Below are 55514 nucleotides of genomic sequence, written 5' to 3' on the forward strand. Positions count from 1 at the left end.
TTCACGGCCGCCGTCGCCGCGCTGGCGGTCTTCGGACGGGAGGTGTCCGGATGACCCGCGAGCCCTTTACCGACAGCCCGGTCGTCACCCCGACCGTCCGGCTGCTGGCCCCGTTCGTGCTGACCTACGGGCTGTTCACGCTGTTCCACGGGACCACCTCGGTCGGTGGCGGGTTCCAGGGCGGCGTCGTCGCCGCCGCGATGGTCGTCATGCTCGCGTTCGCGCTCGGCATCCGCCAGACGGTCGACTGGCTCGACGAGCGAGCGCTCTGGGGCCTCGTCGTGGCCGGCCCGGTCGTCTTTGGCGCCGTCGCGCTGGCGGGAATCGCCTTCGGTGGCGCGTTCCTCCAGTTCGACGTCCTCCCGATAGCGAAGGCCTCGGTCTACGCGACGGAGGCGGTCGAGGTCGGTATCGGCGCCACCGTCGCCGCCGTGGTCGTCGTCCTGTTCGTCCGCATCGCGGACGGCTACAGCGAACCGACCGACGCGGCGTCGCCCGCCGACAACGGCGAGGAGGGCCGTACCGATGACTGAGCTGCCGCTGGGGCTGGGGGCGTGGTACGCCCACGTCGCCTACGTCCTGCTGGTCGCCGTCGGCCTGTTCGTCCTCGTCAACGACGAGAACCTCGTGAAGAAGGTCATCGGGCTGAACATCTTCCAGACGGGCGTCTTCCTGTTCTTCGTCACGAGCGCCTACCGGCTGGACGGCCGGGCACCGCTCGTCACGGAGCCCGGACCGTTCGTCAATCCGCTCCCGCACGTCCTCATCCTGACCGCTATCGTCGTCGGCGTGGCCGTGACTGCGGTGGCGCTGACGCTCGTCGTCCGTATTTACGGCGAGTACGGGACGCTCCGTGAGGACGTCATCCGGTCCATCCGCGAGGACGACGCCAGCGCCGTCGCCGCCGACCGGGAGGGTCAGACGTGACCGACCAGTTGCTCGTGTTGCTGGTAGCCGCCCCGCTGCTGGCGTCGACACTCCCGCTGTTCGTCGCCGTCCGGAGCCGGCGGCTCGCTCGCTGGCTCGTCCTGGCCGTCCTCGTCGGTCAGGTCGCGCTGGCGGTGGCGCTCGCCTGGCTCGTCTCCGCGACCGGCCCCGTCTCCTCCGTCGTCGGTGCGATTCCGGCGTCGTTCGGAATCGGGCTGTTCGCCGACCGAGTGACCGCAGCCCTCGCACTGCTGGTCGCCGCCGGCGCGCTCGCCGCGTCGCTCACCGACGACCGGCACCGCAGCGGCCCCGAGTACGCGCTCTGGCTGTTGCTGGTCGCCGGCCTCAGCGGTGTCGTCGTCACGGCGGACGTGTTCAACCTCTACGTCTTCCTGGAGATATCCGGACTGGCGGCCTACGCGCTGGTGGCGTCGGCCCGCGGCGTCGAGCCGGCGCTCGCGGCGCTGCAGTACCTCCTTGTCGGGACCGTCGGCGCGACGCTGTACCTGCTCGGCGTCGGCTACGCCTTCGTCGCGACGGGGACGCTCTCCATGGCCGACCTCTCGGTCGCGCTGGCGGCCGCCGGCCACGACTCGACGCTCGTCGTGGCGGCGTTTGCCCTCATGACCGTCGGTCTGAGCGTGAAACTGGCGCTGTTCCCGCTGCACGCCTGGAAGCCCGACGCCTACGCGGCGGCCACGCCGGCGGTGGCGACCGTCCTCGCCGCGCTGGGGTCGACGGTCGCCGGCTACGCGCTCGTCCGCATCGTCTACGACGTGTTCACGGCGGCGTTCTTCGACGCCGTCCCGGCGATGCAGACGCTCCTGCTGGCCGCGGCCGCGACCAGCGTGGTCGCCGGCGGCGTGCTCGCGCTCCGGACGAGCGACGCCCGTCGGCTCCTGGCGTACTCGTCGGTCTCGCAGTACGGCCTGTTCGGCGTCGGACTCGCGATGGCGACGCCGACGTCGGTGACGGGTGCGCTGGTCGTCCTCGTCGGCCACGCCGTCGCCAAGGGCGGCCTGTTCGTCGCCGCCGGCGACGCCGCGCGCCGCCACGGCGCGACGGCCGTCGAGGACTACGCCGGGCTGGCCGACCGGGACCCGCTGACGGCCGCCGCCGTCGCGGTCCTTGGCGTCAGTCTGGTCGGCCTCCCGCCGACGGTCGGGTTCGCCGGGAAGTGGTCGCTCGCGCTCGGCGCGATAGCGGCCGGCTCGTGGGTCGTCGCGACGGTCGTCCTCGCCAGTACGCTGCTGGCGCTGGCGTACGTCGGCCGACTCGTCGAACGGTGCTACCTCGGGAGCGCCGACGCGGTGTCCCCGGGTGGCGTCCGCGCCGACGGCGGCGTGCCCGCCTCCGCGTCGGTCGTCGTGCTGGTCGCCGCGGCCGCGCTGGTCGTCGCGCTGGGTCTTGGCTCGTCGGCGCTTGCCGCCTGGTTCGCGCCCGTCGTGGAGGGATGGCTATGACCGAAGTCACGTCGCTGCTGCCGCTGGCGGCCGTCGCCGTCCCGGCGATAGCGGCACTGCTCGTCCTCGCTTCGCGAGCCCACCCGAACGTCCGCGAGGGCTGGACGCTGCTGGCCGGCCTCGGGACGGTCGCGGTCGTCGCGCTGCTGGTCGCCGACGGTGTAACCCACGTCACCCCGCTGGGCTCGCTGGCCGGGCTGGACCTGGCGCTTCGGGCCGACGCCGCTGGACTGCTGTTCGCGCTGCTTGCGAGCACGCTGTGGGTCGCGACCAGCCTCTACAGCATCGGGTACATGCGCGGCCTCGACGAGGCCCGACAGACCCGTTACTTCGCGGCGTTCGCCGCCAGCATCGCCGCGACGATGGGCGTCGCACTGGCCGCGGACCTGCTGACGCTGTTCGTGTTCTACGAACTGCTGACGCTCGCGACCTACCCGCTGGTCGTCCACGCGGGCGACGCGGCCGCTCGACGCGCCGGCCGGAAGTACCTGGCGTACACGCTCGGCGGTGGCGTCCTGGCCCTGGCCGGCATCCTGCTGGTCCAGGTCCTGGCCGGCACGCTCACGTTCCTGCCGGGCGGCATCGCGGGGCTGGCGGCCGCCGACCCGACACTCGCGAGGGCCGCGTTCGGACTGCTGGTCGCCGGCTTCGGCGTCAAAGCGGCGGTCGTGCCCCTGCACGCCTGGCTGCCGGCCGCGATGGTCGCGCCCACGCCCGTCTCCGGGCTGTTACACGCCGTCGCGGTCGTCAAGAGCGGCGCGTTCGCGGTCTATCGCTCCGTGCTGTACGTCTTCGGCCCGGAGGCGGCGAGCGACCTCGGTGTGGCGCTCCCGCTGGCGGTCGTCGCCGCGGCGACGATGGTCCTCGCCGGCCTCGTCGGGCTCCGCCAGGACAACTTAAAGCGGGGGCTCGCCTACTCGACGATAAGCCAGCTCTCGTACATCGTCCTCGGCATCGCGCTGCTGACGCCGCTCGCGGCCTTCGGCGCGCTGTTGCACGTCGTCGCCCACGCCTTCATGAAGATAACCCTGTTCTTCGGGGCGGGCGTGATATACGCCGAGACCGGCGAGAAGTACGTCTCCGATATCGCGGGCGTCGGTCGCCGACTCCCCGTGACGATGACGGCCTTCGCCATCGGTGCGGCCGGCCTCGTGGGGTTCCCGCTCGTGGCCGGCTTCGTCAGCAAGTTCCACCTCGTCCTCGGGGCCGCGGCCGCACCCTCGCAGGTGTTCGTCGCCGCGTTCCTCGTGGCGGGCCTGCTGAAACTGCTGTACTTCTGGCCCATCGTCTACGTGGCCTTCTTCGGCCGCAGCGACGGCGCCGACCCGGCCAGTCGCCACGCGTTCGCGCCGCCCCACGACGCCACCGGGACCGCGTCCGCCTCCCGGACGCCGGTCGTCCCCGTCGCCGCCGACGGTAGCGGCCCACATCTGGCCGTAGACGACGGGACCGCCGACTCGACCCGGGAGAGCGAACACGACGCTGCCGAGGCGGCCGAGACTGATTCGGCGAACCGATGGGAGCGCCCGGCGGGGCTGGAGGCCTCCGTGTTCCTGCTCGTGCCGGTGGTCTTCACGGTCGGGACGGCCGTCTTCCTCGGCGTCGCGCCCACGGCCCTGCCGTTCTGGGAACTGGCCGAGACGGCCGTCACGGAGGTGTTCGGATGAACGACCTCCTCCTGAGTGTCCCGCCGTGGGTGGCGTTCCTGCTGGCAGCCGCCGTCGCGTTCGTCGCGCCCCGGCGAATCGGCTACCTCGTGGGCGTCCTCGCGACGGCGATAACCGTCCCCTGGCTGCTACTCGCGCCCGCCGAGTCGACGCTCGTCGTCTCGTCGCTTGGCTTCGAGCAGACGCTCTACCGCGTCGACGCGCTCGCGCGGCCGGTCGCCGCCGTCTTCGGGGTCGCCGCCACGCTCGCCGTCGCCTACGCCTACGCGACCGACGCCGACGCCCGGACCAACGCCTACGCCCTGGCGCACATGGGCGTCGCCGTGGCCGCCGTCCTGGTCGGCGACTGGCTCAGCCTGCTGGTCGCCTGGGAACTGCTGGCCGTCACCGCGACGGTCCTGGTCTGGCACCACGGCGGCACGGCGGTTCGGCCGGGGTTCCGCTACGCCGTCTACCACCTCGTCGGCGGCGCGCTGCTGGTGGCCGCGGTCGTCCTCCACTACACCGCCGTCGGCACGTTCGCCATGGGCGTCGGCTTCGCCGACGGCCTCCCGACGGCGCTCGCGGTCCTGGGCGTCGGCGTCAACCTCGGCTTCGTCGGCCTCCACTACTGGGTGCCCGACACCTACCCGCGGCCACACGTCGCGGCCAGCGTCGTCCTCGCGGGGTTCACCACCAAGGTGGCCGTCTACGCCCTGGCACGGGTCGTCCCGGACGGCAGCGCACTGGTCGCGTGGATGGGCGGAGCGATGGTGCTGTACGCCGTCTGGATGGCCGTCCTGCAGACCGACGTCCGGCGACTGCTGTCGTACCACATCGTCTCCCAGGTGGGGTACATGGTCGCGGCCATCGGCGTCGGGACCGCCGCCGGGACCGCCGGCGCCGTCGCCCACCTCTCGACGCACGTCCTCTACAAGGGCCTGCTGTTCATGGTGGCCGGCGCGCTCCTCTATCGGACCGGGACGGAGTCGCTGAAACGCCTCGGCGGGCTCGGCCGCCGGATGCCGCTCACGTTCGCGGTCTTTCTCGTCGCGGCGCTGGCCATCTCCGGGGTGCCGGGCTTCTCGGGGTTCGTCAGCAAGGGCCTCGTGCTCAAGGCCGTCGAGCAGCGCGGCGGCGACCTCCTGTGGTGGGCGCTCGTCATCGGCGGTGTCGGGACCGTCCTCTCGTTCGCGAAGGTCGGCTACTACGCGTTCGTCCGGACGGCGCCCGAGCCTCTCGACGTTCGGCCCGCCCCGCTGGCACTCTCGGCCGTCCTGCTCGTCGCCGCCGTCCCGAGCATCGCCTTCGGCCTCGCTCCGGACCTGCTGTACGGCGCACTCCCCGGCGACACGGGCGGGTTCGCGCCCTACGCGGCCGCCGAACTGACGAAGGTCGCGCTGGTCACCGCCGCCGGCGTCCTCGCCTTCGCGACGCTGCGAGACGCCATCGCTCGCGTCCCCAGTGCGGACGTCGACCGACTGTTGCACCCGGTGGCGTTCCGGCTGGCGACCGCCAGCGCCGACGCCGTCATCGCCGCCGGGCGCCGCGCCGACGGCGCTCTCGCGACCGCCCTCTCCCGAAGTACCGACCGACTCGCGGACGACGACCGCCGCGACCCCCTCGGCGGCCGGTTCGGGACCACGCTCCTCGTGGTCGCCGCCGCCCTCGGGGTCGCACTCCTCGTCGCACAACTCGGCTGAAACCAATGACCGACAACATCGACACCGAACTCGACCGCACGACCCCCGACTACGACAGGCTCGTCGCGTTCCTCAGGGACCGCTTCGGGGACGAACTCAGGTGGCTCGCCTCGTTCAACAGCGACACCTACCGGTACAAGGTCCGGTACATCCGACCCGACCTCAAGACCGAACTGTCCGGACACGACCTCATGACCGTCATCCACCGGACCATCGCCCTGTTCAACCGCCCCTACGTGGAGGAGGTGTACACGCACCTCGGCGACGCACAGTCGCTGGTGCTTCACCACGAACGGGCGACCGCCGTCCACGTCTACCTCGGCGACGCCGACGGATTCGTCGTCAAAATCCGCGCCGGGAACGATATCAGTATCCCCGGCTTCGTCGACGACTGCCTGGCCGCTCTGTACGGGCCCCGGCCGTGACTCTCGTGGGGACGCCACGTCACGGATACGCGTCGACCCCGCCCGGTGTCGCGAGTGCGCCCGCGACGTCACGCCGGGCAAGCGGCCGCTCGACAGCCGTCACGGGGGGCCGTGCAAACGTTCATGACCGTCTCGGCCGAAGCGGTCCGCTATGACACTCAAAGGGCTCGACGAACTCGACCGGTATATTATTCACGAGCTCCAGCGGGACGTCAAAGACACGTCCTCGAAGGAGATTGCCGACGCGATGGACGTCTCCCCCAGCACCGTGCGCAAGCGAATCGACCGTCTGGAGGAGAAGGGTATCATCACCGGCTATCACGCGGACGTAGACTACGGCAAGGCAGGTTACCAGCTCCACATGCAAATCGTCTGTACGGCGCCGATTCAGGACCGGGAGGAGCTGGGCCGGCAAGCGCTCGACATCTTCGGCGTCGTCTCGGTCCGCGAGATCGCGACCGGGGCTGACAACCTCCTCGTCGGCGTCGTGGCCAGAGACAACGACGACCTGACCCGCATCGCCGGGGAGCTGAGCGCGCTCGGCCTCGCGACTTCGGACGAACAGCTCGTCCGCGGCGACCGGTTCACCCCGTACCAGGGGTTCATCGAAGCCGACGAGACCGCCGTCGACTCCCGACCCCCCTGATGCTCTCTCGTGGCTCCTGGCAGACGGGCATGTCGAACGCGCCGGGATTCGCTCTCGTCTCCGGGTCTCTCGGAGTTCGATAAGTGCAACAGCGCCCCGTTCGAAATGATTCACGCTTCGGGGACTGTCGCGCCACTTCCGGTCCCTGCGAGGGTTGGTATGCGACGGCGTCACTCGGTCCAGCACCCCGATTCGTAACGTATTTCTGTGCCAGTGGGATACCTACGAATGCTTCAGCCAGCGTGTCCGGGCTGGGGTAGTGGCATCCTTTAGCCTTGTGGTGGCTAAGAGGCGGGTTCAATTCCCGCGCCCGGACCTTTCTCGCGTGCGTATCTCGCACCGCTGTACTGTTTTCGGGACTCACGTGGCCGCGTCGTCGACCGCCGTGGGGTCGTGCGTCCGCAGGCGGTCTTCGACCGCTCCTACCTCTGCGTCCGAGACGCTCACTGCGACACGAGGCCCCTCGGCTTCCGGCACGTCTTTGCGCAGTCCCCAGACGCCGCCGACGAAGCCACCGACGGCGACACCGACGGCGAACCCGAAGGCCACGAGTGTGAGCCGTCCGGCCGTCAGTATCGGACTGAGACGCGGGAACCAGAGCATGTCCGTCGCCATAGCCAACAGGAGTATCGCACCGAGGACGCCGCCGACGAGGCCGCCCCACAGCAGGCCGCGCGCCTCCGGTGGCCGAGCCGAGGGGTCGAAGAACGGGTTCCCGATATCCGGCCGTTCCGGGTCGTACCCCTCCGAACGGAGGTCTTTCGCCGCTTCCGTCGCGTCGTCCGGGTCGTCGTAGCGTGCGACGACTCGCCTCACGACGGGCCACCTCCCTCCAGGATGCCGTGGACCTGTGCCTGGACGTCTCGGCTGACCGTCTCCGGTGGCCCGGCGATCCAGCCGTGGTTGTACTTGCGGTCGTACGGCGCCGCCTCGGTGGGCTCGAAGAACTTCCGCAGGTAGTTCTCGACGGGTGTGGGGAGTTCGTCCTGCCTGACGGCGAGCATCGGCCCGTGTTTGCCGCGGTGGCTCTCGACGCTGGCCGGGACGGCCGTCTGCCAGTCGTTCGGGTTCGCGAAGATGAAGTTGTGACCGGGGTCGGCCAGTCCCCAGCCGATGTTGCGGGACCACTCGCCGAACCACCAGCCCTGGTTCCGGCCGAGGTCCTTGTACCCCGCCCACGCGGCGCTGACGCTGTAGGGGTCGCCGGCGTCGGGAATCCGCGTGACGTGGCCGTAGGCGCCGAGATTCCGGGCCACCTCGGAGCTGATTGCCGCCTCGTCTCCGACGAGGTACATATAGGCGGCGTCGTAGCGGGCTTCGAGTTGCTCGGCCGTCTCCTCGGGTATCGAGTCGCGTTCGACCCAGAGGAAGCCGTCGCCGGCGTGGGCGTTCCAGGACTGGATTGGAACGGCTCGCTCGGGTGCGTCGAGGCTCGCGACGAGCACCTCGTCCTCGTGGTTGCCGTGCATCGAACTGACGTACTGGTCGGCGTTCGCGGCGACGCGGACCGGGTTGGTGCCCGGAATCCGTCGGACGTCCATCCCCATCGCTTCGACGTCCCGCCTGACCGCGTCGCTGATGTAGCGCTCGCTCCCGACCAGATACACCTGGACGTTCCCGTCCATACCGACGCCCTCGGGATGTGCGCGCTCGATTTCGTCGCGAGTGGCCTGCGGGAGTTCGTCGCGCCGCGTCAGCAACACGGCGCCGTCGATAGGGTGGTGGATGAGGCCGACGCCGGGCAGGGCCGCCTCGAGGACGCTGTCGTTGACGAGGATGAGCGCGCCGGGGTAGGTCGGTTCGTTGACGGCCGTGTAGACGCTCTGGCTGTAGGCGGCAGCGGTTTCGTACACGTTCTCGCCGGCCAACCGTGTAGTCATCGTCGTGGCCGTCCACTCGTCGACCGCCGCCGTCTCGGGGCCGGTCTGTTGCTCGCCGTCGTCTGTCTGTGCCATCGCGATACCACCGATTCCGGCCGCGGCCGGAATCGTCGCCAGGTCTCTCAGGAGCTGTCGTCTGCTCTTGTCGGTCATAGCGCGCCTCCGGGTTTGACGTTCTTGCGGACGAGCAGGCCGTTGACCGGCCAGGCGATACAGAAGCCCACGAGCGTCGAGAACACCATGACGCCGAACCAGAGGATGTTGTCGTCGCCGGGCATCATCGGGAGGTTGAGCATCATCAGCACGTACATCATCGTCATCATCCCGACCGAGACGCTGGTCATGCTCACCCCGACGGCCAGCAGGGCGCGTCGGGTCGCCACGCGTCGGTCGAGGCCGAGCGACGCCTCGAACATCGGGACGTGGAAGACGAGCCACGAGACGAGGAAGGCGACCACGTAGACGACGGCCATCGTGAGCACCATCGGACTCCCGAGCATGAACACCGGGCTCTCGAACACCACTAACGGCATCCCGAAGTAGGTGAGTCCGAACGCCACCGCTATCATCGTGCTGGCGGCGAAGGCGATACCCATCGCCGTGGCCGAGGCGGCCCGGAGCCAGTACGGTCTGACGACGCGCTGGTGGCCGTCGCGTTCGACCACCTCTCGTCCCCGGTAGGCGAGCCAGTAGAACCCCAGGCCGATCGGGCCAAGCAGCAGTGTAAACATCGGCCACACCAGCTTCGTCCAGTCGCTCGCCTCCGGAATCCGGCGCCGGACGTGTGCGTAGACGAACGACGCCCCCAGCAAACTGAACGCCGCCCACGACGCCGAGAGCGCGTCGAGCGGGCTCATCCCGGGGCCCTGCAGCCGGTAGGGGGTAATCTCGACCGCGTAGTCGCTCCGGGCCTGTGATACCCAGGACACGTCCTCCATCGGCCCCAGCACGAAGACGTGGTTGAACGGCCCTTCCGCGGGCGTCGAGAACCAACTCGACTGGATTCGCCAGAGGTAGTTCTCCGTCACGGCCGGGAGCGTCCCGTCGTCGTGGGCCAGCAGTATCGGACCGGCCTTCCCCCACTGGAGGTTCGTGCTGGCGACGGCGTGGCCGGGCCGGTCGGGATTGACCAGCATCGTGTTGTCGTACCCGACCTTGTCCCGCTCGTCGATGCCCCACCCGAAGTCCCGGGACTCGTCGCGGTACTTCGCAATCTCGACGGCGTGGTCCTGGGGTGTCGACCCGCTGACACGTGTCCACTCGACGTCCAGTGACCCGAGCGCGTCCCGACTCACGAGGTCGGGCGGCGCGAGGACGTATACGTGTGAGGCGTTCAGTTCGTCGATGGCCCGCTGGGTGGCACTCGGGACGCCGTCCTCGTTCGCGTAGAGAATCGGGTCGCCGCTGTAGGCGCTCCACGCGGCGGCCGGGAGCGCCCACTGGGGGGACTCGCTGCTGACGAGGATGACGTTGTTCGGGCTCACGCCGTCGCTGTTGTTCCCACGCATCGCGACCTCGGCGGCGGTCTGTGCCGGGTCACCACCGGACAGCCGTACCGTCGACGCGTTCGGTGCGGCGGTGGTTCCGTCCCCGGCACCGGGGACCGGCGCGTCACCATAGAGGACGATGGCGTCGGCGCTCGCTCGCAACCGGGATGCGGCGAGCGCCGTCTGCCAGTCGCCCTCGGGGACGCGAACGACGGTGTCGTACGAGGCGTTCGCGCCCGGTGGTCGCGCGGCCCGGGCGGTGTCCACACTCAGCTGTGCGGGGTCGCCCGCGGGAAACCGCGTGGTGTCTTTCGTCTGCATCGTCGCGTAGGTTCCCTCGGGCGTCTGGCCGTAGTCGAACAGCGTCAGCGCGACGACGTAGAGTGGCTGTGCGGCGACGACGACGACGACCAGCGCCGCGACGACCGTAGCTAACGTTTTCCATGCGTCCATTGCTCTGTATCGAAAGAAACGGTTGCTCTGTGAGCGGTTCTGGTCCGTCTCGCGGGCGCCCGCGTCTAGTTGCCGGCGGCCATCTTCCGACAGCTCTCCGCACACTCGCGGACGACGTCGGCACACACCTGGCAGTGCTCGGCGTCGTGGCGCTCGCACTCCTCGGCGCACTCCTCGGCGATGCCCGCGGTGACCTGTGCGAGTTCGGCGTCGTAGTTCGAATCGCGCGCCATGAACCGAGCGTGCGTGGCGGCGATGTCGGCGACGTCCCGACAGAGTCGGAGACACCGGGCCATCTCGTCGCCCTCGCCCGCACACTCGTCGGCACACCACTCACAGACCTCGGTGGCTTCGAAGCAGTTTTCGAGACACTCACGCGCTTCGCCGTCCAAGTGGCCGATCTTCCCGGCCGTCTCTGCGAGAGACATACACGGATAGTGGGGTGTGAAATTTTTGTCAGTTTGCACTTCGAAGCCGTGGCTCTGGGGCGGCCGAGTTTCGGCACCCGACCACTCTATTTGTAAGGTACCCTAGAGACCCTTGCCTCTGCCGGTCACAGATTCGTATGTTTCAAACACGGATATCCGGCGATGAGTGAACTCGACGATACGGACGTACGGATACTGCGACTGCTCCTTGACGACGCTCGGCAGTCGTACACGGACATCGGCGAGCAAGTCGACCTCTCGGCACCGACAGTGTCGAACCGGGTGAGCAGACTGGAAGAACTCGGCGTCATCCAGGGGTTCACCCTCGATATCGACCGGTCGATGCTCCGGGTCGGCGACGCAGTACTCATCGAGATACGGACCGAGCCCGGTGAGACCGACGCCCTCGTGGCGTCGCTCACCGAGATTGACGCGGTGGAGTACGTGGTGCAGTCGTTCGAGCCACGCGTGACGGTCCACGCGTTCATGGACGACCAGGAACTCGAAGCGCTGGTCACCGAGACACTCGACGCGGCAAGCGTCGAGAGCTACGAGATTCGGAAGGTGTCACACTCGGTGTGGGACCCGGGAATCGACCACGCCGACCTCGCGATGGAGTGTGTCCAGTGTGGGAAGCCCATCAGGGGTGACGGCGTCTCGGTGACGGTGGAGAAACGCCGGTACTACCTCTGCTGTACGTCCTGTGAGTCCGCGTTCAAAGAGGAGTACGAGACGCTTCGGACGGCGGCTGGCGACGGCTGAGCGGCCTCACTCCGTCGCCGCTATCTCGGTCACGTCCGTGGTTGCCATCGCTCCGTCGCGGTGTTCGCGCTGTACGTGGAGGCGAATCCCTTCGTCGGTGGCCGAAGCCTCGACGACGTCGACCACGTGTGGCGTCGCGTCGGGGTCGAGTACCGTGAGACTGCCGTCGTCACTGACGATACCGTAGCCACTCTCGACGCAGTGGCCCATGAGCGCGCAGTCACGGGTGTGGACCCGGGCTTTCTCGAGGAGTTCGTCACGTGCGTTCTTCCTGATACAGCCCAGGTCCATCACGTAGCCTTCGACTGTCTCGTTGGGCATGCCGACGGACGGTTAGCGCCTGCGACACAAGCGACTTAGTACGGCTGTCGTACGTGGTGGTCACCAACTACTGGCCCTGCATACTCGCGGCCGGCCGACACTTCACAGCGCTAAGCCACAGAACGTTCACTTCGGGTTACACTTTTCCGACTGGCAGTTCAAATTGGTGTCGGAGCCGTCGTCGACGATGCCCCGTCGGTAGCTACACGCCGGAAGGTATCACGCGTCAGCCGCCCGCGGCCGCTGACGGCCCGGCGTAGTCACACCGCGACAGTCAGGCCGTTCTCGTCTACGCATACCACAATCATGAGCTCACGAACCCCAGACGAATACGTCGACCGTGCCACCGATTCCACCGCCAGCGACGCAAACCGCAAAGAGGCGATTCACGCCCTCGAAACGGCCAACGAGTGTGACGAACTCGCCGCGCTCGTTCGAGATCACGATATCGAAGCGCAGTTTCGACACGAAGCACTCGAAGCCATGGGGACGCCCCAGTGTGCCGACACGCTCCAGTTGCTCGTCGACGAAGACGTGCTGGATTCGGAGATGCAATCCAGCGCGGTCGAGATACTCGACCGAACGAGAACGTGAGCGTCCCGCTGAACGGCCCTGTCGTGGCCGGGGGTGACGGTGAGACCGTCCGATGAACTACGGCTACCTGCTTCTGGGCGCGCTGTGTCTCCTCCTCGCCGTCGGGGACCTGCTGTGGACGACACTCTGGGTCGAAGGCGGGGCCGGGCCGATGACCAGTCGGCTGATGGGCCGGACCTGGGACACGCTCCGAACTGTCTCCGGCGACCACTCTCGGTGGTTGTCGGTCGCTGGGCCGGCGATACTTATCGGCAGTCTCGTCGTCTGGATTGCGCTGCTGTGGGCGGGCTGGACGTTTCTCTTCGCCGCCGCCGAGAACGCGCTCATCGATACGCGAGCCGCAGGCCCGATTTCGTGGACCGAACGGCTGTACTTCGTCGGCTACTCGGTGTTCACGATGGGTAACGGCGATTTCGCACCGCGGGACGGCCTGTGGCAGGTCGTCACTGCGCTCACCACCGCGAGTGGGATGTTGTTCGTGACCCTGAGCGTCACCTACGTGCTCTCCGTCCTCGGCGCCGTCACACAGAAACGGGCACTCGCGAGTAGTATCTCGGGGCTCGGTCCTCGAAGTACCGAGATACTGGCGACGAGTTGGGACGGCGAGGAATTTCGCGGCCTCGAACTCCCGCTGAACACCATTTCGACGCGAGTGAACACGCTCACGTCTAATCACAAAGCCTACCCGATACTCCACTATTTCTACACGCCGGACCCCGACCGAGCGCCGACGGCGGCCATCGCCGTCTTCGACGAGATGCTGACGCTTCTCCAGTTCGGTGTCTCGAAACGGCACCGCCCCAGTGAACTCGCAATCAGACAGGCCCGCGAAAGCGTCAGTACGTATCTCGAGACGCTCGATACCGCGTTCGTCCAAGCGGCCGACGAGTCGCCCCCGGTGCCGGCGATTTCCGCTGTTCGTGACGGGGGCGTCCCGACAGTCCCGCCCGAGGAGTTCCACGACGCGATGACGACGGTCGATGACCGGCGTCGGCAGTTGTTTGGCCTCCTGCAATCTGACGAGCGCCAGTGGCCCCGGTGAGACGCTGCTTGTCGCTGGTACGCTGTTCGGAGCGAGCGGGGTTCGGGTCGGCTAGCTCGACTCCTGACGACTGAGGGTGGCGCGGCGTTCCTCGAACTCCTCGTCGGTGAGGTCACCGAGAGCGTAGGTGACCCGGAGTTCCCGAAGCGCAGGGTCGGTGGTCGCCGACGACCCGGTGTGACCGGCAACGGCGCGATACGAGAGGTAGCCGACACCACCGAGAACGAGCACCCAGACGACCATCATCCCGACACCCCACAGCGGTGAGAGGCCCCCGGCCAGCCCGTCGCTCCACCACCAGCCCATCATTCCCATCATCGGCATCGCGAACAGCATCAGCAACACCGGCGACAGGACGATGACTGCGACGACGAGCAAGACGGCGCGGAGCAGGCCATCGGCGGTGTGGTCGACGGACATCCGACTAGGCAGTTCCGTTTTCCACCGTCGCTAACACCCGTTCGAATCGGTCGTGAACGTCCGCTCCGATCGAGTCGAGTGCGTCGTTGTCCGCGATACCGACCAGTTGTTGTGGGTCGACAGCACTCACTCTGACGTCGCCGTCGTCGGTCTCGTAGACGACGACGTTACACGGGAGGAGTGCGCCGAGGCCGCGCTCCGCGGTCAGCCCCTCGTGTGCGAGCGCCGGGGTACAGGCGCCGAGGATGCGATACTGTCGGAACTCCTCCCCGAGTTTCTCCTCGAACGTACTCCGGACATCGATGTCACAGAGGACACCAAACCCCTCGGCGTCGAGCGCGTCGATGGTTCGCTCGACCACCTGGTCGAAGTCACCAGCCACTGACGTGTCCATGGTGTAGCTCATACGCCATGGTACAACTGTTAGACATATAACAGTAGTGTCCGGGTGGAGCACGCGCGAACACTGTGTCCGCGGTATCGGTGCGGGACCCGTTTCACCGGGACCGCTCCAACTGCTCACGCTGTCTTCGAACTCCTCGTCCGAGCGCTCGCCACGACCCGCACACAGGCGACAGCTAACGTGCGTCGACGAGCGCCGTCCAATCCGTGTACTGTGTTGGGTCGGGTTTCCGTATCGGCGGGTCGCGGTGTTCGGTCGATGCGTTCGAATTGGGCAGGCCCCTCAGCAGTGGCCCTGTCCGTACGTTCCGCGGTGGTAGTCGTCGTGGTGGTCCTGTTCGTAGGGCCCGTAGCCGTCGTGGTCCCGGGCCATCTCGTCGGCGGTCAGGCCCGTGTGGTCTTCCATCCACTCGACGCTACCGGGGCCCATGTGGTTTTCCATCCACTCGACGCTACCGGGGCCCATGTGGTCTTCCATCCAAGCCGCCCAGTCTGTGGTGGTCCCGTCGTACGGGGGCGTGTCGTCAGCGGTCGTGTCGGTGCCGTGTGCGCTGCCCACGGGCACGGCGAACGCGAGTCCGACGATCGCGAGCGCCACGAGCAGCCAGCGGCCGAGTTTGAAGGTAGTCATTGTCTCTCCTCAGTTAGTCGGAGGACCCCTCGGGAGTTCTCACGCTGGGTGTGAACCCGAGCAGGAGATAGTTCGAGAACGTGTATAGGCCGTTCTAATCGTTTCTCTGCAATAGACTCGTTCATCAGTGTCGAATTCACTGGTCGTGAGGGTGACAGCGTCGAGGGGACGCGCTGTACGTGCCCGCGAGTGTCCACATCTCGCTGCTCGTGACGTGACGCGATGACCGCACGACCCACGCGGGAGACATCCCACGCGAGGAGGAAACGCAGTAAACACGGGCGCACGGCCGCCCCATCTTCTCGATGAACCAGCCAGCCCGGCGTGGCGCACTTGTGCAACCCCTTGTGGAGGAACCACCAGCCCACGAGCAACCGGCGGAAAACGAGCCGGGAGCCAATCAGCGTCGCCGAGAACTCGAGCGTGTCCGCCCGGCCAAGCACCGTCCTCGGGGGCTGGACAATCGACCGCGTGGTCGTCAGCTAGCGAGTCCGCATCAGTCCCGGTGTCCGTGGGTAGTTCCGTATCGACTCGGACGTTACGTCGATTGCCCGCTGTGAGTCTCCGCTTCGTGGTGACCTCCCTCGGTGCTGGTGTCTTCTTCGTGGTGTTCCTCTTCCTCTTGGTGGCCCTCACTCAGGATATCTCGGCACATGCCGTTGAGTTCCTGGAGTTTCGCCCGCACTTCCTCGGGCTTGTCTTCCGGTATCGTCCGGAGCGCCTGTTGGTCCTCGAGATGGGGCTGGCCGACGATGACGGTGGCCAGCATCCCGAACGACTCGTGGGGGGTGCAGTAGTAGTGGTAGACGCCCTCGGTCTCGAAGGTGTGCTCGAAGGTCTCACCTTCCTCGGACATCGTCCCGCTGTCCCAGGCCGCCGTCCCTTCGGGGACGAGTCGGGGCTGGTCGTTGCCGGGGTGGTAGGCCGTCGCGGTGTGCGTGCCGCTCTCGAGTCGCCACGTGACCGTCCCACCGGGTTCGACCCACGTGACGTGTGGGTCGAAGTGGTACTCGGTCGAGTCCTCGGTTCGGGCCGTATTGACCGCCACCTCGCGTGACGCCCGGGGCTCGCTCACCGTGTCGTGGCCGTGAGCTTCGTCGCCATGGCCGGGGTGATTGTCTCCGCCGGACTCCGTGGGAGTCCCCCCTGCTGTCTGTTCCCCCGACCCGCTTGTAGCGCTGTTACAGCCGGCCAGCCCAGCAACAGCTAGGCCGGCAGTCCCTTCGAGCAGTCGCCGTCGCGTGAGTCCTGGTTGGCTCATAGTACGGGTCACCTCACAGTTCGAGATAGAAGGGGCAAGGAAATAGAGGGGGCGCCTGTTTTGCACGCGATGCAAAACGGTTCCTCATTTAAGGAACCTCGAGTAACTACTTCGTATTACGAGGAATAGCCGTGTCCGGTGACGACCGCTCTGACGACCTTTTGGAACTACTCGGTCAACAGCGGGTCCGGCAGATTATGGTCGCGACGAGTCGTGAACCCAAATCGGCGAAAGAACTCAGCGAAGCGTGTGATGTCGCCGTCTCGACCATCTATCGCCGGGTCGAAGACATGGTCGCCAGTGACCTGCTCGTCGAGCGGACACGGGTCGAATCGGACGGGAGCCACCACAGCGTCTTCGAGGCGAACGTCGACCATCTCGACGTCGACATCGACGACGGGACCATCGACGTCAGCGTCCACGTTCGCGAGGACGCAGCCCAGCGATTCTCGCGCATCTGGAGCGACATCCGGGAGAGTTGAACCACTCATGCACATCGAACTCGTCATCGCGAAGCTCGTCACCGTTGGACTGGGACTGTTGATAACGTACCAAGCGTACAAGGGGTATCGAACGTACGGAAGCAAGCCGATGCGTTACGTCGCCATCGGCTTTCTGTTCATCAGTGTCGGGTCAGTCATCGAGGGCGTCTTGTTCGACGTTGTCGGCTTGTCGATATTCCTCGCGGGGACTATCCAGACAGCCATCGTCGCAGTCGGTATGCTCGTCATTCTGTACTCGCTGTACGGGCGAATACCACAGCGAGCCAAACGGGAGGAAAGCCCTTGAGAGTTGACGCTCACGCAGGTCCATATCGCGGAATCCGTAGCGCTCGCGCTCGGTGTCCTGCCCCGCTCGTTTCTCGAGTAGCCCGGCAGTCAGCGGTCGACCCTTGCCGGGTGAATCATCGTACGCGAGGCCGCAATGGCTGAAAATACGTCCCTCGATGAGAAGGAGGGCGAGGAAGGTGGGTCACCGACCAGCCGACCGCACTCCCCCGGCAAACTCTGATTGCAGGTCTCGTGTATCGTAGCTCCGTGTGGCGGTTTGGAATCTTAACCACAACTGCATAAACTCTCCAGACCCAAGTTATCCTGTCTCGATTGTTCGACCCCAGGCCCGTGAGTAGTTACGCCCGCCATAGCCGCTACTAAATACTGCTCAACCATGCCACTCCAAGAATTCCTCACACAGATTGAACACACGCTCGCACCGGTTCGCCACGTGATGAAACCCATCCTCTCGGACCCGCTCGTGATGGGTGTCTGGGCACTGTTCGTCGTCGCGGCCGTCGGCACCCTCTGGTGGGACATCCGTAAGCGCAATCAGGCGCTCCCGTCGCTGATGAAAGGCGTCTGGACGCTCGTCGTCCTCTACTCCGGCCCGCTCGGGCTGGCGATATACTGGTACGCCGGCCGGACTCAGATCAGCCACGACTCGCTGTGGCGGCGGGGCTTCCGGTCGACCGTACACTGCTACTCCGGATGTGGCGCCGGCGAAGTCGTCGGATTCGCGCTCCTCGCGGGCCTGCTCGCCCTCCAGCGCACGACTCTCGTGACCGTGGGCACCTTCGCGCTCGCGTACACCTTCGGCTACGCGCTCACCGTCGGTCCATTGCTGCAGGAAGGCGTCGGCTTCGGCGAGGCGATGGTCGACGCCCTCTACAGCGAGACGCCGAGTATCACCATCATGGAGATCGCTGCCATCGGGACGGACCTGCTGGTCGCCAGCCAGGCCCACATCTCCGACCTGCTGTTCTGGGGCGCGCTGGTGTTCTCGCTGTCGGTCGGGTACGTGTTCGCGTTCCCGGTAAACGCCGCCTTAGTCTACGTTGGGGTCAAAGAAGGCATGGAGAACCCCGCCGAGATGGGGCAGAGTCAGCGCGGGGCACAGGCCGCCGACTGACGAAGCCGTGCCACACTTCCGACGCGCGACCGCCCCCTTTTCGAACCGCTCGGTGGCTATTCGACGTACCGTACGACACGCGCCATGCCCGCGTCGAGATGGTACAGATTGTGACAGTGGAACAACCACCGGCCGGGATTGTCGGCGTGGAAGTCGAGCGTCACCTGGCCTCTGTGTCCGGGGACGATGACAATAGCGAGTGGAAGCCCACCCCTTTAGGGATGGGTCCAAGCGACAGCAAAACCGTACAATCCACGCGCTACGACTCGTCTGGATGTTCCACCGCTTCCAGCCCAGCTTTGATTACCGCTTGATATGCTTCTGTAAGGTCTATATCCTGCTGTTCAGAACGGACACGACGGCGCGACCACGTGCAGGAGGCGCTGGTGCGGGACGTGATCGAACGGCTCTACGCTGAAGGTGTCGACACAGTGTACGTGGGCGACCTCACCGACATTCTGGAAGCTCACTGGTGCGCCGAGGTGAACGCCAAGACCCACCAGTTTTGGGCGTTCCGGGCGTTCAGCAACCGCCTCTCGTACACTGCCGAGGAACACGGTATCACCTCAAGGTAGAGTCAGAAGCCGACACGACTCGAACGTGCCCGGCGTGTGGCGAGTCGGAGCAGACAGAGCGAGACGGCGACGTGTTTCGGTGTCCGTGCGGTCACGAAGCTCACGCAGACCTCTGTGCGTCTCGCACGTTCCTTGAACAACAGGCTGGCGAAATCGAAGTCGGGTCGATGGCTCGGCCCGTGCGTCTCACGTGGGACGACCACAACTGGTCGGAGCTACCAGACTCCCCCGAGAGGGCCTGTCCTAACGAGAAGCGCACAAACCGGAGTACCGGCGACGGGAAACTTGCCTCCGTGGGTACGGCATAGCCAACATCCCCACCGGAGGAATCCCACGGCTTCAGCCGTGGGAGGAAGTCAAAGGCGTGCCGGTACGGACTGCCGGCTATCGTCGCCACCGAGTACCGGGATTCGGTCAGTGGTCGTGGCTGCCGGCCGCGCCCCCTTCGGACACGTGTGGGTGTTGGCCCGAGAACTCGGTCGGCTGTTCCTCGAAGGACTGCTTGCACCGCTCCGAACAGAAGTAGTACGTCTCGCTGTCGTGGGTGAGACTGGGTCCGCTATCGTCGGTCCGCATCCCACAGACCGGGTCGCGGTACTGACCTGGTGCGCCGAGCCCCCGCCGGTAGACGTAGAGGAGGAACCCCGAGAGGGCGAACGCGACGACGTTGAGGTAGAACGTGTAGTTCAGTTCGAAGTACGTCTGTTCGGACGCCGTCTCCCCACCGGCGAGGTTCGGCACGATGCCGAGCACGTCGAACAGTTCCTCCATGAGAAAGCCCGTGAACGCCATCGTCACGAAGAAGACGCCGAAGATGTACAGCATCACCTTCCAGCCGTAGTACTTCCGGTAGACGTTCAGCACGGGAATCGTGATGAGGTCGGCGTAGACGAACGCGATGACGCCGGCGAAGCTGATGCCCCCGCCCCAGAGGGCGACGGCGAAGGGGACGTTGCCCATGCTCCCGACGAAGCTGACGACGGCGATAGCGACCCCCATGATGGCGTTCTCGGCGCTGACGAGCACGCTATCGCCCCGGAGGAACAGCGTGTTCCACACCGACTGTGGGACGAACACGATGACGAATCCCGAGATGAGAAAGCCCGCGACGACGTCTTTCCATATCATCGACCACTCCTTGCGGTACTGATTGCCAAGCTTGTACCAGCCGCCCCACGACAGGAGTTCGTCGCGCCATCCGCCGCTACTGGCGAGTTCTTGCTGGTAGGTCTCCATGCAGCCCGCAGAGCAGAATTTCACGGTCTCGCCGCCGTCAGTCACTACCGAGTATTCGTCTCTGCCTTCCATGCCACAGGTCGGGTCCTCGGTGACGCCGTGGGCGGTATCGCGTGCGTTCAGTTCCGCTCGAACCTCGTCGAAGTGGTTCTCGGGGAGCGTCAGGTGGACGAGGAGCGCCATCACGGCGATGAGAACGAGGCCACCGAGCAGTTCCGCGACGAGGAACTCCCAGCCCAGCAGGACGAGTATCATCAGGCCGAGTTCGACGATGAGGTTCGTCGAGGCGAACATAAAGGCGAGGACGTTCACCGTGTGCGCCCCCTTCTTGAACAGGCCCTTCCCGATGGCGACCGCACCGAAGCTACAGCCGCTGCTCGCGGCGCCAAACACCGTCGCCGTCGTGAGGCCGCTCAAGTTCTCCTCTCCGAGGACCTGAGCCATGCGTTCTTTCGAGACGTACACCTGGACGAAGCTCGTGATGGTGAGCCCCATGATGATGGCCCACGCTGCCGTCCAGAGGAACCCCACGCCGATGCGGAGGGCTTCGAAAATCCCGTAGACGATAGCGGCTTGCATATCTAGACTAACACAGCCATCTGCTTTGTCAATTGTTCATAATATTGTTCGCGCTGCGCTCGCCAATAGCTTGGATTCGAAAGCACGGCCCACAGACCACAGCGACTGTTTGTGGCCCGGAACGACCCCCTACCGCGTCGTCTGGGGCGGCCGCCGGGGCCGCCGCTCGCCACCGCACGCTGTGGTACCGAGCCACCTCGGCACCCTCACCTTCGGTTCCAAAGCCGCTTGTCCGAACCACCTTCGGTAAAAAAGGACAATCCGAATAAGAGAGCGGGACGTAGTCGGTTGCGTATGTCGGCCACCATCACCGTCGAGGGCGACACAGATGTACCGACCCTCGTGCAGGCTGTCGAAGACGCGGGATACGCTGCGCACGCTTGAACTCACGGCATACCGACGCCTGCTCCCGTCGTTCTCGTCGGGTCTGTGTCGCCCACTGGCCCCGTGAGTGTCGGGGTGTGAAGCGCAACGGGTGCCCGTACCGAACTCCAGCTATGAACAACCACCCAGACCACGACCCGCCGGACGAACAGCCACCGGGCCACTCTGCTGCTCCGCAGTCGGACGACTCTGTTTCCTGTTGTCGCATCTGTCAGCTCGAATCTGCCGGCGATGGAGCCGTTACCCCAGGCGGCGAGCACCAGCACGCCCGTCCACAGCGAGACGCTCCCCGGACCCGTGCCGATTCCGGCGTCGAACAGGAACTGCTCGAAGACGAGGCCGAGCGCGCCGACGAAGCCGAACGGGAGATACACGAACGAGTAGAACGCGGCGAGCATACACACGATAGCCACGACGAAGGCGGCGACCACGCGGGTCACGACGGCCACGGCGGGATGCACGCCGGCCACGAGCAACTGTTCCGCAGGCGGTTCTTCGTCTCGACGGCGCTGTCGATACCGGTACTCCTGTACAGCCCGTTTATCCAGGGGGCACTCGGATTCTCCGCGCCGGCGTTCCCGGGGAGTTCCTGGATAACCCCCGTCTTCGCGGTTATCGTCTTCGCCTACGGTGGCATTCCGTTCCTCCGGATGGCCGGTCCCGAACTGAGAGACCGGTCGCCGGGGATGATGACGCTCATCTCGATGGCGATTACCGTGGCGTTCGTCTACTCCGTCGCGAGCCTGTTCCTGCCGGGCACGACGCCCTTTTTCTGGGAACTCGTCACGCTAATCGACATCATGCTACTGGGCCACTGGATAGAGATGCGCTCGGTCCGGGCGGCCTCCGGTGCACTGGACGAACTCGCCAGGCTCATGCCCGACACGGCCGAGCGAGTCACCGGGAGCGGCGACACCGAGGAGGTGCCCGTCTCGGACCTCGAAGCGGGGGATGTCCTGCTCGTTCGGCCCGGCGCGAGCGTGCCCGCGGACGGCGAAGTCGTCGAGGGGAACTCGTCCGTCGACGAGTCGATGATTACGGGCGAGTCGCTCCCTGTGGACAAAGAGCCGGGGGCAGCGGTCGTCGCCGGGACGGTCAACCAGGACGGGAGTCTCCGGGTCCGCGTGACGAAGACCGGCGACGAGACGGCACTCGCCGGAATCATGCGGCTCGTCGAGGACGCCCAGCAGTCGAAGTCCAAGACGCAACTGCTCGCCGACCGGGCGTCGGGCTGGCTGTTCTACGCCGCGCTGGGTGTGGCGGCTATCACGGCCGTGGCGTGGGTCCTCGCGGTGGGGCTGAACATCGCTGTCCTCGAACGCGTCGTCACGGTGCTCGTCATCGCGTGTCCCCACGCGCTCGGCCTCGCGGTCCCGCTCGTCGTCGCCATCAACACGTCGACGGCCGCCCGGAACGGGATGCTCATCCGCGACCGCATCGCCATGGAGGAGGCCCGGAACCTGGATACGGTGATGTTCGACAAGACCGGGACGCTCACCAAGGGCGAACAGGGCGTCGTCGGCGTCGAGACGGCGGCCGGCTGGAGCGAAGCGGACGTGTTCGAGTTGGCCGCTGGCGTGGAAGGCGACTCGGAGCACATGATTGCCCGTGCGATTCGGACTGCCGCCGAGGAACGCGGCCTCCAGCGGGCGAGCGTCTCGAACTTCGAGAACCTCCGTGGGCTCGGGGTCAAAGCGACAGTAGGCTCGGAGCCGCGTCGCGGCGCCAAACAGGTAAGCGGGGAGCAAAGCGGCCCGCGAGACGGTGAGACGGTCCACCTCGGCGGGCCGAATCTCCTGGAAAAACTCGGCATCGAACGCCCGGCCGGGATTACGTCGTTCGCCGAGGAAGCCGGCTCGAACGCCCAGACGGTCATCTATCTCGTCCACGACGAGTCCGAGGTCGTCGCGGCGTTCGCGCTGGCAGACGTCATCCGCGAGGAAAGTCGGCAGGCTGTCGACGCGCTCCACGCGATGGACATCGAAGTGGCGATGTTGACCGGTGACTCAGAAGACGTCGCGAAGGCCGTCTCCGCGGAACTCGGTATCGACCAGTACTTCGCCGAAGTCCTTCCCGAGGAGAAAGACACGAAAGTCGAACAGCTCCAGTCCGAGGGGAAACTGGTCGCGATGGTCGGCGACGGCGTCAACGACGCGCCGGCGCTGACCAGAGCGGACGTCGGGATCGCCATCGGCTCGGGCACCGACGTGGCAATCGAGTCGGGCGACATCATCCTCGTCGAGAACAACCCCCACGACGTGGTTCGACTCGTCAAACTCTCGAAGGCGAGCTACCGGAAGATGCAGGAGAACCTCGTCTGGGCGACCGGGTACAACGTGTTCGCGCTTCCCCTGGCGGCCGGTGTCCTCGCCCCGATTGGAATCATCCTGTCGCCGGCCATCGGCGCGGTGTTCATGTCGCTATCGACGGTCATCGTCGCCATCAACGCCCGCAGACTCCGTGGGGTCGACCTCTCGTGATGGACGCGTTTCGCCAGTGGGCCTTCGACCGTCGCGACCCCACGCACAGCCAGCGCGTCTACGACTGGTGGAGCCGACACGACCGTGTGTACGCCGCCTTCGTCACAGCCTTTCTATTGGGTCGGACAGGAGAACTCCGGGACCGGACGATTGCCGCTCTCTCGCTGGCCCCCGGTGATACCGTCCTCGACGTCGGTTGTGGACCCGGCTCCAACTTCGAGCGTCTCGCCGACGCCGTCGGCCCGACCGGCACCGTCGTCGGCGTGGACGCGAGCCCCGGCATGGTCGAGCGAGCGAGAGCGCGCGGCGAGCAGTTCGACTGTAACATCGACGTCGTTCGAGCCGACACCGAGCGGCTGCCAGTGGCGAACGAGCGCGTCGATGGGGTGTGTGCGACACTCTCCTTGAGCGCGATGGGTGACACCGAGACAGTCGTAGCGGGACTATCCGACGTTTCGCGTCCCGGCGGACGCATCGCGGTTCTCGACGTGCGGTCGTTCCAGACGGCACCGCTTCGCTGGCTTAACCCGCTCATCGAAGGCGTCTCCGCCGCCGTTACCAACTGGTATCCCGACGCCCCCATCATGCAGACAGTCGACGAGACGTTTGCCGCGGTCTCCAGCGAGACGTTTCACGGTGGGACGGTCTACGTGGTCACGGGGTCGAAGTTGGACTGACCTCTCTGCAGAACTGCTCCATCAGGGCACATACACGTCACCTGCCGACGAGCGCATTGTCGACGTATGTGCAATCACGTCCCACCGGAGCTACTGCGCGCATCTTCTATCGTAGTTTGGTACTGGCCAGTCTGTGCAGCGGACGTGTCGCTACGGACTGGACCACGGGTACACCCCGTCGCGACGACCGCGCCCTGGCGCCGCCTCGGCGCTCCGCTCTCCCGGGGCCGTGTGGGCAAATTACATACGGCTGCGGCGAAACTATCTGTCACATGCCCGACCGAAGTCGGCCGATTCGAGCACTCAAAGCGGGTGGGCCACCGGCGCTCATCACTGCTGGTATCGGTATCGGTGCGACAGGTGTCGCCGGTGAGGGTATCGAGAGTCAGACCTACCCTATCGCTGCCAGTCTCGCCGACTTCATCGGCATAGCGCCTCGGTTAGGGCCGATAGCGGTGGTCGCTATCGCCGTCTGTATCCTCCCCGTCGCACTGGTCGTGCCCGGTCTGTTCGAAGACCACTCGTCTCACTGAGTGGCTGTCGGCGAACGACGGGGTTCCGAACTGGTCCGACCGTCGTCTCGCGATGCCGGACGACAAAGAGCGGACAGTAGATTCCCGGCCGCTGGCCGGGCCGCTCGCTCACTCGCTGTTTGCGCCCGGATAGGCGGTCCGTTCGGTCCAGCCGTGACGCTCGAAGACGTCGACGTAGGTGTCGAAGGTCCCCGCCGGGGGTGTCCCGGTCCACGAGTCCAGTACCGTCACCCCGACTATCCGGGTCGATTTGATGACTCGCTCGCCCCGCTCGGTGGGGAGCGAGACGGTCCGCTTGTCCTGTGTGACGTAGTTGCTGAAGTTGTAGATAGAGCCGTGGCTCCGTATCGCGACGACCTCCTCGATGGCGTCGCCCTCGTCGATTTCGAAGGCGACCAGGTGGTGCTGGACTCGTTCCGGAAAGGCCGGGCCGTCGGAGACGAGCGACGCGACCACCGCTTTGCCGGCACGCCGGAGTCGGTGTCGCAGTCCTCCCTTCTGGTCCGTCACGCTGCCGCGCCTCCCGGCGGCGCGTCGGCGCCGTCTGCTGGCATACGGGCCCTACGTTCGCCGGGTGCAAGAGTCCTACTGGTCGAGCGGGGTCAGCGCGGGGCCAGTGCAGGTGGAGACGGCGTCACTGCGAATCGTACAGCTCGTGTTCGCTGATGACGGTGGCGACTTCGAGGGCCTTTCGAGAGGCGTCGCCCTCGCTGTCGACGTGGTCGGCGGGCACGCGGACGCTCTGGATGAACCAGTCGTCCGTGCCGTCCCGTCCCATCCGGACCTCGCTTCCCGACACTTTCGACTCGGCGAGGTCGGTCGCCCAGTCGGGTGTCTCGAGGCCGTCGAACTCGTCGGCGTCGCGAAACGACACGTCGTAGTGGTCCCCGCGCTGTTCGACCGTCTTCACGGTCAGTTGTGAGGGCATGCGTAAGTGGTGGCGTCCTACTCGCATAACCCGCCTACTTGCAGGTGCAACTGCGCGTTCTCCCGACAGGAGAGGACGGCGAAGCGGCCGGGCGAGCGGGCAGTTCCCCCTCCGCGTTCGCCCATGTCCAGTGAGCGCCGGTCGTGGCTCGCTCCGTCGCGCCAGCGACCGACGCCCTAGTACCAGACCCCTGCCGCCACAGGACCGGGGTGTCAGGAATAGTTCTGAAACAGACACGTCTAACGTAGTGTCTGATATATTATGTGTGCGTTCCCACGTGGGGTCGCCCGAAATCGGGGCCGGAATCGTCGCCGTTCGGACCGGGAGATAGCCGGTCTTCGACGGGATAGGAGGCAGTCACGGCGTCGTGCCCTCGACGGAGCGCTTCGAGAAGCGGTGTCGAGACCGAAACCGGCGCTGGATACCGAGCCTCGTCCGTCTGCGAGTCCGTCGCCTCGCGAGAGCAGCCCTCCGGGCGTATCAGGAGTTCGAGAGCGACCCAGATACCCCAATATCTATACTACTATACAAGATTGACAGTTCCGGTCGACACATCGTCTCAGCTCCCGCCCGGCGACCGGCCTGTCCGTGCTCGTCGGGCCGTGGCCTACGCCCGCTCGCCGCCGGTAGGGAACGCCGCGGTGGCGACCCGGACCCGACGACACTTCGAGCGTTGCGAGGCGTGTCGCGAGCGGGTGAGACGCCGCTGGTGCCACGAGCTATCCGGGCCGACGGCCCGCCGGCCGGAGGGACCGCTCGACGACGGAATCAGGATGGACCGGTCCCAATCCGGGAGCCGAGGGCGGGGAGCAGTTTTCCGAACCCGATCATGTAGACGCCGGCATAGAGCAGTAGCAGGCCCATGTACAGTTCCCACAGGCCGAACGTCGAGACTCCGCCCGAGAGCGTTGCCAGCGCCGCCTGCTCGGTGACCCCTCCGACCACCGTCAACAGCGGGGCGAACACCAGCGAGACCAGCAGGTCCGGCACGACGACGACCGATTCTGATGCGGACATACGTGGTTGTTCTCAGGCGGATGACGAGCCTATCTCTTTCGGTTCGCAGCGTCGCCACGGATGCACCCGATTTCTGACGGCGGCGCGGGGTCGGCGGCAATCCGGCACGCACCCTCGGACACCGACGACGGTATCGCGTGACTGGGGCACTCGCCGACCACAGTGTAACAACGACTAAGTGGTTGTCAGCAAAAAGCATATAATCGAACGCTCGGTAGTTGCCCGTGACCGCGAGAGCGGTTCTGAGAGACGGCATCCGAACGTGCTCGTGTCCACTGGCGCATGTGACTCCCGTCTCTCAGCCATCTTCCACTCTTTTTCGACGCGACAGCGCCTGCACACGCCGTCCCGGCGTTCACGGTCGGTGGACGATAGCGAGGTCACAGTCGATATCGCGGACGCACTCGTGGGTCGGCGGCGAGAGCACCCGGGAGGCTGCGTGACGGTCACTGCTGGCCCCGACGACTGCGAGGTCGTAGTTGGCGGCGTTTCGGTCCAAAAACCCGCCGACGGACTCGTGTGTCACGCGGGTCTCGACGGACCCACCGAAAGGTTCCGCGAGCGTTTCGAGCATGATTTCTGCCCGCCGGCGACCGGGTCGCCCGGCGATACAGGTACAGAGGCTGATGGCGCCGCCACCGGGGGAGAGCCGCTGGGCGAAGTCGAGCATCGCGTTCGCTATCGGCCCGGCCGACCTGACCATGACAAGTATCTCCCGCCAGTCGGTACAGCCGTTCGTCGAGCGGAACGCGACGACGTCGACGGCGCCGGTAAGGAGGTCACTGACGAACGGCGTGGCCTCGCCGTCACGGGTCTCGTAGGGCGCCACGACGAGGTCGCAGTTCTCGGCGTCGGCGGTCTGGAGGACGGTCTGGCCGGTCGAGTCGGACTCGACGGCGACGACGAACTCACAGGGCACGTCGACCACGGACTGGATGTCCGCCTGCAGCTGTTCCAGTCGCGCCAGTGACCGCTCCGTGATACGGTCCTCCGCGGCGTCCAGGCGTGAGACGGCTTCGGCCCCCCGGCCGTCGGCCGAGAGCCGCGCCTCGACTTCGTCGATGGTCTCCGGGTCGACGGTGTCCATGAGTACGACTTTCCCGGCGTCGTGGGCTGCGGCGATGCGGCCGGCGAAGCAGGCGAGTGAGGTCGGCATCTCGTCCCGTACCGGGACCAGAATCTGGTCGTCGCCGCCCGTCGACTGGTACAGGTACCGTGCCCGCTCGCGGTAGAAGTGGCGACGCCAGAGGAGGAAGGCCCCGGCAACGACGACGCTCGCGACGGTGATACCCGCGACGTAGAGCAGCTGTTCCGACCCGGTGACGAGCACGAGCAGCGCGGAGGAGTAGGCCGTGGGGACCTCTACCTCGAACAGCCAGGTCAGGGCGCCCGTGAGGAAGATACCGAGCGCCGCCGCCCCGGCGTGGACCTGGAACTGCGTCGGCGGGACGGCGTACCAGAACTGCGCCGTCAGCTCCAGCGCGACCCAGCCACTGAGCGCGCCCGCGGTCATCCCGCCGACGAACCGCCGCGGCTTCGCGTACCGGCTCCCCGGGTCGGCAAACAGCGTGTACGTGCCCGACGCAAGCGGCGGGTAGACCAGAAACGAGACGACCGGTGACGTGTTGGCGAGCCACGTCACCGCTCCGATGAGCAGCGGAACGATGACCAGTACCGAGAGGTGAAGCAGGTTCTGGGTGTCTTCGAGCCAGCGCCTGAGCGCGCGGACGCGCCGCCGTTTTTGCCGCCGCAACTGGCGCTGTAGATACCCCACCCTGTCCCGCAGCGACTCGAACATCACTCGTCTAGGCGTTCGCCGGTCTCGGGGGTATGTGTTTCGCCTTCCCGCGCGACGGCTTCGTCGCGCCGTTTGCCGCCGCCTACGCCGAACCGGGCGATAGTTCCCGGCGGCGGGCCACCGTGACCGGGAACTATCGGCCGTGTCGCGGTCCGTCCGACGACCGACTCAGCTCACTCGTCGCCGATTTTGCGACCGATGAACGCCCAGTGGAGGTGCGTCTCGCCGCTCGGTCGGTGCTCCCGCGTCACCTCGTAGACGTAGGGGCCGTGGGGACAGTCCGCACACCCCTCCGAGCAGGGCTGTCGTTTCACGACCGTCAGGTGGTCGTCGTGCTCGGTGACCTCGACGATTTCCTCGCCCGGAAGCGGCTCTATCTCCTGGGGCGGCACGTGCTGGTGTCGGAGTAACTCCTGTGCGTACAGCACGGTCTCGCGCAGGTCGTGGACGGACGCGTCCTGCAGGACGCTGACTATCTCGTCGGGTAAGTCCACCGGCGGTGTCGGCGGGTCGGGCGACTCCTCCATACGAACTCCTATCCGGCGGACGGACGTATAACTGACGGTGGGTCTATAGGATAACAACGACTGAGTGCTTGTTAGAACGCCGTCAGCCAAACAGCTGGCGCATCATCGGATGCATCTCCATGAGTTGCTCCTCGGCTATCTCCTCGTAGAGCTTGTACGTGATAGAGACGGTAAGCAGGAGGCTCGTCCCGCCGACGCCGCCGATGGTCCCGAGCATGTTCGCCAGGACGGCCAGCACGCCGACGAGCGCGCCGCCAAGCACCGTGACCTGTGGGATGTACCGTTCGAGCACCTTCTCGATGACGCCGACGTTCTGGCGGAAGCCGGGAATCTGCATCCCCGAGTTGTGTATCTGCTGGGCCGTCGATTCGGGCCCCATGTCGGCCGTCTCGACCCAGAAGACGGCGAAGACGGCCCCGCCGACGATCATGAACGTGAGGTCGATGCCCATCCGCAGCAACACCTTCCAGACCGGTTGCGTGACGCCGCCGAGGAACCACATCCAGTCACGCGGGGACTGGATGGGCGCGAGGTAGTAGAACAGGCCGCCGACGGGCTGACCGGCGTTGCTGTAGACGCCGAGCCACGCCGGCATGGTCCCCAGTTGCGCCCGCAGGATGCGGCCGACGAACTGGATGTTGGCCTGGATGGCGCGGACGAATATCATGGGCAGGACGCTGGCGTAGATGAGCTTCACGGGGAAGCGGCCACGCGCGCCCTTGACCCGGGCGTTCGAGAGCGGAATCTCGACGCGCACCGACTCGGCGTAGACGACCACGCCGAAGATGAGCAGGGTCGTGACCAGTTGCAGCAGGTGGCCCTGGGTGAAAAGCACCGTCTGGAGGCCGTCGGCGCTGAAGACGGAGCCGACGGGCACGGCGCCCGTGGCCATCCTGGCCCAGTTCGGCAGGATGCCAAAGCGCTGTCCGCCCAGCGCCGGGTGGGTGAGCAACCCGCCGATGAGCCGCTGGCTGACGCCGGCGACGATAAAGAGGCCGATACCGGAGCCGACGCCCCACTTCGAGATGACCTCGTCCATGAAGAGGATGAGGACGCCGCCCGCGACCATCTGCGCGAAGATGAGCCACTGGACGGCGACGGTCCCGAGGCCCAGCGACTGGGCCACCTGCGTGTCGACGGGCAGGAAGTTCCCCGCGAACACCATCGGCAGGCCGGTGAGACATATCATCACCAGCACCAGCAGCTTCTGGAGTCCCTGATACAGTATCTGGTCTCGCGGGTCGTTCTGGGTGTCGAGGCCGAGCAGGTTGGCCCCGCCCAGTAGCTGCAGGACGATGCTCGCGGTGACGATAGGCCCGATACCGAGCTGGAGGACCGACCCCTGTCCCGAGGCGAGGATGGAGCTGAACCGGCCGAAGACGGCCTGGTCGCGGGCGACGTCGAGCCCGAACAGCGACACGTTCGTCAGGAAGAAATAGAGGACGAGCACGCCCCCCGTCCACGCGACCTTTCGCTTGAACGGGATGTGTCGCTCGGGCTTGCGGACGGCCGGCATCCGCACCAGCAGCGGCTCCGCGACGTCTTTCCAGGTCATCGCACCCCTCCGTACCGCTGGTGGGCGACCGGACGATACTGACAGCTACGCCGACGGCGAATCGTGTGCGTCATACTTGTGGGTCCCGCCGCGTCAGCGACCGGTCACTGGCCGCTCCCACGGCTCTCCGGGCGGGCGCTGCCGGTGACCGCGGCTGACACGGTGACTGTGGGCAACTCCGACGTGCGGTCTCAAATGTCTACTGGTTCGGGAACCTCGGCGACGGCCGCGGCGTCGACCGTGCCGAGTGGGCGACGGCGGCCGGCCCGGTCGAACGCCGCGACGGCGTCGTCGTCCCAGGGCGGGACCGCCACGAAGACCACCTCCTGCAGGTCGTCGCGCTTCGTCACCTCCAGCGCGGAGCGGGGATGCGAGACGAACCGGCCCTGTGTGCGCCTCGGCGGCGTCTCCAGGTCCATCCCGAACACCGCACTGACCGAGTTCGGTCTCTCGGGCAGATAGAGGTCGGTAAACACCGGCGTCCGCGCGGGCAACTGGTCGCAGCGGTCGAGTTCGCCGGCCGGTGTCACCGCGAGTCCGAACGAGACGGGGTCGGGTTCCGCCTCCGCCGCGAACGACAGGAGCGTCTCGCGCAGCGGTTCGGTGATGTAGACGGTCCGCGATTCCGTGGCGGGACGGGTCTCGCGTCTCGTCGGCGCGAGCACCGTCTCGCCGAGGAGTGCGACGCCACCCGTGAGCGCGCCGATGACCTCCAGGTTCGTATCGACGTACAGCCCCGGCCCGGGCACGCCGAACGCGGGGTGCGTGTCGGCCAGCGCGCCGACGGCCCCCAACACGAGCAAGCCGGCACCGACACTGAAGACCACGAGCGAGAGCGGCGACTGGAGACGCGAGCGTAGCAGCGTCATCACCCGGGACGGGGTCACGGTACCGCTAATCAGTTTCGGCTTCGAGCGGTCGGCGGCGACACGCTGTGACAACCACTAAGTCGTTGTTACGAGCCGGCGAGTCTGTCCCCGAGCCCCTTCCGGACGAACTGTCGCGAGACGAACGAACAGACGAAGTACCAGACTATCCAGGCGGGCATCGGGCCCAGCAGCGGCGCCTGCCACGACACCGCCCCGGCGAGCGGGACGACGAGCCCCCGACTCGCGCCGAGGTGGCCGCCACGGACCTCCCACCGGAGCCAGAGGAACACCGGCACCGTCAGCAGCATGACCCAGACCATCGGGCGGAACTGCGCTTTCAGCACGGCTATCTGGTCGCTCGCCGCGTCCCGCTGTTCGTCCCGAATCCGTTCGAGCGCGTCCTCGTCGCCGCGTTCCTCGGCCGCGTCTCTCCGCTCGCCGAGACGCTCCATGCGCTCCTGGTACCGCTCGACGGTCTCGGTGTCGCGGAGTCGCGCCTGGAGGGCCGTCGAGTAGACGCCGGTCGCCGCCGCGAGCAGTAGGATAACCAGATAGAACGGGAGAGCCGTCGTCACCGGTCCGAGGACGACGTCGTCCAGTGACGCGATACCGTTTCGGACGCCGGTGTCCCAGTACCCCGTGACGAGGACCAGGGCGACCAGCCCGGCCAGTTTGTCGTACCGCGTCCACGACGCGAGTTCCGGCGCCGAGTCGTCGGCCGTCTCGCTCTCGCCGGCCGACAGATACCGCGTAACCCGGTCCGGCTCTTGCAACCGAAACCCGCTCGGTCCGCCGACCACGACGCCCGAGGCGACCAGTCGGCCCCACTGTTCGCGCGAGAGGGCGTCGCTCACGTCGCCCCACTGGAGTTCCCGCTCGCCGCCGTCGCTCCGTTCGAGCACGACGGTCACTGCTTCGCGGACCGCCGGGCTATCCAGCACCGCGGCTAGCTCTTCGGCTGGCATACTGATGGGTCCACGTACTGGGTCAGCGACTATCAACGCTTCCGTTCGCTGCTGTCTCCACGGGCGACACACGGCTCACTACCGACCCCTGTGCCGTCGTCACGACGCCGTCGCAGCGGCCGAACACTCAGATATCGATGTCGAGCACTTCCTCGGCGTGACAGTCGGGACAGGTGAGGCGATACTGGATGTGACCCGAGCGGGGCTCGGTCTCGACGTGGGTCCGCCAGTCGCTGTGCAGGACCGTATCGTGGAAGCCGCAGTTCTCGCACGTCTCCTCTCTGTGGAGGAGACTCTCCGTGAACGCGTCGACGCCCCGCTGGTGGGCCTCGGTGAACTTACTCATCGCAAGTACTCGGTACAGCGACTGACAGTATAAATCTGGCGAGAACGTGTGACCAGGTATCGTATCACACAGCGGGCCGGGGAGTCAGGCCCCGGTTTCGGCCCGGTGAGAGACCACGTCCCACTCAGCGGGCGACAGTTCGTTCGCGTCGAAGCCGTCGTGTTCGGGATACGCGGTCAGGACGAGATACTCGACCCTGTCGGCGGTGTACTCGACGAAGCGCGCGATGTTGTCACTCGCCAGCCCGCCCAGTCCGTCCAGTAGCAACACCGGGACGCGCTCGTCGACGTCGTAGGCCTCGTGGCCGGCGAGCGCGACGACGAACCCGAGCAGTTCCCGTTCGCCTTCGCTGAGGGCGTCGAGCGTCGTCTCGCGGCCGTCACGCGCGACGACGAGTTCGAACGTGCTCGTGAGCCGGGCCATCTCGAAGCCCGTGTCGAACCGCTCGAACAGCTCCGACAGCGCCGTCGAAAACGCCTCCCGAAGCGCCCGCTTGACCTCGTCCTTGCGGTTGCGAAGCGCGGTGATTTCCTCGGTGAGGTCGTCGTAGTCCGCGGCGAGCGTCTCCCGCTGTGTGGCCCGGGACTCGGCGGTCGAAAGCTCGTCGCGCGCGTCTTCGAGTTCGGCCTCGGTGTACTTGATGTCGCTCTCGATGTCCGTGACCCGGTCCTGTGTCGTCTCGACGCTCGCTTCGACTTCGTCGATGCGTTGCGCCAGTTCCTCCAGCCGCTCTCGGGCCGCCGAGCGGTCGTCAGTCTTCTCGGACAGCGACGCCTCCAGTTCGCCGATGCGGTCGGTCAGGTCCCGCTCCCGGCGGCGGGCGGTTCGGACCGCCTCGCGGCGCTCTTCGAGCTCTTCGACCCGCGTTCGGTACGCCGATTCCTCCTCGCGCAACTCGGTGATTCGCCCGTCGAGCGCGTCGAGCCTGTCGGCCATCTCCTCGGGCGTCGTCTCCGCGCCACAGAGCCAGCAGTCGACGGTGTCCCCGAGCATGTCCCGGGACACCTCGGTCAGTAACTCGGTCCGGTCCGATTCGAGGACCCGGCTGTTGGCTTCGAAGACGCCCTGTAGCAGTTCCCGGTCCCGTTCGAGCGACTGGAGTCGCTCGCGGACCTGCGCTATCTCCGCCTCGATGTCCTCGTCGTCCGGGACGGAGAGGTCGGCGAGTTCCGACCGGGTCTCCGCGAGGCGGTCCTCGATTCGGTCGACGGTCTCGTCGAGGCGGTCGACGCGCCGCTGTACGCGCTCGCGTTCGGCGCGAAGGTCGCTGAGGCGGTCGCGCGTCTCGGCGTCGTCCGACGTGGCGTCCAGCGCGTCCCGGTCGGCCCGCAGTTTCGCCAGTTCGTCTTCGAGTTCGGTCACCCGCGCCTGCAGTTTCGGGCGGCGTTCGGCGGCGTCGTCGGCCCGTTCCAGTTCCCGCTCGACCCGGTCGCGTTCTGACTGCAGGTCGGCTATCTGGCTGTCGATATCCTCGAAGTCCAGCGGCTTCGTGAGCAACGGCTCCAGTGGCTCCCCGTCGCGGACCGCCTTCCGGACGTCGTTGGTCTCGTCGAGACACGCAAAGAGGTCGGCACAGAGGCGGTCGTACGCCGAGGCCAGGAACGGCGTCCCGCGCTGGCTGACCCCCCCGTCCTCCCGTTCGAGTCTGACCTCGAACGTCCCCTCGTCGGTCACCAGTTCGACCCGGCCGTCGGCGCGGCCCTCGGTCAGTGGCGTCTCGGTCCCGAGCGCCGTCTCGATACCCTGGAGAAAACTCGACTTCCCCTGCCAGTTGCTCGCCCGAACGGCGTTGACGCCGGGTTCTATCGACTCCTCCGCGGCGCGGATGCCGGCGACGTTCTCGACGGTGAGTTCCCAGGTCATAGGGCCGGGAGCACCAGCGCCTCGACGAGGAACGGCTCTTCGAGCAACAGCCCCTGCACCGCCTCGGCGACGCCGTACGGCGTGACGACCGCCAGGAGCGTGTTCTTCCAGCTTTCGACGGTTTTCTCTTCGCCCTCCGCGGAGACGTGCTGTTCACAGACGTAGCCGCGGTCGACCGCCTCGTCGAACGGCACCCGGACCGAACAGTCCGGACAGCCCAGTTTCACCTGGACGTCCACTTCGGCCGACTCCGCGTCGGCGAGTCGCGCCTTCGACGCGAGCGAGGAGAGGACCGACTGGGCCTTCTCCTCGGTCCGCTGTCTGGCGACCTCGACGGTGTTTGACTCCCAGTCGGTCGCCGCCTCGCCCGTGTCTTTCTCGGCGTCGAGACACCCCTTGAGGTGATGGCGCATCGTGCTCCAGGATATCAGTTCCCGCTCGATGCGCTCGATGTCGAGTCCGTCGGCGGCCAGTGCGGCCGCCAGTTCGTCGCGCTCGACGTCGTCCTCGCCGGTGACGAGTTCGTACTCCCGGTCCAGATGGACGCCCAGCGTCTCCCGGTCCGCGTCGGCGTACAGCGCCTTGAGCAGCCGTTTGTTGAACCACTCCGTCAGTGACTTGTACCCGTCCGCCGACCGACCGTCACGCCCGGTCCAGCGGGTCACGAGGTACTCGTCGAGCGACTGGTCGCCGGAGCCGGGAACCGTGAGGTCGTAGCGGTCGGTGAGCGTCTCGACCTTGCATCCCATATCGTTTCTACCAGTGCGAACGGGGTCACGACTATTAAGCGTGTGTACTGCTGCGTACGGGGCTCGCGTGGACGCTCGCGACCGGGGGACTACTCGGTCATCCGAACCGTGAGGACGGGCACGTCCGCCGTCCGGACCACCTTCTCGGTCACGCTGCCGAGGAGGTAGCGGTCGAGGCCGGTGCGGCCGTGGGTCCCCATCACGACGAGATCCACGCCGTGTTCGTCCGCGTAGTCGAGGATACGCTCGTACGGCGTGCCGGTCACGACCGCGGTCTCGACGGCCACGTCGTCGCCGATGGCGTCGGTGGCCTCGCCGACCACCTCTTCGCCATGTTCGACGGCCGCTCCGGCGCCCTCGTGGCCCTCGTTGACGAGTCCGGACGGCTGTTCCTGCCGGTGTTCCTCGCCGACCATCTCGGAGCGGGGTACCTCGTCGTGTTCCTCACCGACCATACCGGTGTGGACGGCCTCTGTGTCCGCCACGAACAGCACGTGTAGCGTCGCCCCGTACTGTCTGGCGTGGTCGACCGCGTGTTCGAGCGCCGCCGCTGCACCGTCGCTCCCGTCGGTCGGGAAGAGGATGCTCTCGTACATACGTCTCCGTTCGAACTGTTCGCGGGCATTATATTTAAAATCTCGCAGATGTTAACAAGACAAAATTTTGATTGAACTTCGTCGAGCGCTCACTCCAGAAGCGTTCGCTCGACGGGTTTGCGCTCGAAGTACAGCAGTTCGAGCAGCATCACCAGCGTCGAGAGCGTCAGCACGACCAGGAAGGTTCCGAACTCCTGTGTCGCGAGATACCAGCAGAGGGCCACGACCGTCGAGACCGCACCGAGCACGCCGAGGACCGGCCCGGCCGACGACCAGCGGGAGGCAGAGCGATACCGGAAGGCGAGGTAGCTAATCAGGCCGAATATCGTGACGAACGCGAGCGACGCGAACGAACTGATGGCGTCGAGGCTCCCGAACGCCGAGAGCAGCATCGTGAGCGCACCGAGCAGGGCCAGTGACCGGACCGGTTCGCCGTCCGCCGTCGTCAGGCGACTCGGGAGCATGTCCTCGGTGGCCAACTGCCGGACCAGCCGTGCGGTGCTGAACAGCGTGGCGTTGAGGGCACTCGCCGTCGAGAACAGCGCGGCCACGCCTATCAGGAGAAAGCCGACCGTACCGAACACGGGCTCTGCCGCGACCGCCAGCGCCGTCTCGGCGTCGGCCTGGATACGCGCCGCCGGGAGTAAGCTCGTCGTGACGAGCGCCACCAGCACGTAGAGGGCGGTTACGAACGGGATGGAGACGAAAATCGCGGTCTTGACCGTCTCTCGCGGGTTCCGGATGCTCTCCTGGTCGAACAGCAACAGCTCCCACCCCTCGAAGGCGACGAAGGCTATCGCGCCGGCGACGGCCGGCCCGACACCGAACTGGTCGATACCGAGGGTCAACTGCCCGCGCGTGGCACCGTAGTAGAGCCCACCGCCACAGAAGGCAAGCAGTATCAGGACCTTGAGCCCGACCAGCGTGTCCTCGGTGCGGCCCGAGGCGTGTGCGCCGAGCACGTTGATACCGATGAAGACCACGACCACGCCGGCCGAGACGAGCGGCCGGAGCGGGACCGGGCCGACCGTGTCGACGCCGACGAGGCCGACGAAGTAACTGCCGAACGCGTAGGCGTAGAGGCCCATCGTTCCGACGTAGCCGATGACGAACGTCCAGCCTATCATCCCGGCGAGCGTCGTGTTCCCGGTGACGGTCTCGACGAGTGCGACCGGACCGGTCGGCTCGTCCACCACGCCGTTCAGGCGGACGAACGAGTAGCCCGCGGCGAGCGCGACCACCCCCGAGACGAGGAAGGCGAGCCAGGCCGCCGTGCCGGCCTGTGCGGCGACGACGCCGAGCACGGCGAAGATACCGCCACCGACCATCCCGCCGACGGCCATCGCTACCGATTCGCCGAGTCCGATTCTGTCGCTCATGTCGGACTCTTCTCAGCCTGCTGATAAATGTATTCCGCGAGAAAGCACACCGGAGTTACCCGACACACGCCGATATCCGCTGAAGAACTATAGGCGAATCTACTGAACTCGACGTATGGACACCGAGACAGCGCCCCTCGACGTTCGGGCGTTCGGACTCGCCTGTGGCGTCCTCTGGGCCGGTGCGGTCGTGGTCCTGGGCCTCACCGCCCGAATCGGCTGGGGCCGGCGGTGGGAGCGGCTACTCGCCGACGTCTACCGGGGGTACGACGAGACTGCGTCCGGACTTGTCGTCGGCGCGGGCTGGGCCTTCCTCGACGGCTGCGGCGGCGGCGTCGCGTTCGCCTGGCTCTACAACGCGCTGGCCGGACGGGGCCGGTAAGGTCGGCAATCACGCGCGTAGCACGACAGAACTGTCGGTACGTAGGTACTACATATGTCGTTTCGTCTCGAACCACGGGCGTAAGCCACAATGCCTGGGACGGACGTACTCATCGGCGTCGGGCTGACGGTGCTTTCGTGGGCGGCGCTGACCTACACGGTCATCCGTGGCCGTCGCACGGTGAATCGCCTCGCCCGGGCGCGAACTTCGCGCCGGGGGGACGCCGTCGATGGCTAGCGACGCCGAGACGGGCGCGGACTTCGCGCGCGAACTGACGCTACTGGACGTGACGTTCATCGGCATCGGGGCGATGATAGGCGGGAGCATCTTCGTGTTGAGCGGGCTCGCGGCCGGCGAGTCGGGACCGGCGCTCGTCCTCGCGTTCGCGCTCAACGGTTTCATCACTATCTTCACCGGAATGGTGTACGCCGAACTCGGCAGCGCCATCCCCGAGCCCGGCGGGGGATATCTCTGGGTCCGCACGGCACTGGGTCGCTCGCAGGCCTTTCTCTCCGGATGGATGAGCTGGTTCGCTCACGCCGTCGCCGGCTCGCTGTACATCCTCAGCTTCGGGTCGTTCGTCACGCTCATTCTAACCGAGTACTTCGGGCTGACCCTCGGGCTCAGTGATACACAGCTCCAGCAGGGGTTCGCGCTCCTCGCGGTGGCCCTCTTTACCTACATCAACTACCGCGGCGCGAAGGAGACCAGCCGGGCGGAAAATCTCGTCACCGCCTTACAACTGCTCATCATCGCCGCCTTCGTCGTCGCTGGCGTGGCGGCGATGGTCCATCAGCCCCAGGTCACGGCCGCGAACTTCGAACCGTTCTTTCCCAACGGGGCCGGCGGGGTCTTTCTGGCGATGGGACTGACGTTCATCGCGTTCGAGGGCTACGAGATAATCGTCCAGTCGGGCCGTGAGGTGGTGAACCCACGCGAGAACATCCCGAAGGCGGTGTTTTACTCGATGTTCGTCGTCGTCACCATCTACGTGCTGGTGGGTGCGGTCCTCATCGGCGGCGTGGAACTGACACCCGACCTGCTGGAGACGGCCCGGACGACCGACAGCATCGGCGGGAGCACTGTCGAGGCGTTGCCGCCCGCCCCGACGGTGTGGGAGGTGCTGGGCCACCTCGGCGAGTTCGGCCTCGCACAGGCGGCCGGGCAGTTTCTCCCCTTTGGCACGCTCGTCATCCTGGTGACTGGCATCCTCTCGTCGCTGGCCGCGCTCAACGCGACGACCTTCTCCAGTTCCCGCGTCGGCTACGCGATGGGGAGAGACAGCGTCTTTCCGGACGCCTTCGAGCGGATTCACCCGGACCACCAGACGCCACACGTCTCCATCGTCCTCAGCGGCGCGCTCATCGCCGTGATGGCCGTCTCGCTTCCGCTGGCGCAGGTCGCGGCGGCGACCGACCTGATGTTTCTCCTCCTCTTCTTGCAGGTGAACTACTCGATGATTCGTATCCGGCGTGAACACGGGGAGGACCTCGACTACGGCTACATCGCACCGTACTTCCCGTACGTCCCCATCGTCGGTATCCTGACGAAGCTCTTTCTGGCAGTCTACTTCTTCAACTACAGCCCGCTGGCGTGGCTGCTCGCGGTCGGCTGGATTCTGGCTGGCCTCGTGGTGTTTCTCGTCTACTCACAGGGTCGGATTCGGCGGACGGAACTCGCCGCCGAGGTACGCGTCCTCTCCGAAGAACGGAGTGCTGCCGGCCGGCCGAACCAGATTCTCGTCCCGATAGCGAACCCCGAGACCGCACACCGCCTCCTCGAACTCGCGTCCACGCTGGCCCGCCAGACCGACAGCGAACTGCTCGTCACGACGGTCGTGACTATTCCCGTACAGACACCGCTCGAGGAGGGTGAATCCTACGTCAGGGACGAACGAGACTGGCTCGACGAGGCGCTGGCGACCGTGCCGGCGGACGTACCGGCCCACCGAACTGTCACCATCGGCCGAACGGCCGGCCGGAGCATCGTGAGTCTCGCTCAGCAGTACGACAGCGACCAGGTGGTACTGGGCTGGCGGGGGCAACGCCGGCGGCGTGAGTACGTCCTCGGGTCGACCATCGACTACGTCGTCGACGAGGCCCCCTGTGACGTCGTCGTCGCGAAATCGAGCGGTACTGAACATCCCCGGCGGGTACTGGTGCCGACCGACGGTGGCCCCCACAGCGAGCGAGCCGAGGACATCGCAGGGACGTTCGTCGGCGCCGTCGACGGCGAGCTCACGCTCCTCACCGTCGGCCTCGATGGCCCCATCGGTCAACCGTATCTCGACTCGCGCCAGTCGATGCTCGAACGGCGAGGGATGACGGTGGCCACCGAACTGCTAGACGATGCCGACATCGTCGACGCAATCTTGCGCTACGCCGGCGAGCACGAGGCCGATACGATAGTGATGGGCGCGACCCGTCAGGGGCTGTTGGGTCGCGCACTCTTCGGGGACGTTCCTGAGACAGTCGGGGAACGATTCGACGGCGAGGTGCTGTTAGTGAAACAGTATCGGCCCACGCGGTCGCTCGTCCGCGCATGGCTCCGCCGGTGGCTCGGTGAGCGGCGAGTTTCGAGTTCGTCGGAGTAACGTGAACCGACGGACGGATAGTTGAATCGTAACTTTGTCCCGAGCGGCAGAAGCCGGCATCGATGGGCTGGGTCCAGGGACAGGTCCTTCGGGTCGGTATGTCACCGGCCATCCTGGTAGTGCTCGGGGTAGTGTTACTGGCCCTCGTGTTGTTCGTCACCGGAGCGTTGCCCGTCGACGTGACGGCCATCGTCGTCCTGCTCGTCTTGACGCTGCTGGAGCCGTGGACGACTATCTCACCCGAGGAAGCCATCTCCGGGTTCGCGAACGAGGCGACCATCACCGTCCTCGCGATGCTGATTCTGAGTGCGGGGATTAGCCGGACTGGTCATCTATCTCAGCCGGACCACGAGCTTTGCCGCGCCGGTCGAGAGCGGCGAGCGAATCACCGCCCGCTGTGAGGTCATCGGCGACCTCGGCCACGACCACTATCGCCTCAACGCACAGGTGTTCGACGAGACCGACGAGGCGGTCGTCAGTGGCGAGGTCGTGGTGCTGATCAAACCGTTGCCTGGAGATGGCGTGGGTGAGTGAGCGCGGCGCCGGTAGCGTCGTGCTGGACGGGAGTTCTGGCCGACGGATTACCCACGGAACAGGCGACTGCCTCGGAGCCGTCGGTACTGTTCGAGCAGCGAGACGCGCGCCCAGATTTCGGCGAGTACCCCCGTCGCCAGCAGCGTGAGCACTCCCAGTAGCAAGAGTATGTCCGCTTGGGAGAGGCCGTAGGCGAGGAGATACCGTGGGTTGTTCCACACCCACGTCAGCGAGGCGAACGCCTGTGCCGGGACACTGAGCGCGGCACTGATCAGTAACAGGCCAGCGATACCGCCACAGAGGCGAAGGGCCGCGAGCGACAGTCGCTTCGCAGCACCCGGATGGGCCCGTATCCAAGCCCGTCGGTGCCACAACAACAGAGCGACGCTGAGGGCCACGGCCACCTCCACCAGAACAACGCTTGGATGTGTCCGGATGTACGCCAGATTCAGGAGCAGGACGTTCGTCACCGTCGCGAGGGCGACACGGACGGGTTCCCCGGAACGTGGTCCGGCGTAGACCAGATACGTCAGCGAGGCATTGAACAGGAGCGACCCCGCAGCAGAATAGACGACGAAGGTCCGGGGTGGCATCGCGGCTGCCCCGGCGGGCACGGACACCAGGGCTCGGACGAACGGAAGCAGACGGCCCCAGAAGACCGAGGATTCGCCCCAGCGGCGATACCAGCCTTGCCACCGGTCGAGGTCCGCCTGCGAGACGTGGACGTACCGCCCGTACCGGTCGAGGACTCGCGCGCCGTTCCGGCCGAACAGGACGTAGGCGACGAGGCTGCCGACGGTCGCCCCTGCCGTCGCGACGAGGACGAACGCCGCGAAGGAGAGCGGGCCGACGACGAGGAGGGCGGCTGCCACCGGCAGGACGACTTCACTGGGGACGAAGTGGAGCAACAGCGAGGTCTCCAGAACCATGTAGCAGAAGACGGCGAGTAACCCGTACGTAGTGATAAACCGGAGTACCGCATGTTGCATCCCCGGAGCGGACAGAGCCTGTGAGGCCGTCATACGGCGGAGACTCTCAGACACTCCTCGTCACGAAGACAGTGGCTCGAGTCACCTGACTCGGTGTGAAGCCCACGCTGCCGAGGTAGAGCAGTCGCCGGTCGACACCGAGGACCAGCGACGCAATCCACGCGAAAAATCCCGGGCTAGCAAGGACGAGCAGAACGGCGATGACGCCCTCGTTCACGTCTTTCCCCCCGTATAGATGTCTCACGCCGGACAGCGCAGCCAGCACGGTGGCCGCGTAATCGAGCGAGCAGCGGTCGCCGTCCGCCTGGACGTCTCCACTGGTCTCTGTGCCCATACAACCGTTCTCTCAGCCCACAGACAAAAGGTAGCTCGCTGATATCACAGGGCTGCCGAGCGCGTAGCACCGCGACCGCGCCGTGACAGCCGGTTGGTCAACTGCTGGGAAGAACGGCCATACCGCTCGGGTACCTCTGTGGGCGTGATGGCCCGTGTCACGGCCGTACCCGACTGGCGACTCGTCGGCCTCGGACTCATAGCCGGCGCAATCGTGCTGAGTCTGTTCGTCCTGGTCGTCGGTCTCAACGACGTCGTCGCGGCACTCCGAGCGGCGCGAGGCTGGGTGCTACCGCTCGTCGTGGCGGCGTCGGTCGGATGGCTCCTGCTCTGGAGTGTGAGCCTCGGTACCGTCCTCAGCGTCCTCGACGTGCCCCACACGCGGCCGGTGACGGTCGCGGCGTACCTCGGTATCGTGTTCGCGAACAACGTCACCCCGTTCGCACAGGCCGGGGCCGAACCACTGGCCGCGGTGATAGTGTCGCGGGCGACGGACACCCGGTTCGAAGTCAGCCTCTCGGCCGTCGCCAGCGTCGACGCCCTGAACGTCTTTCCCTCGGTGGGACTCGCGGCGCTCGGACTGCTGTATCTGACCGTGACGGCGACGCTGAACCCCCGACTCGAACTCGCAGCAGTGCTGTTTATCGCGCTGGTGGCGCTCGTGACGGCCGGCGGCCTGTCGCTGTGGCGACACCGGCGGACGGCCGAACGTAGTCTTCGCGGACTGGCCGGCCGCGCCGAGGCGCGACTGGCCCGCACCGGGTCGGAATCGAGTCGGACGCTCGACCTCGAAGGGCGTGTCACCGGGTTCGTCCGGGCCGTCGAACGCCTCGCGAGTCGGCCGCGACAACTCGGTATCGCGCTTGCCTACTCGACGGGCGGGTGGCTCTGTCTCGTCGCCGCCCTCTGGCTGTCGCTGTACGCGGTCGGACACGCGGTCCCGGCCGAGGTCGCGATGTTCGTGGTGCCGCTCGCGTTCGTCGGGAGTCTGACGCCGCTGCCCGGCGGTGCCGGCGGTATCGACGCGGCGTACGTCTTCCTGCTGAGTGCCCTGACGCCGGTCCCTCTCGCCGACGTGACGGCCGCCGTCCTCGTCTACCGGGCCGCGACGTACCTCTTGCCGGTGCTGGCCGGTGGGGCCGCGGCGACGATGGTGAGCGCCCGGTCCGGGTCTGCTCCCGACGAATGAGACCGGCACCGACGCCGTGACACCGCAGTTCTGAACGCACAGTGGTGCCAGACCGTCCCGCGTCCGTCGACACTGCAGGCCCAGGAGCCGGGAGAAGAGTCGGTACGAACCTAGCACGTGGCCCGTGACAACCGATACACGACAGCCCCGGCCATCTCTGAGATATGTTCGAGCAGATACTGGTCCCGACGGACGGGAGCGAAGCCGCCGGTCGGGCAGTCGACCTCGCGCTGGACATCGCCGAGACGTACGACAGCGGGTTGCACACGGTGTACGTCGTCGACATTGGGAGCCTGGCCGCGGACGAAGACAGCGACGGCTGGCTCATCGAGCGGGCGCTCGAAGCGGACGGCGAGCGGGCGATAACCGAGGTCCGGGAGCGAGCGGTGGGGGCCGACATCCCGGTCGAATCGGGGATACGGTACGGCCGTCCATACAAGACGATACTGCAGTACGTCGACGACAACGACATCGACCTCGTCGTCCTCGGAACGCACGGTCGGCGTGGGCTCGACCACTACCTGCTCGGGAGTGTGACAGAGCGGGTCGTTCGGACCGCACCGGTGCCCGTTCTCACGGTGCGAGCGACCGACAGGCCAGCGACCGAATGACGCTCCACGTCACGTCGGGGCTCCGGTCAGCGTTCGGCGTCGAGTAGCACAGATGGCACGGCGTGTACTCGTCACCCGACTCCACGGCCTCTCGTCGCTGGGACGGCGGGTCTTTCGCGCGAGTCGGCGAGCGAACCTGGGATTCATGGCCGGAAGCGTGGCGTTCCAGGCGTTCATGTCGCTGCTCCCGTTGCTCGTGAGTATCTACCTCCTCGCGCTGGTGCTTGCGGGCGAAGCGGTCGCGCGAGCGTCGCTTTCGCTCGCCGAGTCGTTTCTGCCCCGGTCCGGCCAAGCGGCGCTCGGGCCGGTCCTGACGGGGCAGGTGTCGACAGCCACGGTCTCGGCCATCAGTCTCGCTGTTCTGCTCTGGGGGGCCGTCGGGCTATTCAGGACGCTGGAGACGGCCTTCGGCACGATTTACGTGACCCAGCGACGGCCCTCGACACTCACACGAGTGACCGACGCGCTCGTGGCGTTCGTCGCCGTCCTTCTCGCGATCCTCCTCGCAGTCGGGACCGCCAGCACTGCAGTCCTCGCGTATCTGCCGGCAGTTACCCTCGTCAGTTCGCTGCTGGTGTGGGTCGGCCTCGGCATCGTCTTCCTGCCGATGTACTACCTGTTCCCCAACCGCCCGCTCAGGGTCCGCGATGCCGTTCCCGGCGCAGTCATCGCCGCCCTTGGCTGGTCGCTGTTGCAAGCCGCCTTTCAACTGTATCTCCGCTTCGTCGCGAGTCCTGACATCGCTGGCGTCGTTGGGTCGGTCCTCGTCCTCCTGACGTGGCTGTACTACGGTAGTTACGTCATCTTGTTCGGTGCCGTGGTCAACGCGACCATCGGCGAGCGGACGACGGCCGACGGCAAGTGACGACGGGGTTGCAGAGCCCCAGACGGAGTGTCGGAGAGTGCTTCGGGACGGCGCCGACCCCGGGTCGGCCCACACCGGCGTACCAAGCCTGTCAGAAGCGAAGCGACGAAGATGGGCCCGAGTCCCGGTGGATAGCTGGCCGAGGGCGACACGACTGTCGCCGGTGGTGGGGAGCGTCTGGTACGTTCCTGCCGGACGAACGAAAGAACGCGATTGAATAGTCACTCGGCGCTACGGTCCTACCGAGGTCTGACCCATGAAAGCATACGTCATGCACAACATCGGTGAGACGGGATTCGTCGAGAAGGAGCCGCCGGAACCGGGGCCGGACGACGCCGTCGTTCGACCGACGAAAGGCCTCGTCTGTACCTCCGACGTCCACACGGTCCACGGCGCCATCGGCGAGCGCGACGACATCACACTCGGCCACGAAGCCGTGGGTGTGGTCGAGGAGGTCGGCAGCGATGTCTCCGTCTTCGAGCCGGGCGACCGCGTCGCCGTCGGCGCGATAACGCCCGAGTGGGGCTCGCTCGCGGCCCAGGACGGCCACCCCTCCCAATCGAATCAGGCGCTGGGCGGATGGCAGTTCGCGAACGTCAGAGACGGCGTCTTCGCCGAGCGGTTCCACGTCAACGAGGCCGACGCCAATATGGCTCACATCCCCGATACTGTCGCTGACGAGGCTGCTGTCTACGTCGCCGATATGATGAGCACGGGGTTCAGCGCCGCCGAACGGGCCGCCATCCCCGTCGGGGGCACCGTCGCCGTCTTCGCGCAGGGGCCGGTCGGGTTGATGGCGACGAAAGGCGCGGTGCTGCAGGGCGCGGGGCAGGTCATCGCCGTCGAGAGCGTCGAAAGACGGCAGGAACTCGCACAACAGTACGGCGCCGACGAGATCGTCGACTACACCGAGACCGACGTCGTCGAGGCGATAGCCGACCTGACCGACGGCGAGGGCGTCGACGCGGCCATCGAAGCGCTGGGCGCCAACGAGACGTTCAAACACTGCGTCGAGGTGACCAAACCCGGCGGTGTCGTCTCCAACGTCGGCTACCACGGCGAGGGCGAGTACGTCGAGATTCCACGCGCGGAGTGGGGCGTCGGCATGGCCGAGACGGACATCGTCACGTCGCTGTGTCCCGGCGGCCGGCTCCGCCTCCGCCGGCTGCTCCGACTGCTGGAGCGCGACCGCGTCGACCCGACGCCGATGACGACCCACGAGTTCGACTTCGAGGACGTCGACGAGGCGTTCCACCTGATGGACACGAAAGCGGAGGGTATCATCAAGCCGCTCATCGACTTCAGTTGAGTCGGCGAGAGACGACTCACCTTCGGGGCGGTGAGGTCACTGTTCGACTGCCTCACCTTCGGCGTGCTCTTGCGGCCCGTGGACGCTGGCCGGCCGTGTTTCGGACGGGGTGGTTCGTCGAGCCAGTCGTCTCCGCTATCCTTGTCGTCCTTCTTCTGGGAGGCGTCGTAGTTCTCTACGTCCCGACGGTCGAAATCGCAAACCCCCCTCCTGACAGCGCCGTCGGAACCTGATGACCCCGCCGACGGCGGCGCTCAGTCGTCGACCGCCGGGGCCTCGAACTCCTCTTCGAAATCGGCGTCCGTCGAGCCCGCCGGCCCGCGAACGTCACCGTCGCGCCACGTGCCGCGGCGGAACCACAGCCACGCGATGGTCGCGCCGGCCACGTTCGAGACGAAGAAGGCGAGCCAGATGCCGCGGACGCCGAAGATAGCGTCGGCGAACGGAACCGGCAGCCGATACTGGGAGGCGACGTAGGCGATTGGCAGTCGGATGACGGCGAGGGTCGTGACGGAGATGGCGGCGGCGACGAGCGTCTTGCCCGCGCCGCGGAACCCGCCGGTGAAGGCCCGCATGATGCCGATGAAGCCAAAGGAGAGCGAGACGTACCGCAGGAACGTCGCCCCCTCGGCGACGACGGCCGGGTCGTCGGTGAACACGGCGACGATGGGCCGAGGCACGAGGAAGATAGCCACGCCCATGAGCGCGAGGATAGCGAACAGCCCCTTGGCCGCGAGGTAGTTGGCCTGCTCGGCGCGGTCGTACTTGCCGGCCCCGATGTTCTGCCCGCTCATCGTCTCGACGCCGCGGGCGACGGCGATGGCCGGCAGGAAGATGACCGAGAACACGCGCGTCCCGATACCAAAGGCCGCGACGACCGTCGTCGAGAACAGGCCGACGACGACGAGCAAGGCGTTGATGGAGAGGGCCCGACCGGTCCCCTCGATGCTCGCCGGGACGCCGATTTCCAGAATCTTTCGGAGGTACTGGAAGTCAGGCGCGAGGTCCGAGAGGTGAATCTGGATGCCGCGGCTCCCCGAGAGCATGATACCGAGACCGACGACCATCGCCAGGCTCCGGGAGAATACGGTCGCGACGGCCGCCCCCTGGATGCCCAGTTCGGGGACGGCGATGGGTCCCACGTCCCAGCCGTTGATGAGGAACGGGTCCAGCACGACGTTGAGGACGACCGTCCCCAGCATCACGAGCATGGGCGTGATAGTGTCACCGGCCCCGCGCATCAGGGAGATGAACACGAAGAAGCCGAACATGAACGGCAGCCCGAGCGCGATGACCTGCATGTACGCCGTCGCGCCCGGGAGGACGTCGGGCGAGGCCCCGAGGAAGTCGAGGAACGGGCGGACGAACGGATAGGCGACGAGCCCGAGTGTCAACGAGGCAGCGAAGGCGAAGGTGAACGTCTGCGAGGCCGCGTACTCCGCTTTCCGCGTCTCCTCGGCCCCGGTGTGCTGGGCGACGAGGACGCTCCCAGCGACCGAGAGGCCCATCCCGAGTGAAATCAGGAGAAACACCATCGGGAAGCCAAAGGAGATGGCCGCCAGCGCGTCCGTCGAGTACCGCCCGAGCCAGAAGGTGTCCGCGAGGTTGTAGGCGGTCTGGAGGAGGTTCGTGATGACGATTGGCAGGGAGAGGAACACAAGCGGCTTGAGGATGTCCCCGTCCGTGAGATTCAGCTCCTCCTGTCCCTTGAACAGGCTCACGCCGCCACCTCCGAGCCGGGCGTCCAGCCCAGGTGCAGCGCCAGCGTCCCCTCGATGGTCTCGCGGGTCCGGTCGGTCCGCTCACCGAGTGCCACCGACCGGACGTGTGCGCCGTTTATCATCGTCGCGACGAGCCGTGCTACCTCGTCGGGGTCGGCGTCGTCGAAGTGACCGTCCTCGATGCCGTCGCGGACGGCCGTCCCGACGACGTCACACACGACCTCGTCGAGTTCGACGAACCGCTCGCGAAAGAGGTCGTGGTACGGCGCCTGCGCTTTCAGTTCCATCAGCGCGACCGGGAAGTCGTCGTGGTCGGACGAGGACTCCTCGAAGACGGCGTCGAGAAAGTCGGTCAGCCGGTCGCGCGGGTCCCGGGCCTCGCAGGCCAGTCGCGACTCGAAGCGGTCCAGCAGGTCGTCGAGGAACGCGTTCAACAGCTCCTCTTTCGTGTCGAAGTGGTAGTGTATCGCCGCCGACGTGACCGACGATTCGTCGGCGATTCGCTGCATCGTGAGGTCGGCGTAGCCGTGCTCGCAGAGCGCACGGCCCGTCGCCGCCATGATTTCGGCGGTGCTCTCTGAACTCATCGTACCGTGACTTACTGACTAGTCAGTTAAGAGGATTTTGATTAACCAGTTAGTCAGTGGTCTCTCGGAGTCGGCGCGCCGGGCCGATACGAGAACGGGCGACGCGACCGGCGTCTCCCGACACGGCCGCATCGACGCTATCTGTCGAGCACTCGCGCTTCGAGTCGGTGCCGGTCCTCGGCCGTCGCGTCGAGGGGCGTCTCGGGGCAGTCGTGTTCGTAGATGGCCCACTCGACGGCCGAGTCCCGCAGTCGCTCGCCGAGTCGGTCCAGGTCGAGACAGCCCGTGCCGAGTCGCGTCGCCCTCCCGGTTTCGGCGTCGACGTCTTTGACGTGAACGAGCGAGATTCGGTCGGCGTACCGGTCCAGCAGCGCGGCCGGGTCCGCCCCGGCGTAGGCGGCCCAGCCCGCGTCCAGTTCCAGTTCGACGTCTGTCTGTGCCAGTACCCGTTCGAGGGCGTATTCGCCGTCGATTCGCTGGAACTCCTGGTCGTGGTTGTGGTAGTGGAGTCGGACGTCCGCGTCGGCGAGCGCCTCGGCGAGCGCCGAGAGGGCGCTCGCCGTCTCCGCCACGGCCGCTTCGTCTTCGAAACACGCGGCGTCCAGATACGGAACGACGGCGTTCGTGGTCCCCACTGCGCGACAGAGTTCGACAACCCGCGCCCGACTCATCGCCGAGGGGTGGGCTCCGGGCAGCGAGCCGACGGCGGCGTGGATGCCAGCGACCGAGAGGCCGAGACGTTCGAGCGTCGCCGCCGTCGTCTCGGGGTCGCTCTCGGGCAGTCGGGACGCGAACTCGACGCCGTCGTAGCCGGCCGCCGCGACCCGTTCCAGCAGCGTTTCGAGGTCGGCCTCGACGTCGCGTAACGTGTAGAGCTGTATCGCCGTTCGAGCGGTCATCGTCCCTGCTTCCGGTCGGGTCGACGAATAGTTACCGAGAGCCGCGACACGAGCGGGTCACGGGTCGACGTGGTGGACGGCGTCGGGCGAGAGCAGCCGACCGGTCGGGAGCGCGACCCAGCCGTTCGGGAGCACGCGAACGCTCCCCTCGTGCAGCACTCGCTCCTGTTCGAAGTCGCCGTAGACTGTCGCGTCGTCGTACTCGAGTACCAGTTCGTCCGTGAACTCGCCCCAGACCGATTTCGTGGAGATGACCATACCCTCTCGACGGCCCGTTGACGGATAACAGTTCGCGGACCCCCGTGTCGACGACACGTCGGCGGTGAACTCGACGACCGCTGCCGCTTCGAATCCGCACGGGCGGTAGCTGCGTTCGCCCCGACCGTACCGACGCAATTATGACAGTATTACTAACTACATGTATTTCTGAGGTAACTCAGAAAAGCTCCGCTCGAATACGGCGCTTCGGGTAGCGAATGCAATTTCCGAGAAGTGACGTTCTCTCTACCATTCTGAGTTATTCTGAGATATTTCGGCAATACAGGCGATAAATATGATGGTATATGCTGTAATATAGGGTAAAATACACGTGTCTGAATCTATTTATGGAGCGAGAATCTGCGTTTGTATTCAGAGAGGCCTGTGTATATTATATTAGATATTCTTGTTCTAATCGGAATTTTGATATGCTGAGTTGGCCGTTCACAGCGCCGGTAGGTGTGTAACTGACCGGGCCGGGCTCACCGCGCCTCGAGACGGCCGACCGTTTCGCGCTCCTGATTGAAACAGGGTTACGGTGTTTCGATTTGGCGGGCGGAACTGCCTCGAGCTGAAACGCACTAAAGGTGTTTCAGAACTGGGTTCGCCACCCCGCTCGCTACCCCAACCCCGTCCGCCGATGCAACTCTCCGTGCTATCGGTCTCCAGTGTCGTCGAGCGGTCGTCCGGCGCCCCACCACCGGTGTGAAGTATAAGAAAGAATATTAATATAGTTCTTACACACCGATTCGAGATATATCGGGATAGTAATGAGTCGGAGGCAGACAACAAATCGAAATCGACTCATACGACCTAAAGTTCCTCAAATCGGCCGTCTGGGAGACATATAGGATTAGACAGATTACGTTACGTTCGTATGACTATTCCCTCGAACGTACGTCTCAGAATTCGAGAATGACGCCTCAGCGGGCGCGGTAAAGATTCATACGGTCAGCCACACGCTATCGGTTATGGACCGAGACACGCTCAAACAGGCACTGGAGAACGCCGACCTCACGGCCTACGAGGCCGAGGCGTATCTCACGCTCGTCGACTACGGGCGCCTCCCCGCCGTCGACGTGGCGAAGAAATCCGGCGTCCCGACGTCACAGGTGTACGACACGCTCCGGTCGCTGGAGTCCAAGGGGTTCGTCGACACGATAGACCAGGACCGACTGCACGCGGAACCGGCCGACCCCGTCGACATCCTCACCCACCTGCGCGAACGGGGGGAACTCTTCACCGAGGCCGCCGAGGAACTCGAAGACCGGTGGGAGCAACCGGACCTCAAGGACCACCGCGTCGGGGTCGTCAAACACGCCGACACGGTGCTCGAACACGTCCGGAACCGGGTCCGAGAGACCGACGTCGCGGTCGAAGTCGCGCTGACCGCCGACCAGTTCGAGTCGCTGCGGACGGCGCTGTACTCGGCCGCCAAGCGGGGCGTCATCGTCCACGTCGCTATCTACTACGAATCCGACCTGACGGAGCGAAGCGAGGCCTGGGACCTCTCCCGGACGAACCTCGAAGTGCGCGTCGTCAAGATACCCGGCCCGTTCATCGCCGTGCTCGACCGGAGTCGAACCTATTTCGCCCCGAACTCGCGGGCCGCGGAGAACTACGGCATCCTCATCAACGACAACATCCTCTCGTTTATCAATCACTGGTACTACCAGACCTGTCTCTGGTACCCGTGGCCGCCGCTGGTCGGGGACCAGGACCGTCCGAAGCCGTACATCAGTCTCAAGGAGTTCATCAGGGACATCTCCGCGCTGCACCACGACGGCGGAAACGTCGCCGTCACCGTCTCGGGCATCGACGTGGCGGCCGACGAGTTCCGCACGGTCACGGGGACGGTCACGGACATCTACTACCCCGACGCGGTCACCGACGATTCGCCGTCGCTCGAACAACTCTCGACGTACGCGGTGGTGACACTCGACACCGGGGACGAGCAACTCACGGTCGGCGGGTGGGGCGCGGTGTTCGAGGACATCGAGGCCCAGAAAATCACGCTGGAGGCGATATCGTTCGACGGCGTCGGTCAGTCGTAGGTCGTCTCGACGGTGAGTTCGACCGTCTGGTCGCCGACCTGCACCGAGTACGCGCCGGCGTCGGTCTGTCTGTCCCCGTCCTCGCCGACCTGTCCCAGTTCGGCCGCGTCGAGTTCGACTTCCGCCGTCGCGCTCTCGCCGCCGTCGAGCGAGACGCGCTCGAAGCCACGGAGTTCACGGACCGGCGTGATACGCGAACTCGCGTGGTTCGTGACGTACACCTGGACCACGTCGCTGCCCGCGCGGTCACCGACGTTCTCGACCGGGACCCGGACCGTCGTCGTGTCGTGTGGCCCGACGGTCGACTCGGTCAGCGCCACGTCGCCGTACTCGAAGTCGGCGTAGCTGCGGCCGTGGCCGAACTCGAACAGCGGGTCGTACGACGAGGGGTGTTCGTCCTGTCCGATGGGGGTCGGGTGTGGGAAGTGGTTGAATCGGGTCGACAGGTGACCCTCGGACTTCGGAATCGAGATGGGCAGTCGACCGCTCGGCTCGTTCTCGCCGAAGAGCGTCTCTGCGACGGCCTGCCCGCCCATCGTCCCGGGGTAGTACGCCATGAGGATGGCCGGGACGTGCTCGGCCATCCAGTCGACGATTAGCGGTCGGCCCGTGACCAGCACGCCGACGACGGGGGTTCCCGACGCCTCCAGCGCCGCGGCGAGTTTGCGCTGGGCGTCGGGCAGGTGGAGGGTGTGTCGGTTCGGGAACTCGTCGGGCTCGGTGCCGGTGTCGACGCTCGGGCCGAACTCGTGGAGGTACCACGGTTCGCCGACGGCGACGACGGCGACGTCGGCGTCTTCGGCGGCCTCGACGGCCGCCTCGACGTCCAGCGTCTCGTTCATCGTCGCCCCCTGCTCGTAGACGACGCTGCCGGACGTGGTCGCCTCGATACCGTCCCGAATCGTCACGACGTCGGTCCCCTCGGGGTCCGGGACACTCCACCCGCCGAGCTGGTGGACCGCGTCGTCGGCGTTCGGCCCGGCGACGAGGACGTCCGCGTCCCCATCCAGCGGGAGGAGCTCGTCGTTTTTCAGGAGGGTCATCGCGTCGCGTGCGACCTCGAGCGACGCCTCGCGGTGGGCGTCGGCCCCGACCACGTCGCGGGCCTCGCTCGGGTCGACGACGGCGTCCTCGAACAGGCCCAGTCGGAACTTCTGTTCGAGGACGCGTTCGACGCTGTCGTCGACGACGGCCTCGGCCACTTCGCCCCGTTCGACCAGCGAGACGAGGTGGTCGGCGTGGTCGACGGCGTCGACGGACGCGATGTCGAGGCCCGCCTCCCGGGTCTGGCGGACGGAGTCGCGGTGGTCGGCGGTTATCTTGTGGTCCGCGTCGAGCATCTTCACGCCGCCCCAGTCGGAGACGACGGTGCCGTCGAAGCCAAGCGTCCCGCGGAGCAGGTCCGTCAGATAGCGCCGCGAGCCGTGTGCCGGCTCCCCGTCGACGGCGTTGTAACAGGGCATCACCGACTCGACGTCCTCGTCGAGCACGTCGAGGAACGACGGCAGGAAGACGTTTCGCAGCAGGTACTCGGAGATTTCGACCGGCGCGGCGTCCTCGCCACGCGCGGGCTCGCTGTAGGCCGGGAAGTGTTTCGCCGTCGCGATGACCGACGACGGGTCCTCGATGCCGTCGCCCTGGTAACCCCGTACTTTCGCGGCCGCCAGTTTCGCACAGAGGTAGGGGCTCTCGCCGAATGTCTCGAACGTGCGCCCCCACCGCGGGTCGCGGGCCACGTCACAGGTCGGCGAGTAGTTCTGGTGGGCGCCGCTGTGCCGGACCTCTGTCGCCGTGATACTCGCACCGCGCTCGACTGCGTCGGCGTCCCACGTCGCTGCGGCGCCCAGACCGTTCGGGAACGCCGTGCCTTCCGCGACGTAGGCGTGGCCGTGGACGGCGTCGACGTTGAACAGCAGCGGGATACCGAGCCGCGTCTCCGAGAGCGCGGCCTCCTGCAGTCGGTTGACGGTGTCGACGATGTCGTCCAGTCGCATGTCGACGGCGCCGCCCCAGCCGAAGGAGGCGACGGCCCCGACGTTGTGTTCGACGACCTCGGCGCGGACGTCGTCGACGTCTTTGAACTCGTCGAGGTGGCCGGCCCAGGTCCCGACCAGTTGCCCGACCTTCTCTTCGAGGGTCATTCGGTCGAGCAAGTCCGCGACGCGTTTCGGGGTCGAGACAGCCGCATCTCTGTATGGGGGCTGCGTATCGCTAGTCTGCATCGTGCGAACGATTCCACCACGCCCATTTATATTTTTGCATGGCCCCGGCAACGCCTGCCGTGGGCGCTGTCGTGCCAGTACCGGCGATTTTGCCAGCAGACCGAGACAGATGCCGCCCGGTCGTGTCGGGTTCAAACTGGCCCGTTTCTGCCGGCAGCTAGACCGCTCCCACCCTGTGTGTCGCGCCAAAGCGGACAATCATCCATGAACAACCGGAAGTACTAAATAGGGATGCGTGGACGTTTCAAACTGTACGCAATGCCACGAGAGACTACTGGCTATAGCGATATGCTTAGCCGACGGCAATTCACTAAACTGACCGGTGCGTCTGGAGCTGCGGCCCTCGCTGGGTGTCTCGGCGGTGAGTCGTCCAGCAGTACCACCCTCACGGGCGCGACGAACGAAGGCGTCCCGTCGAACATGCACCTGAACCCGATGGCGACCCAGAACTACGACTGGACCGCCGGCAACCACATCTTCGAGCGCTTTGCCGCCTACAACTTCTCCACACAGGAGTTCGAGTTGGCCGGGCTGTCGGACTGGTCGTTCGACGACGAGCAGGTCACGCTGACGCTGCGTGACGGCCTCACGTGGGACACCGGCGACGACGTCACCGCGGGCGACGTCATCACCCAGTTCAAACTGATGGAGAAGACCGAGGCCACGCTGTGGGACTTCACCGAGAGCGTCGCCGAGGGGGACGACGACAAGACGGTCGTCCTCACGCTCTCGCGCCCGTCGAACCCGGAGATTATGAAGCACACGCTGGCCAACGGCGACCTCCGGATTCACGGCTACCAGCCGGTCTTCGAGGAGTTCCTGGACAAGGACGCCGCGGCCATCCAGCAGTTCGAGTGGACGGACGACGTCCACGGGAACGGCCCGTTCACGCTCGACTCGAAGAACGACCAGGCCTGGACGCTCACCCGCAACGAGCACTTCTACGACGCCGACAACGTCGGCGTCGACACGTACGAACTCCTGAGCCGACAGGAGAACACCGCGCTCCAGCAGGGGCTGATGGGCGGCGAACTCGACGTCGTCACGAGCCTGTTCACCCCGCCGAAAATCGTCGACAGTTTCCCGGACCACGTCGAAGAGGTCCAGCTCCCGGCGAACTGGGGATACGGGGTCATCTTCAACCACGAGGACGAGGACTTCGGCGACCGGCAGGTGCGACAGGCGATCGCACACGTCATCAACCGCCAGCAGGTCGCGGACAACGCCGGACCGCGCACGAAAAATCCCGCCCCGAAGGTGACCGGCATCGCGCCGGCCGACCAGGAGTCCTGGCTCGGCGACGCCTACGACAGCTTCGAGAGCTACGGGCCGAACGCGACGCAGTCCGACGCGGCCGCCGCGCTGCTTCGCGAGGCCGGCTACTCGAAGTCGGGCGGGACGTGGCGCGACGGTAACGGCGACGCTCTCGGCGGGAGCTACCTGACCCCGGCAGGATGGACCGACTGGACGACCGCGACGAACACCGTCGTCGACCAGTTGAACTCCTTTGGCTTCG

At 66.3% G+C, this 55514-nt stretch carries 57 protein-coding genes and 3 pseudogenes (2 of these 60 only partly in view); 29 read left to right on the top strand and 31 right to left on the bottom strand.

From position 1 onward, the window contains the following. The 8 genes from NDI86_RS11100 to NDI86_RS11135 all read left to right on the top strand — a co-directional run. Positions 1-54 carry the final stretch of a DUF4040 domain-containing protein gene (locus NDI86_RS11100; protein WP_310900493.1) on the top strand. Its footprint begins 498 nt before the window's first position, so only the last 54 of its 552 coding nucleotides appear in the window; its start codon lies beyond the left edge, outside the window; the stop codon is at positions 52-54. After that, the gene (locus NDI86_RS11105) at positions 51-533 is read left to right on the top strand and encodes an MnhB domain-containing protein (protein WP_310900494.1); all 483 of its coding nucleotides are present in this window, start codon (positions 51-53) and stop codon (positions 531-533) included. Before NDI86_RS11100 ends, NDI86_RS11105 begins: the two co-directional genes overlap by 4 nt. Then, positions 526-927 (top strand): cation:proton antiporter subunit C, encoded by a 402-nt coding sequence (locus NDI86_RS11110; protein WP_310900495.1) that lies wholly within the window; start codon positions 526-528, stop codon positions 925-927. The genes NDI86_RS11105 and NDI86_RS11110 overlap by 8 nt, the downstream gene beginning before the upstream one ends. Further along, positions 924-2390, top strand: coding sequence for a proton-conducting transporter transmembrane domain-containing protein (locus tag NDI86_RS11115; protein WP_310900496.1), 1467 nt, complete (start codon positions 924-926; stop codon positions 2388-2390). The genes NDI86_RS11110 and NDI86_RS11115 overlap by 4 nt, the downstream gene beginning before the upstream one ends. After that, a complete protein-coding gene (locus NDI86_RS11120) occupies positions 2387-4057 on the top strand; it encodes a proton-conducting transporter transmembrane domain-containing protein (protein WP_310900497.1) in 1671 nt (556 codons plus the stop codon). Before NDI86_RS11115 ends, NDI86_RS11120 begins: the two co-directional genes overlap by 4 nt. Further along, complete coding sequence (locus NDI86_RS11125; RefSeq protein WP_310900498.1) at positions 4054-5739, top strand: proton-conducting transporter transmembrane domain-containing protein; 1686 nt, start codon at positions 4054-4056, stop codon at positions 5737-5739. Before NDI86_RS11120 ends, NDI86_RS11125 begins: the two co-directional genes overlap by 4 nt. A gap of 5 nt (positions 5740-5744) precedes the next feature. Further along, a complete protein-coding gene (locus NDI86_RS11130) occupies positions 5745-6164 on the top strand; it encodes a DUF7522 family protein (protein ID WP_310900499.1) in 420 nt (139 codons plus the stop codon). Positions 6165-6315: 151 nt separating this feature from the next. Next, on the top strand, positions 6316-6810 hold the full coding sequence (locus tag NDI86_RS11135) for an Lrp/AsnC family transcriptional regulator (protein WP_310900500.1): 495 nt from the start codon (positions 6316-6318) through the stop codon (positions 6808-6810). 360 nt (positions 6811-7170) lie between these two features. On the opposite strand, the gene NDI86_RS11140 is transcribed toward NDI86_RS11135, so the two are convergent. The 4 genes from NDI86_RS11140 to NDI86_RS11155 all read right to left on the bottom strand — a co-directional run bounded on the left by NDI86_RS11140 (position 7171) and on the right by NDI86_RS11155 (position 11058). Then, on the bottom strand, positions 7171-7626 hold the full coding sequence (locus NDI86_RS11140; RefSeq protein WP_310900501.1) for a hypothetical protein: 456 nt from the start codon (positions 7624-7626) through the stop codon (positions 7171-7173). Further along, entirely contained in the window at positions 7623-8843 is a 1221-nt protein-coding gene (locus NDI86_RS11145; RefSeq protein WP_310900502.1) for a cell wall-binding repeat-containing protein, read from the bottom strand. The genes NDI86_RS11140 and NDI86_RS11145 overlap by 4 nt, the downstream gene beginning before the upstream one ends. Next, positions 8840-10630: a DUF4396 domain-containing protein gene (locus NDI86_RS11150; protein WP_310900503.1), complete on the bottom strand. Its 1791-nt coding sequence runs from the start codon at positions 10628-10630 to the stop codon at positions 8840-8842. Before NDI86_RS11150 ends, NDI86_RS11145 begins: the two co-directional genes overlap by 4 nt. Before the next feature lie 65 nt (positions 10631-10695). Further along, a complete protein-coding gene (locus tag NDI86_RS11155; protein ID WP_310900504.1) occupies positions 10696-11058 on the bottom strand; it encodes a four-helix bundle copper-binding protein in 363 nt (120 codons plus the stop codon). 162 nt (positions 11059-11220) lie between these two features. Here NDI86_RS11155 and NDI86_RS11160 point away from each other — a divergent pair, with 162 nt between their 5' ends. Next, positions 11221-11820, top strand: coding sequence for a winged helix-turn-helix transcriptional regulator (locus tag NDI86_RS11160; RefSeq protein WP_310900505.1), 600 nt, complete (start codon positions 11221-11223; stop codon positions 11818-11820). A 6-nt stretch (positions 11821-11826) separates the two neighbouring features. Here NDI86_RS11160 and NDI86_RS11165 read toward each other — a convergent pair whose 3' ends face one another. Beyond that, on the bottom strand, positions 11827-12141 hold the full coding sequence (locus NDI86_RS11165) for a hypothetical protein (protein WP_310900506.1): 315 nt from the start codon (positions 12139-12141) through the stop codon (positions 11827-11829). A 306-nt stretch (positions 12142-12447) separates the two neighbouring features. On the opposite strand from NDI86_RS11165, the gene NDI86_RS11170 reads away from it, so the two are divergent. Then, positions 12448-12735 carry a hypothetical protein gene (locus tag NDI86_RS11170; protein ID WP_310900507.1) on the top strand — a complete coding sequence of 96 codons (288 nt, stop codon included), beginning with the start codon at positions 12448-12450 and terminating at the stop codon, positions 12733-12735. 52 nt (positions 12736-12787) lie between these two features. Beyond that, entirely contained in the window at positions 12788-13777 is a 990-nt protein-coding gene (locus tag NDI86_RS11175; protein ID WP_310900508.1) for an ion channel, read from the top strand. Positions 13778-13828: 51 nt separating this feature from the next. On the opposite strand, the gene NDI86_RS11180 is transcribed toward NDI86_RS11175, so the two are convergent. The 4 genes from NDI86_RS11180 to NDI86_RS11195 form a co-directional block, all read right to left on the bottom strand. Further along, positions 13829-14197: an SHOCT domain-containing protein gene (locus tag NDI86_RS11180; RefSeq protein WP_310900509.1), complete on the bottom strand. Its 369-nt coding sequence runs from the start codon at positions 14195-14197 to the stop codon at positions 13829-13831. 4 nt (positions 14198-14201) lie between these two features. Next, positions 14202-14603, bottom strand: a complete 402-nt coding sequence (locus NDI86_RS11185) for a DUF302 domain-containing protein (protein WP_310900510.1) — start codon at positions 14601-14603, stop codon at positions 14202-14204. 279 nt (positions 14604-14882) lie between these two features. Next, positions 14883-15230, bottom strand: coding sequence for a hypothetical protein (locus tag NDI86_RS11190; protein ID WP_310900511.1), 348 nt, complete (start codon positions 15228-15230; stop codon positions 14883-14885). A gap of 538 nt (positions 15231-15768) precedes the next feature. Next, positions 15769-16491, bottom strand: a complete 723-nt coding sequence (locus tag NDI86_RS11195; RefSeq protein WP_310900512.1) for a cupredoxin domain-containing protein — start codon at positions 16489-16491, stop codon at positions 15769-15771. Positions 16492-16622: 131 nt separating this feature from the next. Here NDI86_RS11195 and NDI86_RS11200 point away from each other — a divergent pair, with 131 nt between their 5' ends. From NDI86_RS11200 to NDI86_RS11210, 3 genes are all read left to right on the top strand, one after another. Continuing rightward, the gene (locus NDI86_RS11200; RefSeq protein WP_310900513.1) at positions 16623-16973 is read left to right on the top strand and encodes an ArsR/SmtB family transcription factor; all 351 of its coding nucleotides are present in this window, start codon (positions 16623-16625) and stop codon (positions 16971-16973) included. A gap of 7 nt (positions 16974-16980) precedes the next feature. Next, positions 16981-17280, top strand: a complete 300-nt coding sequence (locus NDI86_RS11205; protein WP_310900514.1) for a DUF7521 family protein — start codon at positions 16981-16983, stop codon at positions 17278-17280. 378 nt (positions 17281-17658) lie between these two features. Beyond that, entirely contained in the window at positions 17659-18396 is a 738-nt protein-coding gene (locus NDI86_RS11210) for a DUF4396 domain-containing protein (protein ID WP_310900515.1), read from the top strand. Between the two features lie 56 nt (positions 18397-18452). Here NDI86_RS11210 and NDI86_RS11215 read toward each other — a convergent pair. After that, a pseudogene (locus tag NDI86_RS11215) lies at positions 18453-18587 on the bottom strand (multicopper oxidase domain-containing protein); the annotation flags it as partial. Positions 18588-18743: 156 nt separating this feature from the next. On the opposite strand from NDI86_RS11215, the pseudogene NDI86_RS11220 reads away from it, so the two are divergent. Next, positions 18744-19279, top strand: a pseudogene (locus tag NDI86_RS11220) (zinc ribbon domain-containing protein); the annotation flags it as partial. A gap of 106 nt (positions 19280-19385) precedes the next feature. Here NDI86_RS11220 and NDI86_RS11225 read toward each other — a convergent pair. Then, on the bottom strand, positions 19386-20786 hold the full coding sequence (locus tag NDI86_RS11225) for a permease (RefSeq protein ID WP_310900516.1): 1401 nt from the start codon (positions 20784-20786) through the stop codon (positions 19386-19388). Positions 20787-21283: 497 nt separating this feature from the next. Between NDI86_RS11225 and NDI86_RS11230 the strand changes: the two genes are divergently transcribed. From NDI86_RS11230 to NDI86_RS11240, 3 genes are all read left to right on the top strand, one after another. Then, positions 21284-23650: a heavy metal translocating P-type ATPase gene (locus tag NDI86_RS11230; RefSeq protein ID WP_417936264.1), complete on the top strand. Its 2367-nt coding sequence runs from the start codon at positions 21284-21286 to the stop codon at positions 23648-23650. After that, positions 23650-24327, top strand: coding sequence for a class I SAM-dependent methyltransferase (locus NDI86_RS11235; RefSeq protein ID WP_310900517.1), 678 nt, complete (start codon positions 23650-23652; stop codon positions 24325-24327). The genes NDI86_RS11230 and NDI86_RS11235 overlap by 1 nt, the downstream gene beginning before the upstream one ends. 272 nt (positions 24328-24599) lie before the next feature. Continuing rightward, positions 24600-24860 (top strand): hypothetical protein, encoded by a 261-nt coding sequence (locus NDI86_RS11240; RefSeq protein WP_310900518.1) that lies wholly within the window; start codon positions 24600-24602, stop codon positions 24858-24860. A 108-nt stretch (positions 24861-24968) separates the two neighbouring features. Here the strand turns inward: NDI86_RS11240 and NDI86_RS11245 are convergent, their stop codons facing one another. The 13 genes from NDI86_RS11245 to NDI86_RS11305 all read right to left on the bottom strand — a co-directional run bounded on the left by NDI86_RS11245 (position 24969) and on the right by NDI86_RS11305 (position 37452). Further along, entirely contained in the window at positions 24969-25370 is a 402-nt protein-coding gene (locus NDI86_RS11245) for a hypothetical protein (protein WP_310900519.1), read from the bottom strand. Positions 25371-25494: 124 nt separating this feature from the next. Continuing rightward, positions 25495-25788 (bottom strand): hypothetical protein, encoded by a 294-nt coding sequence (locus tag NDI86_RS11250; RefSeq protein ID WP_310900520.1) that lies wholly within the window; start codon positions 25786-25788, stop codon positions 25495-25497. 768 nt (positions 25789-26556) lie between these two features. Beyond that, positions 26557-26805 carry a DUF8151 family protein gene (locus tag NDI86_RS11255; protein WP_310900521.1) on the bottom strand — a complete coding sequence of 83 codons (249 nt, stop codon included), beginning with the start codon at positions 26803-26805 and terminating at the stop codon, positions 26557-26559. Positions 26806-27160: 355 nt separating this feature from the next. Then, the gene (locus tag NDI86_RS11260) at positions 27161-28603 is read right to left on the bottom strand and encodes an HPP family protein (RefSeq protein WP_310900522.1); all 1443 of its coding nucleotides are present in this window, start codon (positions 28601-28603) and stop codon (positions 27161-27163) included. A gap of 173 nt (positions 28604-28776) precedes the next feature. Further along, entirely contained in the window at positions 28777-29130 is a 354-nt protein-coding gene (locus tag NDI86_RS11265; protein ID WP_310900523.1) for a hypothetical protein, read from the bottom strand. A gap of 82 nt (positions 29131-29212) precedes the next feature. Continuing rightward, entirely contained in the window at positions 29213-30685 is a 1473-nt protein-coding gene (gene secY, locus NDI86_RS11270; protein WP_310900524.1) for a preprotein translocase subunit SecY, read from the bottom strand. A 191-nt stretch (positions 30686-30876) separates the two neighbouring features. Further along, positions 30877-31554: a JAB/MPN domain protein-containing protein gene (locus NDI86_RS22100; RefSeq protein ID WP_417936265.1), complete on the bottom strand. Its 678-nt coding sequence runs from the start codon at positions 31552-31554 to the stop codon at positions 30877-30879. A gap of 86 nt (positions 31555-31640) precedes the next feature. After that, on the bottom strand, positions 31641-32519 hold the full coding sequence (locus NDI86_RS11280) for a DUF106 domain-containing protein (protein ID WP_310900525.1): 879 nt from the start codon (positions 32517-32519) through the stop codon (positions 31641-31643). A 127-nt stretch (positions 32520-32646) separates the two neighbouring features. Continuing rightward, positions 32647-32865, bottom strand: coding sequence for a hypothetical protein (locus NDI86_RS11285; RefSeq protein WP_310900526.1), 219 nt, complete (start codon positions 32863-32865; stop codon positions 32647-32649). A gap of 84 nt (positions 32866-32949) precedes the next feature. Further along, a complete protein-coding gene (locus NDI86_RS11290; RefSeq protein ID WP_310900527.1) occupies positions 32950-34728 on the bottom strand; it encodes an archaea-specific SMC-related protein in 1779 nt (592 codons plus the stop codon). Beyond that, complete coding sequence (gene rdfA / locus NDI86_RS11295) at positions 34725-35477, bottom strand: rod-determining factor RdfA (RefSeq protein ID WP_310900528.1); 753 nt, start codon at positions 35475-35477, stop codon at positions 34725-34727. The genes NDI86_RS11290 and rdfA overlap by 4 nt, the downstream gene beginning before the upstream one ends. Before the next feature lie 89 nt (positions 35478-35566). Continuing rightward, the gene (locus tag NDI86_RS11300) at positions 35567-36073 is read right to left on the bottom strand and encodes a universal stress protein (RefSeq protein ID WP_310900529.1); all 507 of its coding nucleotides are present in this window, start codon (positions 36071-36073) and stop codon (positions 35567-35569) included. Between the two features lie 89 nt (positions 36074-36162). Further along, on the bottom strand, positions 36163-37452 hold the full coding sequence (locus NDI86_RS11305; RefSeq protein ID WP_310900530.1) for an APC family permease: 1290 nt from the start codon (positions 37450-37452) through the stop codon (positions 36163-36165). Positions 37453-37567: 115 nt separating this feature from the next. On the opposite strand from NDI86_RS11305, the gene NDI86_RS11310 reads away from it, so the two are divergent. The 5 genes and pseudogenes from NDI86_RS11310 (at position 37568) to NDI86_RS11330 (ending at position 40961) form a co-directional block, all read left to right on the top strand. Further along, positions 37568-37834 (top strand): bacteriophage holin, encoded by a 267-nt coding sequence (locus tag NDI86_RS11310; protein WP_310900531.1) that lies wholly within the window; start codon positions 37568-37570, stop codon positions 37832-37834. Positions 37835-37924: 90 nt separating this feature from the next. Beyond that, the gene (locus NDI86_RS11315) at positions 37925-38071 is read left to right on the top strand and encodes a hypothetical protein (RefSeq protein ID WP_310900532.1); all 147 of its coding nucleotides are present in this window, start codon (positions 37925-37927) and stop codon (positions 38069-38071) included. Next, positions 38064-40427, top strand: coding sequence for an amino acid permease (locus NDI86_RS11320; RefSeq protein ID WP_310900533.1), 2364 nt, complete (start codon positions 38064-38066; stop codon positions 40425-40427). Before NDI86_RS11315 ends, NDI86_RS11320 begins: the two co-directional genes overlap by 8 nt. A gap of 62 nt (positions 40428-40489) precedes the next feature. Next, positions 40490-40756, top strand: a pseudogene (locus tag NDI86_RS11325) (SLC13 family permease); the annotation flags it as partial. Further along, complete coding sequence (locus tag NDI86_RS11330; protein ID WP_310900676.1) at positions 40734-40961, top strand: hotdog family protein; 228 nt, start codon at positions 40734-40736, stop codon at positions 40959-40961. The pseudogene NDI86_RS11325 and the gene NDI86_RS11330, both read left to right, overlap by 23 nt. A 47-nt stretch (positions 40962-41008) precedes the next feature. Here the strand turns inward: NDI86_RS11330 and NDI86_RS11335 are convergent, their stop codons facing one another. After that, entirely contained in the window at positions 41009-41890 is an 882-nt protein-coding gene (locus tag NDI86_RS11335) for a DedA family protein (RefSeq protein WP_310900534.1), read from the bottom strand. A 106-nt stretch (positions 41891-41996) separates the two neighbouring features. Beyond that, on the bottom strand, positions 41997-42284 hold the full coding sequence (locus NDI86_RS11340) for a hypothetical protein (protein ID WP_310900535.1): 288 nt from the start codon (positions 42282-42284) through the stop codon (positions 41997-41999). Between the two features lie 147 nt (positions 42285-42431). On the opposite strand from NDI86_RS11340, the gene NDI86_RS11345 reads away from it, so the two are divergent. The 4 genes from NDI86_RS11345 to NDI86_RS11360 all read left to right on the top strand — a co-directional run bounded on the left by NDI86_RS11345 (position 42432) and on the right by NDI86_RS11360 (position 46257). Beyond that, positions 42432-43472, top strand: a complete 1041-nt coding sequence (locus tag NDI86_RS11345; protein ID WP_310900536.1) for a lysylphosphatidylglycerol synthase transmembrane domain-containing protein — start codon at positions 42432-42434, stop codon at positions 43470-43472. Positions 43473-43636: 164 nt separating this feature from the next. Continuing rightward, positions 43637-44083 (top strand): universal stress protein, encoded by a 447-nt coding sequence (locus NDI86_RS11350; protein ID WP_310900537.1) that lies wholly within the window; start codon positions 43637-43639, stop codon positions 44081-44083. 52 nt (positions 44084-44135) lie between these two features. After that, positions 44136-44948, top strand: coding sequence for a YihY/virulence factor BrkB family protein (locus NDI86_RS11355; RefSeq protein WP_310900538.1), 813 nt, complete (start codon positions 44136-44138; stop codon positions 44946-44948). A 256-nt stretch (positions 44949-45204) separates the two neighbouring features. Next, the gene (locus NDI86_RS11360) at positions 45205-46257 is read left to right on the top strand and encodes a zinc-binding dehydrogenase (protein WP_310900539.1); all 1053 of its coding nucleotides are present in this window, start codon (positions 45205-45207) and stop codon (positions 46255-46257) included. A 254-nt stretch (positions 46258-46511) separates the two neighbouring features. On the opposite strand, the gene NDI86_RS11365 is transcribed toward NDI86_RS11360, so the two are convergent. From NDI86_RS11365 to NDI86_RS11380, 4 genes are all read right to left on the bottom strand, one after another. Beyond that, the gene (locus NDI86_RS11365; RefSeq protein WP_310900540.1) at positions 46512-47978 is read right to left on the bottom strand and encodes an MATE family efflux transporter; all 1467 of its coding nucleotides are present in this window, start codon (positions 47976-47978) and stop codon (positions 46512-46514) included. Then, complete coding sequence (locus NDI86_RS11370; RefSeq protein WP_310900541.1) at positions 47975-48565, bottom strand: TetR/AcrR family transcriptional regulator; 591 nt, start codon at positions 48563-48565, stop codon at positions 47975-47977. The genes NDI86_RS11365 and NDI86_RS11370 overlap by 4 nt, the downstream gene beginning before the upstream one ends. A 137-nt stretch (positions 48566-48702) precedes the next feature. Then, positions 48703-49464: a sugar phosphate isomerase/epimerase family protein gene (locus tag NDI86_RS11375; RefSeq protein WP_310900542.1), complete on the bottom strand. Its 762-nt coding sequence runs from the start codon at positions 49462-49464 to the stop codon at positions 48703-48705. Positions 49465-49521: 57 nt separating this feature from the next. Next, complete coding sequence (locus tag NDI86_RS11380; RefSeq protein ID WP_310900543.1) at positions 49522-49722, bottom strand: hypothetical protein; 201 nt, start codon at positions 49720-49722, stop codon at positions 49522-49524. A gap of 971 nt (positions 49723-50693) precedes the next feature. On the opposite strand from NDI86_RS11380, the gene NDI86_RS11385 reads away from it, so the two are divergent. Then, positions 50694-51776 (top strand): TrmB family transcriptional regulator, encoded by a 1083-nt coding sequence (locus tag NDI86_RS11385; protein WP_310900544.1) that lies wholly within the window; start codon positions 50694-50696, stop codon positions 51774-51776. Here the strand turns inward: NDI86_RS11385 and NDI86_RS11390 are convergent. Further along, a complete protein-coding gene (locus NDI86_RS11390; protein ID WP_310900545.1) occupies positions 51767-53998 on the bottom strand; it encodes a glycoside hydrolase family 3 N-terminal domain-containing protein in 2232 nt (743 codons plus the stop codon). The genes NDI86_RS11385 and NDI86_RS11390 overlap by 10 nt on opposite strands. 420 nt (positions 53999-54418) lie before the next feature. Between NDI86_RS11390 and NDI86_RS11395 the strand changes: the two genes are divergently transcribed. Further along, a protein-coding gene (locus NDI86_RS11395; RefSeq protein WP_310900546.1) for an ABC transporter substrate-binding protein crosses the window boundary here: on the top strand, positions 54419-55514 show its 5' portion. 473 nt of this gene lie beyond the right edge of the window; 1096 of the gene's 1569 nt are visible here — the first part of the coding sequence; its start codon is at positions 54419-54421; the stop codon falls past the right edge of the window.

Origin of the sequence: Haloarcula onubensis, from assembly GCF_031624605.1 — an archaeon.
GTDB classification, from domain to species: Archaea; Halobacteriota; Halobacteria; order Halobacteriales; family Haloarculaceae; genus Haloarcula; species Haloarcula onubensis.

Coding starts and splice junctions, on each gene's coding strand:
- NDI86_RS11360 (WP_310900539.1), top strand. CDS start 45,205: ATGAAAGCATACGTCATGCACAACATCGGTGAGACGGGATTCGTCGAG.
- NDI86_RS11235 (WP_310900517.1), top strand. CDS start 23,650: ATGGACGCGTTTCGCCAGTGGGCCTTCGACCGTCGCGACCCCACGCAC.
- NDI86_RS11255 (WP_310900521.1), bottom strand. CDS start 26,805: ATGTCCGCATCAGAATCGGTCGTCGTCGTGCCGGACCTGCTGGTCTCG.
- NDI86_RS11345 (WP_310900536.1), top strand. CDS start 42,432: ATGGCCCGTGTCACGGCCGTACCCGACTGGCGACTCGTCGGCCTCGGA.
- NDI86_RS11335 (WP_310900534.1), bottom strand. CDS start 41,890: ATGGTTCTGGAGACCTCGCTGTTGCTCCACTTCGTCCCCAGTGAAGTC.
- NDI86_RS11305 (WP_310900530.1), bottom strand. CDS start 37,452: ATGAGCGACAGAATCGGACTCGGCGAATCGGTAGCGATGGCCGTCGGC.
- NDI86_RS11175 (WP_310900508.1), top strand. CDS start 12,788: ATGAACTACGGCTACCTGCTTCTGGGCGCGCTGTGTCTCCTCCTCGCC.
- NDI86_RS11390 (WP_310900545.1), bottom strand. CDS start 53,998: ATGCAGACTAGCGATACGCAGCCCCCATACAGAGATGCGGCTGTCTCG.
- NDI86_RS11355 (WP_310900538.1), top strand. CDS start 44,136: ATGGCACGGCGTGTACTCGTCACCCGACTCCACGGCCTCTCGTCGCTG.
- NDI86_RS11165 (WP_310900506.1), bottom strand. CDS start 12,141: ATGCCCAACGAGACAGTCGAAGGCTACGTGATGGACCTGGGCTGTATC.
- NDI86_RS11265 (WP_310900523.1), bottom strand. CDS start 29,130: ATGGAGGAGTCGCCCGACCCGCCGACACCGCCGGTGGACTTACCCGAC.
- rdfA (WP_310900528.1), bottom strand. CDS start 35,477: ATGGGATGCAAGGTCGAGACGCTCACCGACCGCTACGACCTCACGGTT.
- NDI86_RS11320 (WP_310900533.1), top strand. CDS start 38,064: ATGGCTAGCGACGCCGAGACGGGCGCGGACTTCGCGCGCGAACTGACG.
- NDI86_RS11155 (WP_310900504.1), bottom strand. CDS start 11,058: ATGTCTCTCGCAGAGACGGCCGGGAAGATCGGCCACTTGGACGGCGAA.
- NDI86_RS11170 (WP_310900507.1), top strand. CDS start 12,448: ATGAGCTCACGAACCCCAGACGAATACGTCGACCGTGCCACCGATTCC.
- secY (WP_310900524.1), bottom strand. CDS start 30,685: ATGACCTGGAAAGACGTCGCGGAGCCGCTGCTGGTGCGGATGCCGGCC.
- NDI86_RS11260 (WP_310900522.1), bottom strand. CDS start 28,603: ATGTTCGAGTCGCTGCGGGACAGGGTGGGGTATCTACAGCGCCAGTTG.
- NDI86_RS11205 (WP_310900514.1), top strand. CDS start 16,981: ATGCACATCGAACTCGTCATCGCGAAGCTCGTCACCGTTGGACTGGGA.
- NDI86_RS11135 (WP_310900500.1), top strand. CDS start 6,316: ATGACACTCAAAGGGCTCGACGAACTCGACCGGTATATTATTCACGAG.
- NDI86_RS11340 (WP_310900535.1), bottom strand. CDS start 42,284: ATGGGCACAGAGACCAGTGGAGACGTCCAGGCGGACGGCGACCGCTGC.
- NDI86_RS11145 (WP_310900502.1), bottom strand. CDS start 8,843: ATGACCGACAAGAGCAGACGACAGCTCCTGAGAGACCTGGCGACGATT.
- NDI86_RS11130 (WP_310900499.1), top strand. CDS start 5,745: ATGACCGACAACATCGACACCGAACTCGACCGCACGACCCCCGACTAC.
- NDI86_RS11370 (WP_310900541.1), bottom strand. CDS start 48,565: ATGAGTTCAGAGAGCACCGCCGAAATCATGGCGGCGACGGGCCGTGCG.
- NDI86_RS11315 (WP_310900532.1), top strand. CDS start 37,925: ATGCCTGGGACGGACGTACTCATCGGCGTCGGGCTGACGGTGCTTTCG.
- NDI86_RS11210 (WP_310900515.1), top strand. CDS start 17,659: ATGCCACTCCAAGAATTCCTCACACAGATTGAACACACGCTCGCACCG.
- NDI86_RS11300 (WP_310900529.1), bottom strand. CDS start 36,073: ATGTACGAGAGCATCCTCTTCCCGACCGACGGGAGCGACGGTGCAGCG.
- NDI86_RS11160 (WP_310900505.1), top strand. CDS start 11,221: ATGAGTGAACTCGACGATACGGACGTACGGATACTGCGACTGCTCCTT.
- NDI86_RS11350 (WP_310900537.1), top strand. CDS start 43,637: ATGTTCGAGCAGATACTGGTCCCGACGGACGGGAGCGAAGCCGCCGGT.
- NDI86_RS11310 (WP_310900531.1), top strand. CDS start 37,568: ATGGACACCGAGACAGCGCCCCTCGACGTTCGGGCGTTCGGACTCGCC.
- NDI86_RS11110 (WP_310900495.1), top strand. CDS start 526: ATGACTGAGCTGCCGCTGGGGCTGGGGGCGTGGTACGCCCACGTCGCC.
- NDI86_RS11285 (WP_310900526.1), bottom strand. CDS start 32,865: ATGAGTAAGTTCACCGAGGCCCACCAGCGGGGCGTCGACGCGTTCACG.
- NDI86_RS11290 (WP_310900527.1), bottom strand. CDS start 34,728: ATGACCTGGGAACTCACCGTCGAGAACGTCGCCGGCATCCGCGCCGCG.
- NDI86_RS11195 (WP_310900512.1), bottom strand. CDS start 16,491: ATGAGCCAACCAGGACTCACGCGACGGCGACTGCTCGAAGGGACTGCC.
- NDI86_RS11180 (WP_310900509.1), bottom strand. CDS start 14,197: ATGTCCGTCGACCACACCGCCGATGGCCTGCTCCGCGCCGTCTTGCTC.
- NDI86_RS11125 (WP_310900498.1), top strand. CDS start 4,054: ATGAACGACCTCCTCCTGAGTGTCCCGCCGTGGGTGGCGTTCCTGCTG.
- NDI86_RS11385 (WP_310900544.1), top strand. CDS start 50,694: ATGGACCGAGACACGCTCAAACAGGCACTGGAGAACGCCGACCTCACG.
- NDI86_RS22100 (WP_417936265.1), bottom strand. CDS start 31,554: ATGACGCTGCTACGCTCGCGTCTCCAGTCGCCGCTCTCGCTCGTGGTC.
- NDI86_RS11380 (WP_310900543.1), bottom strand. CDS start 49,722: ATGGTCATCTCCACGAAATCGGTCTGGGGCGAGTTCACGGACGAACTG.
- NDI86_RS11190 (WP_310900511.1), bottom strand. CDS start 15,230: ATGACTACCTTCAAACTCGGCCGCTGGCTGCTCGTGGCGCTCGCGATC.
- NDI86_RS11375 (WP_310900542.1), bottom strand. CDS start 49,464: ATGACCGCTCGAACGGCGATACAGCTCTACACGTTACGCGACGTCGAG.
- NDI86_RS11105 (WP_310900494.1), top strand. CDS start 51: ATGACCCGCGAGCCCTTTACCGACAGCCCGGTCGTCACCCCGACCGTC.
- NDI86_RS11280 (WP_310900525.1), bottom strand. CDS start 32,519: ATGCCAGCCGAAGAGCTAGCCGCGGTGCTGGATAGCCCGGCGGTCCGC.
- NDI86_RS11185 (WP_310900510.1), bottom strand. CDS start 14,603: ATGAGCTACACCATGGACACGTCAGTGGCTGGTGACTTCGACCAGGTG.
- NDI86_RS11250 (WP_310900520.1), bottom strand. CDS start 25,788: ATGCCCTCACAACTGACCGTGAAGACGGTCGAACAGCGCGGGGACCAC.
- NDI86_RS11120 (WP_310900497.1), top strand. CDS start 2,387: ATGACCGAAGTCACGTCGCTGCTGCCGCTGGCGGCCGTCGCCGTCCCG.
- NDI86_RS11225 (WP_310900516.1), bottom strand. CDS start 20,786: ATGCAAGCCGCTATCGTCTACGGGATTTTCGAAGCCCTCCGCATCGGC.
- NDI86_RS11240 (WP_310900518.1), top strand. CDS start 24,600: ATGCCCGACCGAAGTCGGCCGATTCGAGCACTCAAAGCGGGTGGGCCA.
- NDI86_RS11150 (WP_310900503.1), bottom strand. CDS start 10,630: ATGGACGCATGGAAAACGTTAGCTACGGTCGTCGCGGCGCTGGTCGTC.
- NDI86_RS11230 (WP_417936264.1), top strand. CDS start 21,284: ATGAACAACCACCCAGACCACGACCCGCCGGACGAACAGCCACCGGGC.